A 40,838-nucleotide genomic window follows, 5' to 3' on the forward strand; every position below is an offset into this window, starting at 1 on the left:
GCGCCATTGCCAGCCAGCCTTTTTGGCCGTTGATACAGTATAAGGGGGCAGTGGCTCGATGCGTTCGCAAGCTACCGCTTGGGCGCGGTTACAAGGTAGCCAGTGGCTCCAATCTTTAAATTTTACGCCAAGGGTTTTATCTAACAACAGCGCTTTAAAACCGCTGCAATCAAAGAAAAAATCGGCTTCGATAATTCGCCCATCTTCTAAAATGACACCTTTAATATTGCCTGAGTCTTGGTGAGTTGTGACATGTTTGATCTTGCCTTCAACTCGAATGATACCGCGCTCCTCTGCATAGTCACGTAAAAATGCGGCATAGGCCGTGGCATCAAAATGATAGGCATAACGTAAGTGAGATAGCACCGATTTGGGATTATTGTCGGGTAAGATAAATTTAGCCTGTTTGGCCGCGATAGCACAAATGCTGTAGTCTTCGAGCTTGGCAGCATTGCCATTAAGTTTGCTATGCAACCAGTATTGGTGAAAGTCGATGCCATTCATGTCAACGCCGTGGCCGCCAAAAGGATGGAAATAGCTATCACCTAGTTTGCCCCAGTCACGAAACTCAATACCTAACTTAAAAGTACCCTTGGTGGCAGCCAGAAAGTCTCGCTCGTTAATGCCCAACATAAGATTAAAATTGGCGATATCGGGGATAGTGGCTTCGCCCACACCTATTGTGCCAATTTGTTCAGACTCTACTAAGGTAATTTTTACGTTTTCTGGCAGCAGCATTTTAGATAAGGCTGCGGCTGCCATCCAACCTGCCGTGCCGCCACCAATGATCGCGATAGATTTAAGATTATGAGTGGCCATGTTTATCCCTTAAGTACATCGAGAGTTTTTCTAAATAAAGGTGGTGAGGCGGCATTTTTGATGCCAGATGTGCCATGCCAGCACACATGGCATCGAGTTGGGTTTGCATTGCATCAAAGTCAACTTGCTCAGCCATTCTGTCGTAACGTTCGGGTATTCTGCCAAGACCTGCATGTAGGATTGCCCAATCTTGTTGGTTGAAAGGTTCAAAGTCAAAACTAGCTAGGATACCTCGATGTTTATACTGGCTTAACTTTCTGTCGAGTTTCTCATTTGCTTCATAAACCACGTCTTGTTGCGCGGCATTGTGCTGTCCTGCATAGTGTGCACGATGAAAGAGTTCGGCGTGCACAACGTCATCAATGAATCGGCGATTGTATTCGTGGCTTTCTATCCGTGTATCAAGGCTTACCGGGATAAGTTCGAGTAATCGCTCGATGTCTTTTTTCAATAAGATATAGGGCGCTGGAGTCAGAGGCTCGAAGGCATAAGCAGCATGACTAATGCCAACACAATTGCCTTGCCATGCTTTGTGGCGATAACCAAGTTCAAGCCTTAGGCCATGTTCAGACTCAGTTGTATAAGGAGATTCAACTAAGGTCACGATGTGATCTTTGCAACGTAAGGGCGTAATTAACTGCCAGCCGTGTTTGTTACCTGTCACTGAGCGGCAAGCTGGGCCGGTTTGTGCTTTTGTCTGGGTTTTGTTACTTACCTGCACAGTGCGCTGGCAGGCAAAGTCATTGTTGAGTTTTGACAGTAGTTGGCTGCTAGTGCCACTGCAGTCGATATATAAGTCTGCCTGTAATTTTGTGCCATCAGCCAATTGCACATAGTCGATATGCCCTTGGCTATGCTCAGGCTTATGGCTATGCTCCAGCGAGGAAATCTCCTGTTCAATCAGTGTGACTCGTGTTTTATCAAGGTGCTTAGAAAAAATGCCTGACCACTGAGCGGGATCAAAATGGTAGCCATATTCAGCACGTGACAGAGGTGATTGTGGATTATCGACAGGCGGATGGGCGAAAGTGCCCTTGATTGCCGCTTGCGCGCTAATTAAAAAATCACCTAAGATTGTTTTGTGCCGTGTCATAAAGTGATGTAACTCTACGCCAGCTGTCGCTGCAAAAGGCAAATGAAAACACTGCATCCACGAGCGTTTGTCATCACCCCAATGTTTAAAGTGAGTGCCAAATGAAAAGGTGGTATCGGTATCTAAGATTAGCTCTGGCTCTGTTACGCCATATTGTAAATTAAAGTGATAAGCATCTGGTGAACTGAGGCCTCCATATAGCACATCGCTAGGGCAGGGGGACATTGGTTTCACCCATAATAGAGTGATGTGTTTTGGCAGCGCTTTACTCAAGGCGAGAACCGTCATGCTGGCCGCGAGAGTATTACCATAAACGAGAAATTGAGAGGTAGCTGGTTGCGACATGATTTAGCTCTTCGCTCTTATCAGTTGACTGTTCGAAGCTGCACCTATCGCCACTAAAAAGTCGGCATGATTCTTAGCTTGGTTTACCCCGTTTGCGATATCAGTGCGCATGGCTTGGGCTTGCTGTTTAAGCTCTACAAAATTGTAATTATCCACACGAGGATCATAATGTTGGGGGCGCAGGTTTTGCCCTAGCATTACTGCTATCCAACTTGGTGGTAAAAAAGATCCAAACTCGTAACGTTGAACATAACCACGATGCAACCAGTAGTCTATTTTTTCTTGCAAACTGTCAGGCAAGGTCATGTTGCTAAAATAGCGCCACATTTCACTATCGTCACGCTTTGTCGCCACATAATGTAATAACAGAAAGTCGCGAACCCTCTCGAATTGCAAGGCCATACGGGCGTTGTATTCTGCTTTATCTAAGGTATTTGCTGAAGGGCTAGGGGATTCGTGGGGAAACAACTCTAGCAGGTTGGTAATGCCTTCTTGGATTAAATGAATCGAGGTGGACTCTAAAGGCTCTAAAAATCCGCCGGCAAGACCGATGGCAACAACATTGTTTTTCCAAAAATGATTGCGTCGGCCGGTTTTAAAATAGAGTTGTTTGGGCTCACTAAGGGCAGGGCCGTCTAAATTTTTGAGTAATACCGAAGTGGCTTCATCTTCTGAAATAAATTCATCCCAGTAGACGTGACCGTTACCAGTTCGATGTTGTAAAGGAATGCGCCATTGCCATCCGGCTTGCCGGGCTGTTGCTCGAGTATAAGGTGACAACGGCCCGTGACGTTCACAGGGTACCGCAACCGCGCGATTACAAGGGAGCCATTGCGACCAGTCTTGGTAACCGGATTGCAGTGTTTGTTCAATGAGTACGCCGCGAAATCCGGAACAATCTATAAACAAATCGGCACTGATTTGTTGCCCGTCATCTAGGGTAATCGCAGTAACATCGCCAGAGCTTTTATCGATAAGGGTATCGACAACGATCCCCTCGATACGCCGCACGCCATTGTTTTGTGCAAAACCACTTAAAAATTTTGCATAAAGACCGGCATCAAATTGGTAGGCATAACCAAAAGCTTGCTGCAGTGGGCTTTTTCCGTCTTTGGGTAACTGAAATTTATTGTTTTTGGCCGCCACTATGCCAAACGCGTAGTCGTTTAGCACGCCATAGTCGCCATGTTTTGTGAGTTTTAATAAGTGCTGATAAAAGGCGATACCGTTAATTGTTTGGCCAAAGTCACCAAAGGGATGAACATAACTGTCGCCTAAACGGCCCCAGTCACAAAACTCGATACCTAACTTGTAAGTCGCTTCGGTCTGCTTCATGAAAGCACTTTCATCTATACCTAGACCTTCATTAAACAACCTAATATGGGGCAAAGTAGCTTCACCAACCCCCACGGTACTGATGGTATCTGATTCAACTAGGGTGATTGAATTTATTATATTTTTGAGTTTTTTGGAAAGTGCCGCCGCTGTCATCCAGCCAGCTGTACCACCACCAAGAATGCATACTCGCATATAATGTAAATTCCTATGTTGTTTACTTAGTGTATTTTTTAAATTTTAGAATGTTAATTTAAGTAACGTTTTTACTACAAATCGAAAGACTATCACAAGCCTTGAAAACTACCACGCATACTAACATTTTTAAATATATGTTTGAGTTATAATGAAAGCGCTTACTTTTTTGTTATAAACTTGTTAATCTTGTGGTGTTGTTACAAAGCAGAGCTATTTTTGCGCAGCTAATTGTTCAGTCTGCTTTGCCGTTGTTGAAGACCCTTAGGTATTAAACGTCGGGTTTTTAGTGCGAATAGCTTGTTTCGTTAACCACGTTTTATGTAGCGCTCACATAATTAATAAATTAGTAACAAAAAACACACTGGAGAGAACATGGACACACAAAAAAGATCAATTGTTGCTTCGTCGGTGAAGGTAGCTCTGTATGGCGCCACCGCACTAATGACATCGTTGGCCGCGCATAATGCATTGGCACAAACGGCTGACGAAGCGGCGACCCTAAATGAAAATGAAGAAGTCATTGAAGTCAGAGGTATACGTGGCGCATTAGCCAATGCGGCTGAATTAAAACGTGAATCTAATACTTTTATGGATTCAATTACAGCATCCGATGCCAACGCCCTGCCTGACTTGTCTGTTGCCGAAGCCCTTTCTCGGGTGCCAGGCGTGACAGTAACTAAATTCGACATCGGCGCCAATGGCGGCGATTTCCCGTCGGCTGAAGGCTCAGGTAACTTAATCCGTGGTTTAGGTTTGATACGTTCTGAACTGAATGGCCGTGATGCTTTCACCGCAGATGGTGGTCGTGCCTTAGATTGGTCAAGTATTCCACCACAAATGATTGAAGGTGTTGATGTTTATAAAAATCAAAGTGCTGATCTGATTGAAGGTGGTATTGGTGGCAGTATTAATCTTAGAACCATTGAGCCTTTTGATCGTGATGGACGTTTTGGTGTTATTTCGATAGATGGCACCTATAGCGACTTAAGAAAAGAAACCTCTCCTACATTTAGCGCGGTATTTGGTGACCGTTGGAAAACCGACAGCGGCGAGTTTGGCCTTGTAGGGTCATTTTCTCATTCTGAATTGAAATCATTATTTAACGGTTATCAGTCAGGCGCGATTAATCCAGTTCCGGTTGGTTCTGTTGCAGGTGACAAATATTTTGATGTTGACGTAGAAGATTTTGTTGGCGATTTGATCCCGACTGCAGGTCAGACGGTTGGTATCATTAACGGTTTTCAACTGCGTGCTACAGAAGTAGATAGAAAACGTAGTAATGTCTACCTAGCGGGTCAATGGCAAAGTAACGATGATTCGGTTAAAGCGACGGTTAAGTATATTCGTGTTGACAACAAAGTATTTGATTTAGAACGTACCACAGAGTGGCAAGATGGTGGTGGTGCTTATGCGCAAACCACGAGCGATAGCAATATTATCGTGTCTGATGTCCGTCTTAGACCTTTTACCTCATCGGGTGTACCACGTTGCGGTAACGGTGCAACCGGAGACGACCCAGCAAACTTCTGTAGTCAACTTATCCCAATAAATGGTGGTTTGTTCGAAGAAGGTGTTATTTCGTCTAACGAAAGCGGCTGGTTTGGTGCACCTGGTGCGCAAATTGGTAACTTAGGTATAGGTCGAGCAACAGACAGTCAGACCGACGATATAAGTATCAATATTGAATGGCAAGTAGATGATCAATGGTCTGTTGAATTTGATGCTCATCGCACCACATCTTCTCAGGAATACAGAGAGCAATGGATTGGCTCAACGACTCATTTGGACTTTAGAAGTCGCCCTAATTTAGACAGTCCAGAAATTGAGTTTTTTTACAATGATGGCTTTACCTTTAATCAGGGTAATATTGTGGACGCAGGTAACAATGTTGTTCCTTCTGCTGCACCCACTTCAACCTCTGATCCTGCAGGCTACTTTATGGGCTATGCGGCAGATACATTTAGAGACGGGGATGGCAAAGCCACGGCTGTTAAAGTGGATCTTACCTACGATTTTAATCCAGATGGCGATGATTGGTTCCAGTCGGTTCAGTTTGGTGTACGCCGTGCAGAACGTGAGCAAATCTACCAAAATGCTGGGCTAAACTGGCAAGGTGTTAGCCAGGCTTGGGATGGCAACGGTATTGCAAGATTTAATGCCTTTGACTCTGAAGTTCATCAGGCATATGACTTTTCTGATTTCCAACGTGGTGGTGTCGTAGTCGGTGCAAATACTAGTATGGTTTTTGTGCACCCTGATTTGCTGAGAAACCCTGATTTGTTTTATGACTTTTTGGCCACTGAGCCAGATTTAAACAATGGCGGCGAAAATAACGATCAATATACCCCTTCTTATTCACCCTTTAGTAATGGTACCGACACGCGCAGGGATGCTCAATATCGTGAACAGTACACCGATGCACAAACAGCTAATGTCAATGAAGTGACGACAAATTTATACGCACGTTTTGACTTTGCACAAGATTTTGACAATGGCATGTATGTACAAGGTAACTTTGGTGTTCGTTATGTCAAAATGGAAACTGACTCAATAGGCTCTTACCAATACAACCAATTTGGCGCAGATGAACAACAAGTTGGTCGTCCACCTGAAATAGAAGCTATTGATAACATAAGGGATTTCTTACCAGAAACGGCGGCCTATCTTGATCAGGCATCAACCGACAGAAGTCTTGGTCTGAATAAGGATTATTATTTGCCTTCATTCAACGTTAAGTTGCATCTTGATGACGAATGGTTAGTCAGATTTGGTTTAAGCAGAGGCTTAACACTACCTGATATCGGTAGCTACAGTGCTTCGCAGAATATAGGTGCTGTGACGAGTATTCAATTCCCTGAAATTGAAGAGGGCGATCCCGATCCAATTGGTGCTCTAGGTGCCAATGTGTCTCGCTTAGTAATCAATGGCGGTAACCCTAATCTGCAAGCGACGGAAGCGACTAACTTAGACTTAGCCCTTGAATGGTATGGCGATGGCGGTAATTATTTCAGTCTGGCGTTTTTTAATAAACAAATTAAAGACATAGTGCAAACTGGCGCAATTGCTCAAGTTGATGCGATTAATTTAGACGGTAAAGAAGTACCCATTTATTATTCAGGTGCTATGAATCAGTCTGATGCTAAGGTTAATGGTTTTGAAGTTTCAGGTCAGTATTTCTTTGATAATCTACCTGGCTTATGGTCAAACTTAGGCGTACAAGCTAACTATACTAAACTGAATGTTGACGCTGACTCACCTGATCGTTCTCTTGATGCGGATGGCGATGGTATTCCAGATGGTTTTGACGGTATTGTGCGTATAACGACCTTAAACGGTATTATCGGCCAATCAGAAAACTTTGCTAACCTTGTGGGTATTTATCAGGATGATAAGTTAGAAGTACGTATAGCTTATCAATATCGTGATGAATACCTGAACTCATACGTGACGTTCATCACAGGTAACCCAAATATTCAAGATGACAACTTCTCGTTGGATGCCTCGGTTAAATACCACATAACAGATAATCTCCAAGTGAGTTTACAAGGTACTAACCTGACGGATGAACTTCAGACATCTAAGGATATCTTGAATGGAGGAGGAGAAACCTTCCAACGTTCGAGCTTTATGTTTGATCGCCGCTTCCAGTTTGGGGTGCAATACACCTTCTAGCGTTAGGATTTACGTCATAATGTAAAGCCGCCAAAGATTGTTCTTTGGCGGTTTTTTTTGCTTTAGAAAAGGGCTGAATAGGGAAAGTCAACGCAGTCTGCTAAGTGTGGCAGAGCTATGTTGGAGTTTTAATAGATAAACAGAAGTTGGCAGAGTCTTAAAATGTAGGGAGTTAGCTTAACTCCCGTTTTAGTTGATATTTTTTACTGAATCTCTGACTACAAGTTCAGGAATGAACAAGTGTTGGATGTCTTCTTTACGATCAATATACAGGTTGTTGAGTACCCAAGAGGCGGCGGTTTTACCGATGTCAGAGATAGGGTAATTGATCGTGGATAGTTTAGGGTAGGTGTAACGGCTAAAGACTAAATTATCAAAACCAATGACTGAAACATCGTCGGGTATACTGCGACCTTTTTCACGTAAGGCACTCATGGCTCCGGCAGCCATTTCATCGTTGGCACAGGCGATAGCGCTAAAAGCAATGCCCGTTTCCAGTAGCACCTGAACGCCTTTCTGACCACCTTCCTCTTGAAAGTTTCCTTCATAAATCAAACGTTTGTTGGGCTTAATGTTAAACTCTTGCAAGGCTCTAAGGTGACCGTCATAGCGGTTTTTGGCATCGGTTTTCCACAATGGACCTGCTATATATGCAATATCGCGATGGCCTTGTTGCAATAAAAATTTAGTGGCGGTGTAGCCACCCATTTCATTGTCTAAACAAATACAATTAGCGGCAATTTCTGGAATATAACGGTTGACGGTAACAAAAGGGATCTTGCGAGTTTTTAGCTCAATCAGATATTCATCGGATACGGCTTCAACATGCAGTATTAGTGCATCACAGCTACGGCTGATCAAAAACTCCACACCTTCTTTTTCACTTTTTTCGTCACTGTGGCCCGCGGTAATAATGGCGTGTTTACCAAATTCACGTAGTGCTAGCTCAATGTCGCTCATCATTGAGCCATAAAACGAACCGTGTAACTCTGAAACTAAAATACCTACGCTATTTGAACGGTTAGAGGCTAAAGACTGGGCAACCGTGTTGGGCCGGTAATCTAGCTTCTTCATAGCTTCCAAGACCTTAAGCTTGGTTTTTTCACTGACCAGACTATTGTTGTTAATAACCCGCGACACTGTGGCTAATGAGACGCCCGCCAATTCAGATACTTGATAAATAGTTGCCATATTTTTAGTTTTATATTCCGTTTTTAAAGCCGATTAAGTTTGCGCTGTTTGCATCTGAGTTGTTTTGTTTAAGTCATTTTGTAAGTCTACGACTTTACTTTCAGTCAAACGATAGTAACGCATAATAAATGCAACGATCAAAGATGCAATACCGGGATACACAGCAAACGAAAAAACGATACCCTGTTTGACACTTTCAGTTTGTACTGCATCTGCTTCATAACCGTAAAAAGCTAACAACCAACCCGCTAACGCGCCACCAATTGCCAAACCAAGTTTAATAAAAAAGACTACTGACGAATAAACAATGCCCGTAATGCGAAGTCCGCTCTTCCATTCACCGTAATCCACGGTGTCGGCCATTTTGGCCCACAATAAAGGCGTGGCCATCTGGATAAAAAAGCTCCAGAAAAAGTAGGCCGCAAAGGCTAGGGCAATTTGTTCTGAGCCAATAAAATAGCTGACAATGCTGATGATAGCAGCGACCACTTGTAAACCTATGTAGGCCTTTACCTTGCCGATTTTTTTGGCGATATAGGGCGAACAAATGCAGCCGAGAATATTACCAACCATGCCCAATGTCACAAAAGCCGTGATCAACTCTTCACGTAACAAATAATATTTAACGTAATAAATTGCCAGAGTTGAACGTAGAACCATGCCTATCAATAAAAACATCGCAGCGCCGCATAATACTCGCCATTGATCATTTTTGAACAAGGCTTTGAAGTCTTGTTTGAGTGTGGAGTTTTTAGAGGCACTGACAGTAACACGCTCTTTAGTACCAGCAAAACACAGCACAAACAGCACAATACCCAATATGCTTAAGGCACCAATGGTAAGTTGATAACCTTTAGCTTTATCACCAGCGCCAAACCAATCAACTAAGGGAATGGTTAGTGAAGTGACTAACAGCCCACCTAACATGGCACATACAAAACGATAAGACTGTAGTGATACTCGTTCAGTTGGATCGCTGGTTAATACTGCTCCCAAAGCAGAGTAGGGGATGTTAATGGCGGTATAGGCAATCATTAATAGACTGTAAGTAACAAAGGCGTAGATGATCTTGCCCTGTGGTGTTAAATCTGGGGTAGTAAAGGCCAAAACACTGATGGCGGCAAAGGGTATGCACAGCCAAATCAAATAAGGTCTGAATTTTCCATGGCGAGTATTGGTTCGGTCAGTCAGGGCGCCCATCATGGGATCAGTCACCGCATCTAGTATCCTTACCGCTAAAAACATAGTACCCACTACCGCAGGCGAGATGCCAAAGATGTCAGTATAAAAAAATGACAAAAATAACATGACCGTTTGAAACACTATATTACTGGCGGTATCACCCAAGCCGTAGGCAATTTTTTCTTTGATACTCAGTGTTTGCATAATCAAATGACCTCGTTATTGATGAGGTGAGGACGGCTAGTTACAAAATCTCGGTAGGCCTTGCCACTAGTTTTAATGGTGCGTTGCTGAGTTTGGTAGTCAACATAAACAATACCAAAACGTTTAACATAACCTTCGGCCCATTCAAAATTATCCATCAAACTCCAGGCAAAATAGCCTTTGATATTGACCCCTTGGCGAATAGCACTATCAACCGCCATCAAATGGGTTTGGTAATAACTCAATCGATCTTGATCATCGACTTTATTATCCAGCATTTTGTCCGGCATGGCAGCGCCATTTTCGGTAATGTAAATGGGCGGGAGTTTATAGGTATTATGCAGATCAAGTAGTAACTCAGTTAAGCCTTGAGGATAAATTTCCCAGCCCATATCCGTTAAAGGCAGTGGTTTTTCTGTCACTTTGGCAAAGCCATTTTGCATATCAGTTTGGTAAATTTCACGCGTGTAATAATTAACACCCATGTAGTCCATTGCTGCTGAGATGATATCCATGTCTCCGTCCACTATGTCGGGTCTATGATCAAGCGGTATCTCATTGATAAGTGCCGGGTATTGCCCATCAATCAAGGGTTTGATGTACCACTGGTTAAAGTGTTGGTCGGCTAACTGAGCGGCATTGATGTCTTGTGGTTCATCGGTAAGGCTATGGCAGGGGGTAAAATTAAGTACAATGCCATTCATACTGTTGGGGCTGTTTTTAGCGAGTACTTCCATCGCTAGACCATGAGCTAGTAATAGGTGGTGAGCTGCTTTTTTACCAAATTTTGGGCTTTTTAAACCCGGAGCGTGGATGCCAATTTCGTAACCTAGATAAGAGCTGCAGAAAGGTTCATTTAAGGTAGAGTAGGAATAGACTTTATCACCAAAAGCTTGGCTTACTAAATCAACATAATGTTTGAATTGATAAGCGGTTTCGCGGTTTAACCAGCCACCTTGATCTTCTAAATACTGGGGCAAGTCCCAATGGTACAAGGTAACATAAGGTTTAATACCCTTGGCTAACAAACCATCAAGCAAATTAAGATAAAAACTAATGCCTTGTTGATTTAATTGACCATTTTGCAACATCACTCTTGGCCATGAAATGGAAAAGCGATAAGCATCAACTCCTAAAGAGGCGATAAGGTCTATGTCTTGTTGCCATAAATTGTAGTGATCACAAGCCACTAAACCGTCAGAACTGTCCCTGATAGCACCAGGCTGCTGGCAAAACCTATCCCAGATGCTTTCTAAACGTGTATCAGCACCCCCTTCAATTTGAAATGATGCTGTTGCAACACCAAAGGTGAAGTCAGGTGACAACAAGGAGGAATCGCCAGGGATCTGCAATTGAGTCTGATTAGTTAGACTTTCCGTTAACATGATAACTCTCTTTTCTGGTTAAACTTATTCAACAAGTTGAAATTAGCTTTATAAATTTCTAGACATTTTGTAAGGCGACAATTATTGTAAGCGCTTTCATAAATGTTATACGGATGTTAAGTTTGCGTCAAATGATAATCAATAGAAGTGTGAAATGCTTTTTTAAAATTAACTAAATCAATAGTTTAATTGATTGATATTCGACGATATGCGTAACAAATGTATATCCACCTATTTATTTATCTTATTAAGGCAGGTCCATGGCTCAAATTTCCGGTGTCGCACCAACAATACAATTGGCTCAACCATATTCTGCTCCCAAACAAGGTTTTGTTTTGCATGTCTTAGCTACTCGCCAAACAAGATCTCACACTCAAGCATCTGGAGTCGCTCGGTAATGAAATTTTCACTTTCTTATTTCGCCATACCTGCCGCCCTCTTTACCTTGTCTGCTTGTAGTGATAATCCTGCTATTCCTAGTAGCGCTAAAAGTAGCGATAACAGCCAGAGTGCGACTCAAGTACCTGATTTTTGGCCCGTATTGGATATTGCGATAAAAACAGACGCAGGGGTTGAAAAACAGGTCGCTGAGTTATTAGCCAAGATGACCATTGAGCAAAAAGTCGCTCAGACGATTCAGCCAGAAATTCGTGATATCACTGTTGAAGACATGCGCCAATATGGTTTTGGTTCGTTTTTAAACGGTGGTGGCGCCTTTCCTGACAATAACAAACACGCCACACCTCAAGATTGGATTGCCGTTGCTCAGGCCATGTATTTAGCCTCGGTTGATGATTCACTCGACGGTTCAAAAATTCCTACCATGTGGGGCACAGATGCCGTACACGGCCACAACAATGTGATTGGCGCGACGTTGTTCCCACATAATATTGGTTTGGGTGCCATGCATAATCCCGCCTTGATCAAAGAGATTGCTAAAGCCACGGCTGCAGAAGTAATGGCAACTGGTATTGACTGGGTATTTGCACCCACTGTTGCGACTGTACAGGATGACCGCTGGGGGCGAACTTACGAGAGTTATTCTGAAGATCCGGCGATTATTCGCCAGTATTCACAGGCCATAGTGGAGGGATTACAAGGCGACCCACAAAGTGGTTATTTTAAAGATGACAATGTTATTTCTACGGTAAAACACTTTGTTGGTGATGGCGGTACCGTAAAAGGTGATGACCAAGGTGATAATCTATCTACTGAACAGCAGTTGTTTGAATTACATGCCCAAGGTTATGTTGGCGGCCTAAGTGCCGGCGCTCAAGTGGTGATGGCTTCGTTTAATAGTTGGCATGGTGAAAAACTTCACGGTCATCAATATTTGCTAACCGATGTACTTAAAAAACGCATGGGTTTTGATGGTTTTGTGGTGGGTGACTGGAATGGTCATGGGCAGGTCTTAGGTTGTAGCAATGAAAGTTGCCCACAAGCCATGAATGCAGGCTTAGATGTTTACATGGTCGCCACTCCAGCGTGGAAACCGCTTTACGAAAATACCTTAGCCCAGGTCAAATCTGGCGAAATCCCTTTAGCGCGTTTAGATGATGCCGTTACTCGTATTTTGCGAGTAAAAGTACGTGCAGGTTTGTTTACTAAACCCGCGCCTTCCGAGCGTAAATACGCCAATTTAAACAATGTAATTGGTAACGATGCCCATCGCGCTGTGGCTCGACAGGCCGTGCGTGAGTCATTAGTGCTACTTAAAAATAATGGGCAACTATTACCATTAAAAGCCACTCAGGCATTTTTACTGGCGGGTGATGGTGCCGACAATATTGGTAAACAAAGTGGTGGTTGGACTATCACTTGGCAAGGTACCGGTAACAATAACGATGATTTCCTCGGTGGACATTCCATTTATGACGGTATCAAATCGCGGGTTGAAGCCGCAGGTGGCAGTATTGAACTGGCGGTAAACGGCGAATATCAGCAAAAGCCCGATGTTGCTATTGTGGTTTTTGGTGAAGAGCCTTATGCCGAAGGCAATGGCGATATTGATAACCTTGAGTATCAACGTGGCAATAAAACGGATTTAGCTTTACTGCGAAAATTAAGCGCGCAAGGTATTCCTACCGTTGCGATTTTCCTCTCGGGTCGACCACTGTGGGTTAATCCAGAACTCAACGCCTCTGATGCTTTTATTGCTGCTTGGTTGCCGGGTAGTGAAGGGCAGGGGGTCGCCGATGTGATTTTAGCCGATGATTCAGGCAAGGCCGAATTCGACTTTATCGGGCGTTTACCCTTTTCTTGGCCAACCACACCGACTCAAACACCTTTAAATTTTTATGATGCAGACTATCAACCGCTGTTTAAACTGGGTTACGGTTTGAGTTATAACAGTCATGCCGAACTAAGTAATGAACTGTCTGAAGTTGTAGAAAAGACAGAGCAAAATATTCAAACCAAGGTTTTGTTTGAACGCTCTGCCATAACACCCTTGTATGTGGCTATTAATGAGGATAATCAAACCCTTAGAATGAATAGCAATAGCCTGATGACACCTAATATTAAAGTGCGTACCACTGATAGAACGGTGCAAGAAGATGCTTTACAGATCACGTGGTTAACGGACCAAGTTAGTAAATTTAGTTTGCAGAGTGATTTTCCTGATGACTTACGTTCATCGCTAGAAGCCAACAGTAGTTTACAGTTTGATATCAAACTTAATTCACTCTCAGAGCCACAAATTGAACTGCTAATTGAATGTGGCGATGCCTGCAATGGGCGCGTTGTTTTAAAGGAGCAGCTTGAAAACCAGCAATCTAGTTGGCAGACAATGAGTATTGACTTAGGCTGTTTTGCTCAACAAGGAGTAGATTTTTCTAAGATATATTCACCTTTTGCTTTAACGGCAAATAAAGATACCCAGATTGAATTATCGAATATTCGTTTAGTTGCCAATAGTGCGGATGTAGCGACGATTCAGTGTGCCGCTAACTAAAAATTATATAGCTGTACATCCGATACCTTAAATTACTACATTTCTATCTTTAACTTTGCTTTCAGTAACATATACGCCTGTTGCTGAAAGCCCTTTCAAATAAGCGACTGGTTTTTGTTAACAAAAACCAGTCGGTAAATACCTGTCTTTGCTAAATCCGATTTTAATTGCTGTTTAAATATGCACCATTGAGTGGGGGGCTTCAGTGTAGCCCCTGTAAATACAGTGCAATACCATTGTGTTGGTATTCGTTAATTAAATTAATTTATTTGTTATAAGTGATGTTAATTATTTGTTGACCTTTCGTATGCTTTGATTTAATTTTGTTGAAAGCGCTTACATTATTGAAAGTGGTTTCACTTGTTTCACTTGTTTTACTTTTTGCTACTAGGAATTCATGTATGAACATAACAAGTACACATTTACAAAAACTTACTGCTGTAGCGATGGCGGTTGGTTTGTTTAGTTGCGGAGGAGGCTCAGAATCAAATACTAAATTTGACCTTGTTAATCCCGCAGAACCGGTGAGCGATTGGACCTTAGTCTGGAGTGACGAGTTTGACGGCGCCAGTATTGATAAAAATAAATGGACCCACGAAATCAACTGTAATGGTGGTGGCAATAACGAACAGCAATGTTATAGCGACAGTGCCGAAAACTCTTTTGTATCGGGCGGTACACTTAAGATAGTGGCTAAACCGGCGGAAGAAGGCGCGCCTTTACCTTATACCTCGGCACGTTTAAATACGCGTTACAAAGCCGATTTTAAATATGGCCGTTTTGAAATGCGCGCCAAATTGCCTTCTGGACAAGGCTCTTGGCCAGCCTTTTGGATGTTGCCCACTGATTATGTTTATGGTGAATGGCCTAAGTCAGGCGAAATCGACATCTTAGAAGCGGTTAACTTAAAAGTGGCCGACAGTGAAGGCAATGTCGAAGCAAACGTACATGGTACTTTGCATTATGGTCAGGCTTGGCCGGCTAACAAACAATCCGGTAAAGCCTATTTGTTACCTGAGATGGCTAACCCTGCTGATGATTTTCATACCTACGCGATTGAATGGCAAGAAGGTGAAATTCGCTGGTACGTAGACGATTATTTGTTTGCCACGCAAATGAAGTCAGAAGTGCGCTATAACGGCAAAGGTGAAGCAGTAGGTTTAAAACACCGGGGCTGGTTTGCTGAGTACTTTGATATTGTTACTGGTGAGTTAACCACTCATTGGGACAATGCACCTTTTGATCAAGACTTTCATTTACTTCTTAATTTAGCCGTAGGTGGTAACTGGGCGGGCAACGTTAATAATACCGGCATCGATGCCGCGGCGTTTGCCGATGGACAAACCTACGAAATTGATTATGTACATGTTTATGAATGTGCAATAAATCCAAACACAGGTAAAGGCTGTGAAACCATTCGCGCTGGCTACAAGGTAGAAGCTAGTGATGAAAATCCAACTGGTGCTTTAGTAATAGGTGAAGCACCTATTCCGTCACCACCATCAACTGGTATTGCGACACCTATTACTATTTTTGCTGATGCAGAAAACGCCGGATGGCCTGTATGGGATTGTTGTGGTGGCACCGTGCCTACCATTGAAACTGATAATGCCGAACATGGCGCGACAGTTGAGTTTGTCATTGGTGCTGCTCCAACCGTAATGGGTTTTAACTCACGTCTTGGTAGTCCTGCAAAAGCCTTTGATGCTTCACCTATGTTAACCACTGGCAGTATCAAGTTTGATATGAAAGTCGTTTCGATGCCCAGTAACAGCAGTGCTCCTTGGTTATTCAAAGCTGAATCCAATGATGCAACAACTGCAGTAGAAATGGATTTGACCCTTGGCAATGATGGCAACCCTATTGTTGCCGGTGAGTGGCAGCACTACGAATTTAGTCTACAGACTCTTGCGGATGCAGGATTGGACTTGTCAGGTATCGATGTATTGATGATTTTTCCAGCCTGGGGTGCCGGTGAGGGCGCGGTTTACCGTGTTGATAACGTCGAAATTTCACAGGATGGTCCGGTTGTTTATCCTGAATTAGTGTTGTTTAGCGATCAAACTAACCTTGATTGGCCAATCTGGGATTGTTGTGGTGGCTCTACGCCAGTTGAAGCGATGGACGATGCCGAACATGGTCTTACGGCTGAATTTGCCATAGGTGCCGCACCAACTGTAATGGGATTTTTGTCGGCAGAAGGTGTGAGCTTTGATGCAAGTGAGATACTGGTAGAAGGTGTAGTGCAATTTGATATGAAAGTTGTCAGTGCACCCAGTGATGCCAGTGCAGCTTGGTTGTTTAAAGTTGAAGCGGGCGGTGCCACTTCAGCGGTTGAGTTACCATTAACCAGCAGTATTGAAGGTATTGCACCTGTTACAGGCCAATGGCAAACCTATACCTTTACTTTGCAATCATTATCGGATGCAGGTTTGGATGTAAGTGAAATTGATGTAGTGATGGTATTCCCTGCTTGGGGAGCGGGGAACGGCGCGGTTTACCGTATTGATAATGCCAAAATATACAATCCAAATGCCCCTGAAGTACCAGAAGTTGGCCTGACTTTATTCAAAGATATGACGCCAGAACAGTGGTCTATCTGGGATTGCTGTGGTGGCTCTACGCCAAGTGTTGAAACCGATGATGCACAACATGGTTCAGTTGCCCAATTTAGTATTGGCGCCGCACCTACTGTAATGGGCTTTCTAGCTGCTGATGACGTTTATTATGACGCCAGTGCATTGCTTGCTAGTGGTGTTGTCAGGTTTGATATGAAACTTGTCAGCGCTCCGAGTGATGCCAGCGCCCCATGGTTATTCAAAATTGAAGCGGGTGATGCCTCTAGTGCGGTTGAGTTGCCTTTAAGTGCAAGCTTAGAAGGCGTAGATCCAGTCGTTGGACAATGGCAAACCTACACGTTTACGCTGCAATCATTGTTTGATGCAGGATTAGATATCAGTCAAATCGATGTAGTCATGGTATTTCCAGCTTGGGGTGCAGGTAATGGCGCGGTTTATCGTATCGATAACGCGGCTATCACCATTCCTTAAGTGATATTAGCGCAACGAAATCAAATGAGGATCAAAGTGATGGCATGTAAGACAGTAACAATGCTGTGCCTCACTTTGATGTTTGAAAAAGTTTGAACTTATAAGTAGGGCAATTATGAAACAACAAACCTTCAATAAAAGTCGATTAGCCGCATCTATTGCGTTGCTAATGGGCAGTACTATGATTTTACCGGCTGTCGCTCAAGAAACCGCGCCAGCAGAAGATATGGAAGTAATACAAGTTAAGGGGATACGTGGCAGTTTAGCGCGTTCTATGGATATGAAACGTGAAGCCAGTGGGGTAGTTGATGCTATATCGGCAGAAGACATGGGTAAGTTCCCTGATACCAACCTAGCAGAATCATTACAACGTATTACTGGTGTGACGGTTAGCCGTTCAAACGGTGAAGGTAGCCAAATTACCGTAAGGGGTTTTGGTCCGGATAAAAACTTGATCACCTTAAATGGCCGACAAATGCCAGGTACTGGTAATACTCGTTCTTATAGCTTAGAAAACCTCGCTTCTGAAGGGGTGAGTGCCTTAGAAGTGTACAAAACCGCCCGGGCTGAAAACCCCAGTGGTGGTTTAGGCGCAACGGTTAATATCGTTACCACCCGACCTTTGGATGCACCAGGTTTAAAATACTCGGTATCAGGTAAGGGCATTTACGATACCTCTACCGTCGCAGGAGATGAAATAACGCCTGAAGTTGCCGCTTTATATAGCAATACCTTTGCTGATGATAAGTTTGGGGTGGCGATAACCTTATCGATGCAACAACGTGATTTTCAACAACAAAGTGCTAACGTACCAGGCTGGCAAGCTGACCAAGGTTTAGGTAACGCTACAGGTGATAACGCCATTGACTTACGTGCTACTGATGCCGAAGGTGAAAAAGTCGGTCACACCTATTTACCTCGCCAGATTTCTTACAATATCAATGATGTAGAGCGTTCACGTTTAAATGGTCAGCTTACTTTGCAGTACGCACCTACTGATGATATGAAAATGACTTTGGACTACGTGCGTTCTGAAGCCGAAACCTCCACTAAAGGCCAAGGCTTTGGTGTGTGGTTTAACTTTGGTGGCAATATCAGTTCTTATCAGTTAGACGAAAATGGCACGGCGATTAACTTTACCGAAACCGCAAATGACTTTGCTCATTCGGCCAACCAAGACACCACTTTGGTCAAAGCTGAGTCTATCGGTTTTAACTTTGACTGGCAGGTCACTGACACTATCCATATGGAGTTTGATTACCATGACTCTACTAATGCCATAGATAATGGTGCGGATAAAGGCAGTCGTCACGCTGGTAATGTCATCATTGCTCCTAATAACATAGTGACTAAAACCTATGATTATTCTAGTGGCGAAGTACCTCAGTTTTTAATTACTTGGCCGGATAATGCCAAAGAAGCCAACCCAGGCGATTTTGACCCCTTATTTGCGCAAATAAGCCGCGGAGCAGGTGAGTCATCCATTAAGCAGTTTCAGTTTCACAGTGAATGGGTGAACCCTAGCGACAGCTTTTTAGTTAATGCTAAGTTTGGTTTAGCCCATACTAAGCAGCAAACAGGCGGTTGGGGGGCTGACAACGGCAACCAAGGTCCAAATGGTTATAATGGCAATATGGCCGTATTCCCAGATAGCATGTTCACGCGCAATGATACGGGTAATTTTTTAGATGCGCTGGATGGCGGCGGTAGTGATCTGGTCACCAATTATTATTACACCTTTGATTATGCTGAAATAATCGCGCGTATGGCCGATTATTTTGGCATTGATATTGATCCACTGGCAACGGGCGGCATTGATTCTTCAGGTAGTGTCACCGAAGAAACCAGCAGTGCTTATTTGCAAACCGCAATGTACTTTGAAGTGGCGGATATGCCTATTGATGTCAATGTGGGTCTGCGTTATGAGCAAACTGATGTAAGCAGCCCGGTCTATCGTAAGGTCGAAGATTCGATTGTTTGGTCTAACCCTACTGAATGGCAAGTACTGTACAAATCAGGTGAAAACTTGTTGGTCGAGTTTGAAGGCGATTATGACCTGCTGTTACCTAACATTGATATTAAAATGGAAGTGACAGACGATGTTGTAGCACGTTTCTCGGCAGGTAAGAGCATCGCAAGACCACCATTAGGTAATTTGATTGGAGCGCTTTCGTTGTCAGGTAGTCCAAAACCGGGCAGCAGAAACGGTAGTTCAGGTAACACTGGGCTGTTACCCTTTGAATCGACCAACCTTGATCTTTCTTTTGAATATTATTACGAAGAAGGTAGTTACGCTGCATTAGGTTTATTTCGTAAAAGTGTGAAAAACTTCATTACTAATACCAATACTAAAGAATCGTTTGAAGGTTTACGGGATCCGTTAAATGGCCCTCGTGCCGCTCAAGCGATTCAAGATTTAAAAACAGCAGCCGGTGATCCCAGTTTTGTGCCTAGCGATGGTGATGTATTCACTCAGATCATTGCTAATGGTGGCGGCACTTTAGATGCGGTTACGGGTAATTACATTGTATTGCAAAATGGTGATGATCCCTTAATGGAATGGACTATTAGTAAACCCACCAACGGTGATACCAGAACAGTAAATGGTGTTGAACTTTCGGTGCAACATATGTTTGGTGAGTCTGGATTTGGTGCGTCTTTTAACGCCACTTTTGTTACTGGTGACGTTGAATATGATGTAGAAAGTTTTGCCCAGCAGTCGCCTTTAGCGGGCTTAGGTGATTCTGCTAATGCTCAGGTGTTTTACGAAAAAGACGGTCTGTCAGTGAAGGTGACTTATGCATGGCGTGATGATTATTTGATTGGTGTTGGGCAGGCACAAGGTTCGGCTGAAGCGCCTCCTCAGTTTGGCAAAGAGTACGCGCAAACCGACATGAGCATCAATTATGATGTGAACGATAACCTAACGGTATTTTTTGAAGGTTTGAATATTACCAACGAAACTGAACAAGGTTATGGTCGTTATGTCGAGCAATTTTTATTCGCTCGCCAATATGGCCCACGCTATACCTTAGGTGCGCGTTATACCTTTTAATTAAGGCTGAGGTAATTAAACAAAAAGCCGCTGATTCAGCGGCTTTTTACTTTTAATTAGCGTGATATATTGTTAAAAAGTTCTTATGTCTGAGTATTCAGGCAACAGATAAAGCAGGAAAGGTTTGGTGGATAAGACAACTCGCATTATTACTATTGTTGGTGGTGGCACAGCCGGGTGGTTAACCGCTGGTGTTATTGCCGCAGAGCACATGGCAAATAGTGAGCAGGGCATTGAAGTACGTTTAATTGAGTCACCTGATGTAAATATCGTGGGGGTAGGTGAAGGTACGTGGCCAACCATGCGTGGCACCCTTAAAAAAATGGGCATTAGCGAAACTGACTTTATCCGTGAATGTGATGCCAGTTTTAAACAAGGGGCAAAATTTGCCAAATGGGTAACAGGCGCAGAAAACGATGCTTATTATCATCCTTTGGTACTACCTCAAGGTTATGAAGAAATAAACTTAGTGCCTTTTTGGCAACCTCATGGCGATAAAGTGTCTTTTGCCGATGCCGTCAGTTTTCAAGGCCATTTGTGCGAACGTGGATTAGCGCCCAAACAAAATACTACGCCTGAATACGCACATGTAGCTAACTATGCATATCATCTTGATGCGGGTAAGTTTGCGGTTTTTCTGCAAAAACACTGCACGCAAAAATTAGGTGTGAAACATATTCTGGATCATGTTATTCAGGTGAATGCTGCGGAAAATGGTGATATTGCTTCTCTAACTACTAAAAACTCCGGCGACATAAGTGGCGACCTGTTTATCGATTGCTCGGGATTTAACGCCCTGTTGATTGGTCAGCATTATCAGGTGCCGTTTATCTGCAAAAAACACATATTATTCAACGATAGCGCTTTGGCTTGTCACGTTCCTTATGCCAACAAAAACGATGCAATTGTTTCGCACACTGTCTCAACCGGTCAGTCAGCGGGTTGGATATGGGATATAGGTTTACCCTCTCGTCGCGGAGTAGGCCATGTCTATTCCAGCACACATATTAGTGATGCTAAAGCTGAAGCTGAATTACGAGACTATATACGCACCAGCCGTGCTGATATTGCCGATGAATTAACTATCCGAAAAATTGATATCAAACCCGGCCATAGGGAGGTGTTTTGGCACAACAACTGTGTGGCGGTAGGCTTGTCGGCAGGATTTTTAGAGCCTTTGGAAGCCTCAGCATTGGTGCTGGTTGAACTATCAGCTCAAATGATCAGTGAACAATTACCTGCTAGCCGTGCAGTCATGGATATTGTAGCTAAACGTTTTAACGATAAGTTTTTATATCGTTGGGACAGAATTATCGATTTTCTAAAATTGCATTATGTGCTGACCAAACGCACTGACAGTCAATATTGGATAGATAATTGTAAAGCTGAAACTATCCCACAAGCCTTACAATCTTTGTTAACCTTGTGGCGTTACGAATCACCTTGGCACCATGATTTTACGCAGGTTGACGAAGTCTTCCCCTCCGCCAGTTACCAGTATGTATTGTATGGAATGGGCTTTGAAACGCTAAGCAGAGCCACTCAGCGCCGTTCACAAAATGCCCAACAAGCAGAGCAACAATTCAGAAAAAATACTGAGTTAAGTCAAAAATTAGTCGCGGGTTTACCCACTAATCGTGATTTAATTAATAAAATCCACCAGTATGGATTGCAAAAAATCTAAGCTGGCTGTGATAACTAACAATAAATCTAATTAAAATAAACAAAACAGAATAAATGGAAAGTCTATGCCCAATCATCAATTACTCGATAATGTACGCCACAAAGATTTACGCATCCTAACGCTGCATCAGCCTGCTTTTGGGGAAAACGCCAGTTATGGTCATGTTTATCTTTCTGAGTTTCGCTATGTACAAGGTGAGTATCCGATCTTATTTCGCAAAAATACCGATACCGCGCAGTTTGAAGCTATCGCTTTATTTGGTTTAGCTGCCGAAGAAAATTTATTTATGGAAGAAAACGGTTGGAATGCCTCTTATGTGCCATTAACGGTACAGCGCCGTCCTTTTTTGATTGGGTTTCAGCAAGATAATCAAGCAGAGCCTAAACCTGTAGTACATGTTGATATGGATAGTCCACGTATCAGTAAATCCACCACCGAAGGCGAAGCGGTGTTTTTACCCCAAGGTGGACAAACGCCTTATTTACAACACATTAATTCTGTTTTAGGTAGGATCCATAGCGGCCATATTGAAAACAAAACCTTCATCGACACACTATTGCAACATGAACTCATCGAATCAGTGGCGATTAAAATGGAATTACATGATGGCAGCAAACTCGAATTTAATAATCTCTATACCATCAATGAAGAAAAACTGAATGCTCTGCCAGCAGATACCTTGTTTACATTGCATCAACAAGGCTATGTAAATTTAATCTATATGATGATTGCGTCAATGGCCACCTTGTCACGCTTAATCGATATGAAAAATAAGCGAGTTAGGGGTATTTAGTGTTGTCGGCTATCAGCGCAGTAGAAGAAATAAACTGTCACAGCTACGCCGATTTAACGGATGATATTCTTTGTGCTACACAACCTTTAATACTGCGAGGCCTAGTTAAACACTGGCCTCTGGTATTGGCCGGGCAAGATTCAAAACAAAGCGCCGCGGATTATTTAACACAGTTTTATAATCAAAAACCGGTTTATGCTATGGTGGCAGCGGCCCAAGAAAAAGGGCGTTTTTTTTACAATAGCGATCTTAGTGGTTTTAACTTCACTCGTAAGTCCTATCAACTAGATGCCCTACTCAAACAAGTATTGAGTATGGCCGACCAAAGCGAAACCGAGGCTGTGTATGTTGGCTCTACCTCGATTAACCATATTCTACCCGGCCTAAGGCTAGAAAATGATATTCCTCAACTAACCGACAAACCTTTAGTCAGCATATGGATTGGTAATCAAAGTCGTATTGCTGCTCATTATGATGTGACGGATAATGTGGCCTGTGTGGCTGTGGGTAAACGGCGTTTTACGTTATTTCCCCCCGAGCAATTAGATAACTTGTATATCGGCCCTTTGGATTTTACCCCTGCAGGTCAACCCGCCAGTTTAGTGGATTTTCAGCAGCCAGATTTTGCACGTTTTCCTAAGTTTAAAACCGCACTTGAACATGCGTTAGTCGCAGAACTTGATGCGGGTGATGCAATTTTTATCCCCAGTATGTGGTGGCATCATGTTGAAGCCCTGAGTGATTTTAATGTGCTGGTAAATTACTGGTGGCGGCAGGTTGGTGAACATCTAGGCAGCCCCGGTGACGTGCTGAAACACGCTATGCTGAGTATTAAAGATTTACCTCAATGCCAGCGCGATGCGTGGCGGCAGTTGTTTGAGCATTATGTGTTTTCACCTGTATCACAAGTGCATATTCCCGACCAAGCCAAAGGCATGCTTAATCCCATCGATGACGATATGGCGCGTAAACTCAGAGCTATGTTGCTTAATAGTCTTAATCGTTAAAAGCTAAAATTTTGCTTGAGTTAAGTGCTAATAATAGGCCATGGCGCTGATAAAAATATACTGTTAACCTTTGTCAATCTGCGTTTTAAGGTAATCAATGCAATGCGTAATTCTTGGGAAACGACCCTGTTCGCCAGTTACGATCAACTTATTAGTTATCTGTTGGCCTATTTACCACAAATCATAGGCGCGTTGATCTTATTGGTGCTTGGCTGGGTTATAGCGTGGCTAGCAGAAAAAATGACCACCAGTATGTTGGCGATGTTGAGTAAACTTGCGAACAGCATGGGCCACACACTGCAGCTAGCTAAAAAAATTGATATCAAACCTCAGCAGGCGAGGATAGCGGGAAAATTGGTGTTTTGGGTTGTGATGTTGTTTTTCTTTGCTGCCGCAACGTCTAGTTTAGGCATGGATTTTATTGCCTCTTGGCTCAAAGAGTTTTTGAGTTATGTGCCGCGTATTGTGGCGGCTGGGGTCATTGTTCTTGGTGGCTTTCTACTTGCTAGTGTGGTCAGTTCTATGGCGGCCGCCGCGGCACACACTGCTGGTTTACAACATAGTCAACGGCTAGGCTCAATGGTCAAGTTGCTGATCATTTTTATTGCATGTGTCATCGGTATTGAGCAACTTGGCGTCAATATCCATTTCATCACCACTATCATCATTGTACAACTCGGAGTAATTAGCTTTGGGGTGGCTTTGGCCTATGGTTTTGGCAGTAGTGAACTGGTCAAAAACCTAGCTGGCGCGCGTCAGGCTAAAAAGCACTTTAAACATGGTGATAAACTTAAACTTGGTGACATTGAAGGTCAGTTGCTCGAAATAAGCTCTACAATGTTAATTCTTGACTGTGAACATGGGCGCACCTTTGTGCCAGCTAGAATATGCCTTGAATCCTCCAGTGTGATAGTCGATGAGGAACAAGAGGAGCAACATATCCCCTCAAATACTAATTGATGTGTTGCAAGTTGATGAAAACCTTCGCTCTAAATACGGATAGACTATGACGGCCGCCCAATTAGAACTCAGTGTACATTTTTTGAAAGTGGAGTCCCAGGCGGCTGCTCGTCAGCTTGAGTTATTAGCTCCTGAACAAGCTTGTTTGCTCTTGCAAAAATCACCTGTTGCCGCCGTTGTGCAAGTATTACGTGTGATGCTGCCTAATGTGGCGGCCAAAATTTTAATGTTGGTACCAAGTGCTAATGTTTTTAAATGGTTAGAAAAACTGAATGCCGCTGATGTGGCGGCCATGTTGCGTTACCTTGATGCTGAGCAAAGAACACAACTCGTTGAGACCTTGCCCCGCAATAAACAAGCCTTAATCAAGATGTTGATCTCTTATCCAGAATATTCGGTAGGATCCTTGGTGGAAACCGATGTATTGATCCTCGATGAACAGATGCTGGTTGAAGATGCTATGCAGCGCTTGAAAAACAAACGCCATGGTTATCTACAAGAAATATTTATCGTTAATCAAAGTCGGCAATTAATGGGGAAACTGGCTTTAAGCCAGCTGTTTGTTTTACCCTCAGCTACTTTGCTGCACAATGTGATGCAAACCCAAGTGAATAGTATTATTGCCAGTTTGGACATCGTGAGCGCGGCTGAGCTGCAATATTGGAAGGGCACAGATACTTTGGCGGTAATCAATCGTAAACATGAGTTTGTGGGCGTGTTGCATCATCATAGTTTGCGTCACTTTTTATATCGTAAAGATATACAGCAAAATCAAAATGAAACGGTTTCTGCTGATCTAGTGGATATTTATGGTGCCACTTTTATGTCAATTATGGATTTAATCAGTCCTGCAAACACTAAATAAGCTGCCAAGTACATTAGGGCAGTGTGGGTTACTGGTTTAGAAAATTGAGCGACAGGAAGGGAGAAAATCATGCTTAATCAACAACAGCTACTGGATCAAACCACAAGTCAACTAAACTTCGATTTTTTGCATCATTATCCCTTCAAAAGTGCGCGCCATTTAGAAACGATTGACGCTGGAGATGCAGTAGAAATCTTGCAAGCCCAAGAGGTTTTTGTGGCGCGTAATCTCTGGCATTTTCTGTCGGCAGGCAGTGCAGAGCAGATATTTTCGTTGCTCAGAACAGATTATGCTTGTCAGCTACTTAAGAGTTTAGATAGCCACGTGGCCGTCACATTATTAAGCCGAGTAACAGATGATAAGCTGGATGTTTTATTGGCTGCCCTGGATGTTAGCGAAAGTTTGCTCGCCAAAGAATTTCGTGAGCTGTTAGAGTATCCGGAAAATACCGCTGCCCGATTAATGACCACTAGGGTGAATACTTTTTATGAGGACATGGAAGTGGCTGCGGTATTGGCCAAGTTAAAACAACTCAAACAAGTGTCGCCTGATGTGGTTTATGTGCTCAATAACAATCAACAATTAGTCGGCGAATGCACCCTAGCCGAGTTGATCATTGCTGAGCCCGATGACAAGTTAAATATCTTAGCCAAACCTATTAGTACCGTTTTAAGTGCACTGGATAATAAAGAAACCGTTATCGAAAAATTTGAAGGGTTTCGCTGTAATGCCATACCCGTTATGGATAGCCATAATCAATTAATTGGTTTGATCCGTTTTTTTGATGTCTATGAAACCACCAAAGAAGATTTGGCCAGCGATATGCAAACCATGGTGGGTGCCAGTAAAGAAGAAAAAGCCCTTTCAAGTAGTTGGTTTGCAGTCAAAAAACGTTTACCTTGGTTACAGATTAATTTGTTAACTGCCTTTGCTGCTTCTGCCGTGGTAGGGGCGTTTGAAGATCTTATCGCGCAAATTACCGCCTTGGCTATATTGCTGCCAGTAGCTGCTGGGCAATCTGGTAATGCGGGAGCTCAGGCACTGGCCGTGACCATGCGTGGTTTGACTCTGCGAGAAATTACTCCTAGGCATTGGCTAAAGGTGATGACTAAAGAATTATTGGCTGGCTTGCTTAATGGTATTGCCATTGCAGTGACCTGTTCTATTGCCGTGTATTTATGGAGTGGCTCAGTCGGTTTAGCCTTGGTGATGGCAATAGCTATGGTCACATCGCTTGCTATTGCTTGTACCGCAGGGGCTATTGTACCTATTGCTTTGAAAAAATTTGGAATGGATCCCGCTCAGTCATCGTCCATTGTATTAACTACCATTACCGACATTGTTGGTTTTATGTCATTTCTTGGCATTGCCTTATTATTATCAGACATGTTACCTAAGGGTTAAGCACTTGTAAGCCTAAGTCAGTGCGGCTAACTAAATCACTGACTTAGTTAATTTTTGCGCGTTTCTTCAGTTGCTTATGGCTTTTATCCTCTATATAATGCGGCCATCTTTTGAGACGGGCTCCCTCTGATTTGGATAGTAACGTTTCGCATAAAGGCAGAAGATTAATAAGTTATACTGTGGCAACTGCTTCATATTAAACGACGTACACTTCTGCAACCACTGTCTAAAATGCTGTTATAAACACATTTTAGTGAAATTAGTGGACTAGGGTCCAGAATCAAACAGCCCCGCTTGAAAGGGGCTTTTTGTTATCCGTTTTGTCGTATTTTATAAACATACTCTGGGCATTAGCCCTTTTTTTGTTTTTGGAGCAAGCTTTTGTCACAACTTGAAAAAAAATTAACCGACATGCTGGTTGCCCCCGTTGAAGCCTTAGGTTTTGAATTGGTGGGTATCGAGTTTGTCCGCGCGGGTAAACATTCTACTTTGCGTATATATATTGATCATCCAGACGGTATTACGGTAGAAAACTGTGCCGATGTCAGCCACCAAGTAAGTGCTGTCATGGATGTAGAAGATCCTATCACTGTTGAATATAACCTCGAAGTATCTTCACCGGGTATGGATAGACCCTTATTCAAAGAACAACATTATCTGAATTGTGTTGGCGAAGTAGTCTCAGTGCGCTTGAGAATGCCACTTAACGACAGACGCAATTTTAAAGGTAAATTACTGGCCTGCGAAGCAGGTAACTTAACAGTTCAAGTTGATAACCAAACCTTTGTGTTGGCTATTGTAAATATAGAGAAAGGAAACTTGGTTCCTTCATTTGACTAAGTAAGGAAATAGTTCATGTCTGGCAAGAAAGTAAAAAGTGAGGCAACAATGAATAAAGAAATTTTATTAGTGGCTGAAGCCGTATCTAATGAAAAACAGGTTCCAAGAGAAAAAATCTTCGAAGCCTTAGAATTCGCAATCGCTAGCGCTACCAAAAAGAAAAATGAAGGCAATATCGAAGTGCGTGTCAGCATTAACCGCGAAACCGGCGATTTTGATACCTTCCGTCGTTGGTTAGTGGTTGCAGATGATCATAAACAAGAAAACCCTACGGCGGAAATGTGTATTTCGGCAGCGCAGATGGATGAACCTCATTTGCAATTAGGTGACTTTGTTGAAGAGCAAATTGATTCTATCGCTTTTGACCGTATTACGACACAAACCGCCAAACAAGTTATCGTGCAAAAAGTACGTGAAGCTGAGCGCAATCAGGTTATTGCTGAATACGAAGAGCGTGTTGGTGAATTAGTCACAGGTACCGTTAAAAAAGTAAATCGCGATAATATCGTCATTGATTTAGGTAATAACGCTGAAGGCGTGATTTATCGTGATGATATGTTACCTCGCGAAACTTTCCGTCCGGGTGACCGGGTCCGTGGTTTATTGTATGTTATTCGCCCTGAAGCCCGTGGCGCGCAGTTGTTTATCAGCCGTACTCACCCTGATATGTTGGTTGAATTGTTCCGCATTGAAGTGCCAGAAATCGCTGAAGAAACGCTGGAAATCAAAGCCGCCGCGCGCGATCCAGGTTCTCGCGCAAAAATCGCGGTAAAAACCAATGATAAACGTTTAGATCCTGTTGGGGCTTGTGTTGGTATGCGTGGGTCACGTGTACAAGCCGTATCTGGCGAGCTTAACGGTGAGCGTGTGGATATCGTATTGTGGGATGATAACCCCGCCCAGTTTGTTATTAATGCTATGGCACCTGCAGAAGTTGCCTCGATAGTAGTAGATGAAGATAGACATGCCATGGATGTGGCGGTTCAAGCTGATAACTTAGCTCAAGCTATCGGTCGTAGTGGTCAAAACGTACGTTTAGCTAGCCAGTTGACTGGTTGGGAACTTAACGTGATGACAGTTGAAGATCTTAACGCTAAACATGCAGAAGAAAACGCCAAGGTATTGGCTGTGTTCACTGCAGGTTTAGATATAGATGAAGATTTTGCCAGCTTATTGGTAGATGAAGGTTTCAGCACCTTAGAAGAAATTGCTTATGTTCCAATCAACGAACTTTTAGACATTGAAGGTTTGGATGAAGACATGGTTGAAGAATTGCGCGGCCGAGCTCGTGCAACCCTCACAACCCGTGCATTAGCCAATGAAGAAACACTTGAAGCTTCTGAGCCGAAAGAAGAATTGCTGAATTTACCCGGTATGGACAGACATGTGGCTTACATATTAGCAAGCCGCGGCATTACCGATCTTGAAGCGCTGGCCGAACAAGGCACAGACGAGATTGCAGATATTGAAGAGCTAAACGAAGAAAAAGCGGGTGAGCTGATTATGGCTGCTCGAAATATCGTTTGGTTTAATGAAGAATAGGTCACCAGGAGGAATACCAGTATGGCAGACGTATCCATAGAAAAACTCGCCACCGATATAGGCACTTCGGTAGACCGTTTAATACAACAGTTTAATAGCGCAGGCATTGTAAAAAATGCTACTTCTAATGTTACTGAAGAAGAAAAACGCCAATTGCTCGACTTTTTAAGTAAGCAACATGGCGGTTTTGGTTCAGGTGCGCCTAGTCGTATGACTTTACAGCGCAAGACTACCAGTACGCTCAGCGTCGGTAAGTCGAAAGCCGTAACCGTAGAAGTACGCAAAAAACGTACTTATATTAAACGTACAGACGTAGAAGAGCAGGCCTTAGCGGAAGAAGAAGCTAAGCGAATTGCGGCTGAGCAACAAGCTAAGTTGCAAGCTGAGCAAGAAAACGCTGAACGTGCCAAAAAAGAAGCGGAAGAAAAAGCCCAGAAAGCCGCTGAAGCTAAAGCGAAAGCCGAAGCTGAGCGTATTGCACGTGCTGAAAAAGCCAAAAAAGAGGCAGAAGCCCGTCAAGCGGAAGAATCTTCTTTAAGCCCAGCCGAAAAAGCTGAGCAAGAAAAAGCTCGTGCCGATGCTGAAAAAATTCGCAAGGCACAGGAAGAAGAATCTCAGCGTAAACTTGAAGAAGATGCTAAAGCCTCTGCTGATGAAGCTAAAAAACTAGCTGAAGAAAACTCTCGTCGCTGGAAAGAAGAAGAAGAGCGTCGTAAGAAGCAAGAAGCCGAAGAAGTGCATTTACATTCAAACCGTTATGCGCAAGAAGCGGAAGATGCTGATGATATTCAATCTGAACGTAGCTCACGCCGTCGTAAAAAGCCGAAGAAAAATGCTGGTTCTGACCTTAAACATGGCTTTAACAAGCCTGCTCAGCCTGTAGAAAAAAGCGCGCGTATTGGCGAATCTATCACCGTTAGCGAATTAGCCAGTAAATTGGCGATTAAGGCCACTGAAGTCATCAAAGCGATGATGAAAATGGGCGAAATGGTTACCATTAACCATGTTCTTGACCAAGAAACTGCGATTTTAGTGGTTGAAGAAATGGGTCACAAATATGAATTGGTTAACGATAACGCCCTTGAAGATGAGTTGTTGGCTGATAACGAAGTACATGATCAAGATTCACGTGCACCAGTTGTTACTATCATGGGTCACGTTGACCACGGTAAAACCTCGTTACTCGATTACATTCGTCGTGCCAAAGTGGCTGATGGTGAAGCGGGTGGTATTACTCAACACATCGGTGCTTATAGTGTTGAAACAGATAAAGGTCGTATTGCATTCTTAGATACCCCTGGTCACGCCGCGTTTACCGCCATGCGTGCTCGTGGTGCTACCGCAACTGATATCGTGGTACTTGTTGTTGCAGCAGACGATGGTGTTATGCCACAAACTAAAGAAGCCATTCAGCACGCTAAAGCTGCAGGTGTGCCGTTAATCGTTGCGGTTAACAAAATGGACAAAGATTCTGTTGATGTAGACCGAGTTAAACAAGAGTTGTCACAACTTGAGGTTATCTCTGAAGAGTGGGGTGGTGAAAACCAATTCCTCTATGTATCGGCGAAAACCGGTATGGGCATCGATGACTTACTTGACGCCATTATTGTGCAAGCTGAAATGTTAGATCTTAAAGCTGCGCCTACCGGCCCAGCTAAAGGTATCGTTATCGAGTCTCGTCTGGATAAAGGACGTGGACCGGTTGCATCAGTATTGATCCAACAAGGTCAACTTAAAGCCGGTGATATACTACTTTGTGGTATTGAATATGGCCGTGTTCGTGCGATGCGTGATGAAAATGGCAAAGAAGTGACGGTTGCAGGTCCTTCTACTCCGGTTGAAGTGCTTGGTTTGTCCGGCGTACCGCTTGCAGGTGAAGAAGCCTTAGTCGTACAAGACGAACGTAAAGCGCGTGAAGTTGCGTCTAAACGTAATATGAAACAACGTGAGCTTAAACTGGCTAAACAACAAAAATCTAAACTTGAAAACATGTTTGCCAATATGGAAGCGGGTAAGTTTAGTGAGTTGAATATCGTCCTTAAAGCTGACGTTCAAGGTTCGGTTGAAGCCATTGCTGAATCACTGATGCGTTTGTCAACTGACGAAGTAAAAGTGAATATCGTTGGTAGTGGTGTAGGTGGTATTACCGAGACTGACGCTAGTTTAGCGAATGCTTCAAGTGCTATCGTCATTGGTTTTAACGTTCGTGCCGATGCCACTGCGCGTCGTATCATTGAAGCCGAAGAAATTGATTTACGTTACTACAGCATTATTTATAACTTGATTGATGAAGTTAAGTTTGCCATGACAGGCATGTTAGCGCCTGAATTCAAACAACAAATCATCGGTTTGGCTGAAGTACGTGACGTCTTTAAATCGCCTAAACTTGGTGCTATTGCTGGTTGTATGGTAATTGAAGGTAACGTTAAACGTAGTAATCCTATTCGTGTATTACGTGACAATATCGTTATTTATGAAGGTGAACTTGAATCGCTACGTCGTTTCAAAGACGATGTACAAGAAGTTCGTAACGGTATGGAATGTGGTATCGGTGTGAAAAACTACAACGATGTACGTGCAGGTGACCAAATCGAAGTATTTGAAATTGTGGAAGTAAAACGCGAACTATAATGAGTTAGTCGCACTCTTACACAAGCTTTGATTCAAGATAAATATAAACGGAGGCTAAGGCCTCCGTTTTCGCAATTGTGATGACATTTAATCATGTCAGGAGAAAAAAAGATGGCCAGAGAATTTTCCCGTACTGATCGTGTAGGTCAGCAAATACATAAAGAAATCGCCAGTATTTTACAAAATGAGTTTAAAAACCGTGATCCCCGTTTAGGCATGGTGACAGTCTCTGATGTGGAAGTCTCTCGTGACTTAGCCCACTGCAAAATTTTTGTGACTTTTTTCGAAAATAACGAAGAGCAAGTGCAAAATTATTTGAATATTTTGTTTGAAAACAAAGGTTTTATTCGTACGTTGTTAGCCAGCCGTATGCGTATGCGCGCTGTACCAGGATTAAGTTTTGTGCGTGATAGCTCCTTAACCGAAGGTATACGCATTGCTAACTTGGTTAGCGAAACTCGCAATAAAGATAACGAACGGGCGCGTTTGGCTGGTCGTGAGTCAGAAATAGACGGTACCTCAGAGCAAAAAGAGGATTAAGGGTGGCTAAAAAACGTAAGGGACGCCTAATAGACGGTATCTTTCTACTGAATAAATCCTTAGATATTTCGTCTAATCAAGCCATGCAAAAAGTCAGGTGGGCCTTTGGCGCAGCAAAAGCTGGCCATACTGGCGCACTTGATCCCCTTGCTACAGGTATGTTGCCTGTGTGTTTAGGTGAGGCCACTAAGTTTTCGCAGTTTTTACTGGATACAGATAAAACTTATCAAGTTACGGCCAAGTTAGGTGTGCGCACTACAACCTCTGATGCTGCTGGTGAAGTAGTAGAAACAAAAGAGGTTAATGTTACTGCAAAACAGTTTGCTCAAGCATGTGAGCAGTTTCGAGGGCCAATAAAACAAGTACCTTCAATGTTTTCCGCCTTAAAACATCAGGGTAAACCTCTATATACCTATGCCAGACAAGGCATTGATATCCCTCGTGAAGCTCGCGCTATTACCATATTTTCGCTAAGTATCGATCGTTTTGACGGCGATGAAGTGGATATGACGGTACATTGCAGTAAAGGCACGTATATCCGTTCATTGGTAGATGATATTGGTCAGGTGTTGGGCTGTGGAGCTTATGTCAGCAAACTACATCGAACTAAAGTAACTGATTATCCCAGTGATAAAATGCTCACCCTTGAACAACTTGATGTACTCGTTAGTCAAGCTAAAGAACAGGGCATAGAGGTCGCTGAGTTGTTAGATCCTTTATTGCTTCCTATGGACACTGCGGTAAAAGGCTTAGCAGAAGTCACTTTGAGTGCTGAACAAGTGGTGTATTACAATAATGGCAATTCGGCCAGGCTCGCAGTGTCATCTTCTTCGACGGCTATCCCCGGCGAACAAGTACGTGTTTATGCGCCTGATACTCACCTTTTTTTAGGCGTGGGTATATATGAAGAAGGCAATCGAGTGCAACCCAAACGGGTGGTAGTGAGAGAGTCTGCATAAGGCTACAGCATTATTCTAATATTTATTAACGAGAAAAATTTCGATTCTGAGTATTGGCTTGCAAAGCTTCAAAATAGCGATATATATGTTGGCGCATTGAAGAACAAGTAGCCAGATAATGCAGTATTTTTTGATAGGCTCCCTTGTCGATATTCGCCACAAATTCTGGTTGATCTCTAGTAAATAATAACCACACACCTGACTGGTTTTCATCATAAATACAGGCTGTTACTGGCTCACTTTGCACAGATAGATTGCTGGTGTTTGGCATTTTCTCTCTCCTTAACTGGCTGGTATTCAGTGGTTTTTTGACATGTGTTATTCATGCATTGAGCGAGTAGATTGCTGCAGTTAAAAATCAACTAGCCGCACTTTCGTTGTCGCCATTATGTTTAACATAGCGAAGATTGTGCCACTTAATTAAGTTATTGATTTTCAATAGTTTAGTTAAATGCTAAGTGATTTTTGTAGATGAAATCTGTAAAACTTTCCCAGATGTGTCTGTTTTTTTCACGTTTGACTAAAATGACAAGACGATTAGCCCTAATCTGCATAGCAATATTGACTTTTTTAATTGAATTATGATCCGCAGATTCAACTTGTAAGGGCAATATAGGTTTTATTTTATAGTAAGATTTGTGAACGTGAATTGGCGAGAAGTGTAATTCAATGAATTTTGAGGAACAAAGCAGCCATTGTTCAGGCTGCTTTGGTTTATAAAAATATCAAATAGAGTTTAGGTTAGATTCATTTCCTGAATGATTTCATGGGCAATTTCAGGCGTTGTCACTGTTGGTTTTTCATGTAGTTTACCTTTTAAGTGGCCTTTTCTATGTGACAGAGCCGCATCCAGTTTTTTGGCGGCCTTGGCAATGGCGGGATACATCACATGATCTGCACCAGTTGCAGAAATTTTACTACCTTCGTAATTCGTGCGTATTTCCACTTCATAGTCGCCGTGTTCTTTGGCAATGATAATGTCGAGAGAAATCAGAGTAGGGAAGTGGCTGGATATCTTGGAAAACTTTTCATCGACGTATTGTTTAATTCCGTCGCTAATATCTACATGGTGACCAGAAAGCTTTATTTTCATAGGTTTTCCTTTTGCGTTTAATTTACATACTAGGTTACTTCTTGTGTCTCACTTATCAAGCTTGGGGCAATGTTGCTAAAATGCAAGTTCTGACTGTAACTTGTTTGTCATAAAAGGTGAAGTCTCTATGCTCTCTTTGCTGCGGCTAATTTATTCTTACTACTTTTGAAATTCATCTGTTTCGTAATAAAGCGGTTTTATTGAGCCACAAAAAGCCAGTTTTTGATAAATTTCATTCTGGCTCGGCACCGCACTAGATGCCCTGAAAGTAGTAATACAACTCACATCATCTAACAGTAACAGTAAGTGGTCATAACTTGGGGCACTTTGTAACTGGTGCACTAAAAGTCGCCTGTTGTTATTTAACTCAACACTGTCATATACCTGGGTTGAACTAGATGGCTGAGGCTCATCTAACATTCTTAAATAAAGTTGAGTGTCCATGACTAAATCAATATTGGGCAGTGTCAGTGAACCACCTCGGGCGAAATGTCCTAAGTAAACATCGGCTTTTAAACTTAGCTTTTCACCGCGTATTAAGCTTTGTAAATTAAAGGGTTTGGGTTTAACGGTGACTAGATCCGCATCATTCACTAAATGCAGTAAAGGGATGTATTTGCTGTCCACTCGGTATATTAACTGAACATTTTGACCAGGTTTATATTGAGGTAATACCGATGCATATAAACTAGAGGCGTGGGTGACTAATACCATGCCATGAGTGCCCATATATTTGGGATCTAATGGCTGAACCTCGGCGGCTTTTTCTTCTGCACTAAGCAGGGTAGTAAAACAATAGAGTGTCACAAAAAATAAAATTTTATACATCTAGGACTCTTAAACTCACAAAGGTAAACATGGTCAGCGCGATATGCATCGCTTATTAGGTGCATATGGTATTTTATCCTCATAGAATTAGAAATAACTCTGAAGTAATTTATCTGACGTATTGCCTTAAACCCTCGGATTATCTGTTGTATAGCCAAACATAGGCCTTGCTATCTATACATTGATCGCTATAATACGCGCTCATTTTTGGCTTGCTGAATTAGTGATCGGCAGGTCTGTTTAAACTATCCGGTTAACGCCGGTCCTACTTTGGAGAAAAATATGTCACTAACTAATGTAGAAAGTGCAAAAATCTTAGCTGATTTTGGTGTTAAAGAAGGCGATACAGGTTCACCTGAAGTACAAGTTGCTTTGTTAACTAACAACATCAACAAATTACAAGGTCACTTTGCTAAGCACAAGAAAGATCACCACTCACGTCGTGGTTTATTGCGCATGGTAAGTCAACGTCGTAAATTACTTGACTACTTGAAAAGCAAAAACGTTGAGCGTTATCAGACTCTTATTGAAAAACTAGGCTTACGTCGTTAAGACTGGTTTTATTAAAAAAAGACGCCTCGGCGTCTTTTTTTATGTCTGGAATAAAGCTGGGGTATCTTGATAACGCTACGCTAGGAATTTAGCGTATGTTCAGAGTCCGCTATTGTTTGCTCTTCTTCCATAAATTCTGAAATTTGGTAAAACAAAAATAACTGTATGGATTCCAGTGGCTGGGGATCAAATCGAGATTTTTACGTTCTGCAAAATTGGAACAAAGTTTACTGAGGATCGCTTCTAAACGCTCTGGACTGATAACCGAAAACTTTTTGCGGGTGGTGGCAAAATAGAGATTATTCTCAATGGGCACCACTATACGTTTTCCCACTGAGTTAAAGGTCAGATGGCGGGTGGCGGTACGGCAAACCGGTACAAAGGGGTTTTTAGGATTGAGCGCAAAAACGATGGCGTATTCATAGCGCTCTAAATCCTGATTCTCTCTGTCTTTGGGGATGTAAGTAATACCAAAGCCTTGAGGGAAATGGCCAACAATACTAATAAAGTGCTGGGTGGCTTCAGCGTTAATTGATTTCATTTGCGCTGCTTTATCTAGTACTAAGGTCGCTTTGGGCAAGTTGTTTAAATTGGATTCTTTTTTAGTTGAAAACACCACAGAAGCGTAAATTTGTGGGATCTTAAGTAGGTTACCTTCGGCCATTTTGGGCTTAATCGAATCTGTTAACAGGCTTTTAGTAAACTGTAATCGTGCTTTTTCATTTTCATCAAAGAGTTTTTTTTCTTCTCGGCTGTTGCCCCGATATGTGACCAAACCTACGCCATGTATTAGATAGTTTAATGATTGTTGATAATTTATTTTCAACAGGGCAATACGATCGTCATTTTCGAGGACACGGTATTCGTCTAAATTCCCCTCAGGACCTTTAAGGATCAACTGGGCTAAAGGATGTTGCAGGCCAATATCTTGGATCAAAGCCGCTAAAATAATAGGTACACATACGTCACGTTGAAAAACGGACATGCCTTTTTCTTCTTCACTAAAACGTAGCTCATCTTGGTATTTTTGTAAGATGTAGCTATTTGTTATTATTTCCTCGTCCAGTAATTTATCCAATAACCTAAGCGCTAATACACCTTTATAAGCAGGTTTTAACTTTTGATGTAACTCAGGTAATTTTGCGCCTTCGTGGGGTGATAATAACAATAGGGTGCCGAGGAATTTGGCACTATCGGTTTGTGTGTCTTGGTAATCGCAGCCTTCGCTTAACAATAATATGCTTTCACATAATTTATAAACGCGCTCTTGGCGTTCTTGCTGGGCAAGTTTTTGTATTTTAGTTTCTTCGTTAAGTAAATATTCTGCGCTTTGTAATTCTACTGCAAGTTTGGTTTTATCTTTTGAGTTGGCATTTTCGAGTGCTACGCGAGCTTCTTTTACTTGCGCAGTGAGATGTTGTTTTTTAGCGATTTCTTTGTCGGCATCAATGAAATATAAAGCCGCATGTTCATACATCGAATCTTTGACTGAGGTATTGCTATGGATATATTTGATGACGCTGGTTACTTCTTTGGTGTAACTGGACTCACCCATTGGGCCGTGCATAATATTACCTTCTTCTAGGGCGTGTACCGATTAAACCAAGTGCTACTGTAGTACATAAAAAGCCTGTTTAGCCATTCTGTAAAAAATAGAGCAGTTCTAACATTGTATTTAACACGTTTTTTCAGTGTTTATTGCGTTAGCTATAAAGTCCTCGATAAAGGCAATGGCTTGTTGTTTAGTTTCGAAAAACTGTTGGTTTTCTAACGTTGGTAAGTCACTGTTATTGCGTATCATATTCACTTGATTAGTTAATAGTGCCGAATTCATTCGAAAGGCAGATATTACACAGCCTCGTTTAGATGCTTCTTTGTGTAATAGATTGGACGTTTGTTGGGCTTCTGCTGTCAAAGCCTCAAGGTTTTTGAAATCTCCAAAATGTCCCCAAGGACCAGGCTCTAGTTGATCGATCAGCAAATAAAAATCTTTGTTATACCGTGCGGCAAAACTGTTACCCACGGCCCCAGAGACAACCGCACAAACTATACGATTTTCTATGCTGAGCCGATAACTGGCATACCTATCTTGATAGCTTAAAACAGTAGTCATTTGAGTGCTTCATATTTAATCCTTTAATCATAGGCAAACTATTGATATAAAACATATTTGTCAATAAAAAATAGTAATGATTGTTTATTAAATCACAGTGTATTTAGTTTCGCTAATCTTCTGGGTTTTTTTATCCACGATGCTATCAGTCGTTTGCACCTGACTATCAGGCTCAATTGGCGTCTCGACCACTTTTTTCTCTGCGGTGATCAGGCTGATAATACGCCAATCAGCTTTGGGTTTAAGGTTGTTATTGGTGGTAAACAAGTGGGCATGGCCATTAAGGTCAATTGCAGCCAACTTAAGAGAGCGCTCGGCGTATTCATGTTGATATGACTCGTAATTAAATTCTTCGCTTAAGCGGGTGCTTTTTATTTTTGCGCCTTTTGTTACCCAACTGGCTAACTTGCCATAGGTAATGTCGTCGGCAAATAGCCCAAGATTTTTAGTATAAGATCCTGCTACTTGATGGCTAGGACGTTGTTGTTGTTCATTGTTACTTAAACCCAGTACGGTGCCTTTACCCATTTCATATTCAAAATGGTAGGTTAACATGGGGTTTAATTGTTTGTAGGGGGACATGATCAAGACTCTACGGTAAGCAGTGAGATCAATTTTACGTGATGCATGATCAGACATAGGATTACCAAAATAGGTGGAAATATTATCCATCCTAGCCAAACGCAAAGCATCCCAGTTAGTATCTGTGAGCAAAACTGGAATGTTGTATTCACGTAATTCTTTGGCAAACATGCGGTTAAATTGGCCGGCCCCAAAGATTAAAAATCCATTAGGGGCGGGAGAACGCATTTTCAAATATTCAGCGACCTTGACCGAAGTCAGACTTTGGATCACTACCGTGGTGATGATCACCAAAAATACCATAGGTACTAATAAATCAACTTGCTCGTAGTTTAGCGCTTCAAGTTTTAAAGCAAACAGCGCCGATACCGCCGCGGCAACAATACCTCGTGGGGCTATCCAACTGAGTAAGGCGAGTTCTCGCCAATTAAGTCCCGTGCCAAAGGATGAGGCCATTACCGACAATGGCCTAGCAACAAACATGATTACAATCAATACGACAATAGAGCCCCAACCTACATGGATAATCGAATCAATATTGATGCGAGAAGCGAGCAAAATAAATAAACCGGATATCAGCAATACACTTAAGGTTTCTTTGAATTCGAGAATGTCATCTACATCCACATTACGCATATTGGCCAGTACCATGCCCATCACAGTGACTGTGAGCAGGCCTGATTCGTGAGCCAACAAGTTAGAGCCTGCAAAGGCACCAAGCATAATGGTGAGAATGGCGGTATTAATAAGGTAATGGGGAACCCAGTTGTTGCGTAACATTTGCCCCATTAAATAACCTATTGATGCACCTATGCCAAAGCCAACGGCCAAGGTTAAACCAAAGGCATAAAGCGTATGTGATATGGCATCTTGAGTAGCCACTAAGTATTCAAAAACTAATACAGCTAACAAGGCACCGATAGGATCAATGACAATGCCTTCCCAACGTAATATGTTGGATATTTTACTACTAGGGCGCACGGTTCTAAGCATAGGTACGATAACGGTGGGGCCGGTAACCGTGAGAATAGCGCCCAGTAAAAAGGCCATTTGCCACGACATACCCAAAGCAAAATGGGCTACGGGTGCCACAATCAACCAAGTAATGATGACGCCCACAGTACATAAATTACGTACCATAGAGCCGTGCCCGCTTAAGTCTTCAAATTTGAGGGTTAAGGCTCCCTCAAACAGTATGATGGCCACCGCCAACGACACGACAGGGAATAACAAGTCCCCAAACAGGTTGTCAGCATTAATTAAGCCGGTAACTGGACCTACTATGATACCTACTACTAGCAAGGGTAAAATGGCTGGGATCTTAATTTTGTAGGCAAAAAACTGACAGGCTATAGAGATTAAACCAACAGCAACTAGGGGAATTATTGGGTCGTTCAAAACAGATCCTCATGAACAACAAATCAGATTATTAGATCAGAACATAGGCACAGGCCTAAGATCAATCTTTATCCCAAAAAAGCCTTATTAGGTGCTGTAAAAACAAAACCCAAATCGAGTTTGGGTTTTGTTTTTTGAAAATTTCGCGGGTACTAATTAATTCGTGATTTTTCGGTGGAGCGTAAATCAGATATCTCTTGAGATAATTGATATTTTTTATCTGTGACTATGGCTTCAAGTACTTCTAGTCTGGATTTTACCGCAGCTAATTCATTCAGCACATTGGTTTTTTCTGAACTGTTTAAACTTGCATTCAATTTCGCCATATCTTTTTTGTGTGAGGTCCAAGTGCCAATCACCACAATGGGCAATACAAACGCAAATAAAATAATTAATACAAACGTCATGCCTTCATCCATTTTTATTCTCCTTAAATTTGCTTAATAAAGTTTAGATAAATATAAAACAACCTTAATATGCAGAGCAGGGATTAGGCCAATTATTATTTTCTATTAAAATCAATATGTTGGATTAAATATTAGGAAAACTGGTGAAATTTATTTAG

At 42.5% G+C, this 40,838-nt stretch carries 29 protein-coding genes; 16 read left to right on the forward strand and 13 right to left on the reverse strand.

What is annotated here, in order from left to right; genetic code table 11:
• From AX660_RS16620 to AX660_RS16630, 3 genes are all read right to left on the reverse strand, one after another.
• The coding region (locus AX660_RS16620) for a tryptophan halogenase family protein (protein ID WP_131811826.1) at nt 1–819 on the reverse strand (819 nt) is incomplete at its 3' end.
• Nucleotides 806–2,257 carry a tryptophan 7-halogenase gene (locus AX660_RS16625; protein ID WP_068379166.1) on the reverse strand — a complete coding sequence of 484 codons (1,452 nt, stop codon included), beginning with the start codon at nt 2,255–2,257 and terminating at the stop codon, nt 806–808. The genes AX660_RS16620 and AX660_RS16625, both read right to left, overlap by 14 nt.
• Before the next feature lie 3 nt (nt 2,258–2,260).
• Nucleotides 2,261–3,787, reverse strand: a complete 1,527-nt coding sequence (locus AX660_RS16630) for a tryptophan halogenase family protein (protein WP_068379170.1) — start codon at nt 3,785–3,787, stop codon at nt 2,261–2,263.
• 375 nt (nt 3,788–4,162) lie between these two features.
• Here AX660_RS16630 and AX660_RS16635 point away from each other — a divergent pair, with 375 nt between their 5' ends.
• The gene (locus AX660_RS16635) at nt 4,163–7,462 is read left to right on the forward strand and encodes a TonB-dependent receptor (protein WP_068379173.1); all 3,300 of its coding nucleotides are present in this window, start codon (nt 4,163–4,165) and stop codon (nt 7,460–7,462) included.
• 189 nt (nt 7,463–7,651) lie between these two features.
• On the opposite strand, the gene AX660_RS16640 is transcribed toward AX660_RS16635, so the two are convergent.
• The 3 genes from AX660_RS16640 to AX660_RS16650 are packed head-to-tail and all read right to left on the reverse strand — an operon-like array spanning nt 7,652 to nt 11,424.
• Nucleotides 7,652–8,653: a LacI family DNA-binding transcriptional regulator gene (locus AX660_RS16640; RefSeq protein ID WP_068379176.1), complete on the reverse strand. Its 1,002-nt coding sequence runs from the start codon at nt 8,651–8,653 to the stop codon at nt 7,652–7,654.
• Between the two features lie 33 nt (nt 8,654–8,686).
• Nucleotides 8,687–10,039: a glycoside-pentoside-hexuronide (GPH):cation symporter gene (locus tag AX660_RS16645; protein WP_068379179.1), complete on the reverse strand. Its 1,353-nt coding sequence runs from the start codon at nt 10,037–10,039 to the stop codon at nt 8,687–8,689.
• Between the two features lie 2 nt (nt 10,040–10,041).
• Nucleotides 10,042–11,424: a GH1 family beta-glucosidase gene (locus AX660_RS16650; RefSeq protein ID WP_068379182.1), complete on the reverse strand. Its 1,383-nt coding sequence runs from the start codon at nt 11,422–11,424 to the stop codon at nt 10,042–10,044.
• A gap of 397 nt (nt 11,425–11,821) precedes the next feature.
• On the opposite strand from AX660_RS16650, the gene AX660_RS16655 reads away from it, so the two are divergent.
• From AX660_RS16655 to truB, 14 genes are all read left to right on the forward strand, one after another.
• On the forward strand, nt 11,822–14,377 hold the full coding sequence (locus AX660_RS16655; RefSeq protein ID WP_068379185.1) for a glycoside hydrolase family 3 protein: 2,556 nt from the start codon (nt 11,822–11,824) through the stop codon (nt 14,375–14,377).
• Between the two features lie 401 nt (nt 14,378–14,778).
• Nucleotides 14,779–17,427, forward strand: coding sequence for a glycoside hydrolase family 16 protein (locus AX660_RS16660; RefSeq protein WP_068379188.1), 2,649 nt, complete (start codon nt 14,779–14,781; stop codon nt 17,425–17,427).
• Nucleotides 17,428–17,542: 115 nt separating this feature from the next.
• Nucleotides 17,543–20,482: a TonB-dependent receptor gene (locus AX660_RS16665; RefSeq protein WP_068379191.1), complete on the forward strand. Its 2,940-nt coding sequence runs from the start codon at nt 17,543–17,545 to the stop codon at nt 20,480–20,482.
• Between the two features lie 127 nt (nt 20,483–20,609).
• Complete coding sequence (locus AX660_RS16670) at nt 20,610–22,166, forward strand: tryptophan halogenase family protein (protein ID WP_068379195.1); 1,557 nt, start codon at nt 20,610–20,612, stop codon at nt 22,164–22,166.
• 64 nt (nt 22,167–22,230) lie between these two features.
• Nucleotides 22,231–22,959, forward strand: coding sequence for a SapC family protein (locus AX660_RS16675; RefSeq protein ID WP_068379197.1), 729 nt, complete (start codon nt 22,231–22,233; stop codon nt 22,957–22,959).
• The gene (locus AX660_RS16680) at nt 22,959–23,966 is read left to right on the forward strand and encodes a cupin-like domain-containing protein (protein WP_235594768.1); all 1,008 of its coding nucleotides are present in this window, start codon (nt 22,959–22,961) and stop codon (nt 23,964–23,966) included. The genes AX660_RS16675 and AX660_RS16680 overlap by 1 nt, the downstream gene beginning before the upstream one ends.
• A 102-nt stretch (nt 23,967–24,068) precedes the next feature.
• Nucleotides 24,069–24,926: a mechanosensitive ion channel family protein gene (locus AX660_RS16685; RefSeq protein ID WP_068379964.1), complete on the forward strand. Its 858-nt coding sequence runs from the start codon at nt 24,069–24,071 to the stop codon at nt 24,924–24,926.
• A 46-nt stretch (nt 24,927–24,972) separates the two neighbouring features.
• A complete protein-coding gene (locus AX660_RS16690) occupies nt 24,973–25,791 on the forward strand; it encodes a magnesium transporter MgtE N-terminal domain-containing protein (RefSeq protein WP_068379200.1) in 819 nt (272 codons plus the stop codon).
• A 69-nt stretch (nt 25,792–25,860) separates the two neighbouring features.
• Nucleotides 25,861–27,195, forward strand: coding sequence for a magnesium transporter (locus tag AX660_RS16695; protein WP_068379203.1), 1,335 nt, complete (start codon nt 25,861–25,863; stop codon nt 27,193–27,195).
• A 381-nt stretch (nt 27,196–27,576) separates the two neighbouring features.
• A complete protein-coding gene (gene rimP / locus AX660_RS16700) occupies nt 27,577–28,035 on the forward strand; it encodes a ribosome maturation factor RimP (protein WP_068379206.1) in 459 nt (152 codons plus the stop codon).
• A gap of 48 nt (nt 28,036–28,083) precedes the next feature.
• The gene (gene nusA, locus AX660_RS16705) at nt 28,084–29,577 is read left to right on the forward strand and encodes a transcription termination factor NusA (protein WP_068379967.1); all 1,494 of its coding nucleotides are present in this window, start codon (nt 28,084–28,086) and stop codon (nt 29,575–29,577) included.
• A gap of 21 nt (nt 29,578–29,598) precedes the next feature.
• Nucleotides 29,599–32,208, forward strand: a complete 2,610-nt coding sequence (gene infB / locus AX660_RS16710; RefSeq protein ID WP_068379209.1) for a translation initiation factor IF-2 — start codon at nt 29,599–29,601, stop codon at nt 32,206–32,208.
• Nucleotides 32,209–32,319: 111 nt separating this feature from the next.
• Nucleotides 32,320–32,748 carry a 30S ribosome-binding factor RbfA gene (gene rbfA / locus AX660_RS16715; RefSeq protein ID WP_068379212.1) on the forward strand — a complete coding sequence of 143 codons (429 nt, stop codon included), beginning with the start codon at nt 32,320–32,322 and terminating at the stop codon, nt 32,746–32,748.
• Nucleotides 32,749–32,750: 2 nt separating this feature from the next.
• Nucleotides 32,751–33,707: a tRNA pseudouridine(55) synthase TruB gene (gene truB, locus AX660_RS16720; protein ID WP_068379215.1), complete on the forward strand. Its 957-nt coding sequence runs from the start codon at nt 32,751–32,753 to the stop codon at nt 33,705–33,707.
• 25 nt (nt 33,708–33,732) lie between these two features.
• On the opposite strand, the gene AX660_RS16725 is transcribed toward truB, so the two are convergent.
• The 3 genes from AX660_RS16725 to AX660_RS16735 form a co-directional block, all read right to left on the reverse strand.
• Nucleotides 33,733–33,978, reverse strand: a complete 246-nt coding sequence (locus AX660_RS16725) for a hypothetical protein (protein WP_068379218.1) — start codon at nt 33,976–33,978, stop codon at nt 33,733–33,735.
• Between the two features lie 465 nt (nt 33,979–34,443).
• Nucleotides 34,444–34,800 (reverse strand): ribosome hibernation-promoting factor, HPF/YfiA family, encoded by a 357-nt coding sequence (hpf, locus tag AX660_RS16730; RefSeq protein WP_068379221.1) that lies wholly within the window; start codon nt 34,798–34,800, stop codon nt 34,444–34,446.
• 159 nt (nt 34,801–34,959) lie between these two features.
• The gene (locus AX660_RS16735; RefSeq protein WP_068379224.1) at nt 34,960–35,628 is read right to left on the reverse strand and encodes a hypothetical protein; all 669 of its coding nucleotides are present in this window, start codon (nt 35,626–35,628) and stop codon (nt 34,960–34,962) included.
• 282 nt (nt 35,629–35,910) lie between these two features.
• On the opposite strand from AX660_RS16735, the gene rpsO reads away from it, so the two are divergent.
• The gene (rpsO, locus tag AX660_RS16740) at nt 35,911–36,180 is read left to right on the forward strand and encodes a 30S ribosomal protein S15 (RefSeq protein WP_068379227.1); all 270 of its coding nucleotides are present in this window, start codon (nt 35,911–35,913) and stop codon (nt 36,178–36,180) included.
• A gap of 109 nt (nt 36,181–36,289) precedes the next feature.
• On the opposite strand, the gene AX660_RS16745 is transcribed toward rpsO, so the two are convergent.
• From AX660_RS16745 to AX660_RS16760, 4 genes are all read right to left on the reverse strand, one after another.
• Nucleotides 36,290–37,747, reverse strand: coding sequence for a hypothetical protein (locus AX660_RS16745; protein ID WP_068379230.1), 1,458 nt, complete (start codon nt 37,745–37,747; stop codon nt 36,290–36,292).
• A 108-nt stretch (nt 37,748–37,855) separates the two neighbouring features.
• Nucleotides 37,856–38,293: a hypothetical protein gene (locus AX660_RS16750; RefSeq protein WP_068379239.1), complete on the reverse strand. Its 438-nt coding sequence runs from the start codon at nt 38,291–38,293 to the stop codon at nt 37,856–37,858.
• Between the two features lie 87 nt (nt 38,294–38,380).
• Complete coding sequence (locus AX660_RS16755; protein ID WP_068379241.1) at nt 38,381–40,273, reverse strand: cation:proton antiporter; 1,893 nt, start codon at nt 40,271–40,273, stop codon at nt 38,381–38,383.
• 152 nt (nt 40,274–40,425) lie between these two features.
• Nucleotides 40,426–40,680 (reverse strand): hypothetical protein, encoded by a 255-nt coding sequence (locus tag AX660_RS16760; RefSeq protein WP_235594769.1) that lies wholly within the window; start codon nt 40,678–40,680, stop codon nt 40,426–40,428.
• Nucleotides 40,681–40,838: the final 158 nt, after the last annotated feature.

The sequence above is a fragment of the Paraglaciecola hydrolytica genome (assembly GCF_001565895.1).
Lineage (GTDB): Bacteria > Pseudomonadota > Gammaproteobacteria > Enterobacterales > Alteromonadaceae > Paraglaciecola > Paraglaciecola hydrolytica.

Excerpts from the sequence above, each read along its gene's own strand:
- hpf (WP_068379221.1), bottom strand. The coding sequence starts at position 34,800 with ATGAAAATAAAGCTTTCTGGTCACCATGTAGATATTAGCGACGGAATT.
- AX660_RS16675 (WP_068379197.1), top strand. The coding sequence starts at position 22,231 with ATGCCCAATCATCAATTACTCGATAATGTACGCCACAAAGATTTACGC.
- AX660_RS16645 (WP_068379179.1), bottom strand. The coding sequence starts at position 10,039 with ATGCAAACACTGAGTATCAAAGAAAAAATTGCCTACGGCTTGGGTGAT.
- rpsO (WP_068379227.1), top strand. The coding sequence starts at position 35,911 with ATGTCACTAACTAATGTAGAAAGTGCAAAAATCTTAGCTGATTTTGGT.
- infB (WP_068379209.1), top strand. The coding sequence starts at position 29,599 with ATGGCAGACGTATCCATAGAAAAACTCGCCACCGATATAGGCACTTCG.
- AX660_RS16725 (WP_068379218.1), bottom strand. The coding sequence starts at position 33,978 with ATGCCAAACACCAGCAATCTATCTGTGCAAAGTGAGCCAGTAACAGCC.
- AX660_RS16760 (WP_235594769.1), bottom strand. The coding sequence starts at position 40,680 with ATGACGTTTGTATTAATTATTTTATTTGCGTTTGTATTGCCCATTGTG.
- AX660_RS16625 (WP_068379166.1), bottom strand. The coding sequence starts at position 2,257 with ATGTCGCAACCAGCTACCTCTCAATTTCTCGTTTATGGTAATACTCTC.
- AX660_RS16690 (WP_068379200.1), top strand. The coding sequence starts at position 24,973 with ATGACGGCCGCCCAATTAGAACTCAGTGTACATTTTTTGAAAGTGGAG.
- AX660_RS16750 (WP_068379239.1), bottom strand. The coding sequence starts at position 38,293 with ATGACTACTGTTTTAAGCTATCAAGATAGGTATGCCAGTTATCGGCTC.
- AX660_RS16745 (WP_068379230.1), bottom strand. The coding sequence starts at position 37,747 with ATGCACGGCCCAATGGGTGAGTCCAGTTACACCAAAGAAGTAACCAGC.
- AX660_RS16640 (WP_068379176.1), bottom strand. The coding sequence starts at position 8,653 with ATGGCAACTATTTATCAAGTATCTGAATTGGCGGGCGTCTCATTAGCC.
- rbfA (WP_068379212.1), top strand. The coding sequence starts at position 32,320 with ATGGCCAGAGAATTTTCCCGTACTGATCGTGTAGGTCAGCAAATACAT.
- AX660_RS16655 (WP_068379185.1), top strand. The coding sequence starts at position 11,822 with ATGAAATTTTCACTTTCTTATTTCGCCATACCTGCCGCCCTCTTTACC.
- AX660_RS16660 (WP_068379188.1), top strand. The coding sequence starts at position 14,779 with ATGAACATAACAAGTACACATTTACAAAAACTTACTGCTGTAGCGATG.
- AX660_RS16685 (WP_068379964.1), top strand. The coding sequence starts at position 24,069 with ATGCGTAATTCTTGGGAAACGACCCTGTTCGCCAGTTACGATCAACTT.
- AX660_RS16630 (WP_068379170.1), bottom strand. The coding sequence starts at position 3,787 with ATGCGAGTATGCATTCTTGGTGGTGGTACAGCTGGCTGGATGACAGCG.
- AX660_RS16650 (WP_068379182.1), bottom strand. The coding sequence starts at position 11,424 with ATGTTAACGGAAAGTCTAACTAATCAGACTCAATTGCAGATCCCTGGC.
- nusA (WP_068379967.1), top strand. The coding sequence starts at position 28,084 with ATGAATAAAGAAATTTTATTAGTGGCTGAAGCCGTATCTAATGAAAAA.
- AX660_RS16635 (WP_068379173.1), top strand. The coding sequence starts at position 4,163 with ATGGACACACAAAAAAGATCAATTGTTGCTTCGTCGGTGAAGGTAGCT.
- AX660_RS16665 (WP_068379191.1), top strand. The coding sequence starts at position 17,543 with ATGAAACAACAAACCTTCAATAAAAGTCGATTAGCCGCATCTATTGCG.
- AX660_RS16695 (WP_068379203.1), top strand. The coding sequence starts at position 25,861 with ATGCTTAATCAACAACAGCTACTGGATCAAACCACAAGTCAACTAAAC.
- AX660_RS16735 (WP_068379224.1), bottom strand. The coding sequence starts at position 35,628 with ATGTATAAAATTTTATTTTTTGTGACACTCTATTGTTTTACTACCCTG.